The organism is Opitutia bacterium (assembly GCA_016217545.1).
Lineage (GTDB): Bacteria > Verrucomicrobiota > Verrucomicrobiia > Opitutales > Opitutaceae > Didemnitutus.
The window spans coordinates 1-56,960 of record JACRHT010000017.1 but is presented as its reverse complement, the minus strand read 5'-3'; the positions used below and the strand labels follow the sequence as shown (position 1 = coordinate 56,960).

Annotated in this window: 51 protein-coding genes and 1 other RNA gene (1 of these 52 running past the window's edge); 29 read left to right on the top strand and 23 right to left on the bottom strand. The window is 66.4% G+C overall.

Annotated features, from left to right (window positions below):
- Window positions 1–1,685, bottom strand: partial view of a prolyl oligopeptidase family serine peptidase gene (locus tag HZA32_16155; GenBank protein ID MBI5425612.1) — the 5' portion only. 220 nt of this gene lie to the left of the window's left edge; 1,685 of the gene's 1,905 nt are visible here — the first part of the coding sequence; the start codon lies at window positions 1,683–1,685; its stop codon lies beyond the left edge, outside the window.
- A 42-nt stretch (window positions 1,686–1,727) separates the two neighbouring features.
- Window positions 1,728–2,288: an SIS domain-containing protein gene (locus HZA32_16150; protein ID MBI5425611.1), complete on the bottom strand. Its 561-nt coding sequence runs from the start codon at window positions 2,286–2,288 to the stop codon at window positions 1,728–1,730.
- A 65-nt stretch (window positions 2,289–2,353) separates the two neighbouring features.
- Between HZA32_16150 and recF the strand changes: the two genes are divergently transcribed.
- From recF to HZA32_16130, 4 genes are all read left to right on the top strand, one after another.
- Window positions 2,354–3,439 carry a DNA replication and repair protein RecF gene (gene recF, locus HZA32_16145; GenBank protein ID MBI5425610.1) on the top strand — a complete coding sequence of 362 codons (1,086 nt, stop codon included), beginning with the start codon at window positions 2,354–2,356 and terminating at the stop codon, window positions 3,437–3,439.
- A complete protein-coding gene (locus HZA32_16140; GenBank protein ID MBI5425609.1) occupies window positions 3,436–4,179 on the top strand; it encodes a sulfite exporter TauE/SafE family protein in 744 nt (247 codons plus the stop codon). The genes recF and HZA32_16140 overlap by 4 nt, the downstream gene beginning before the upstream one ends.
- 39 nt (window positions 4,180–4,218) lie before the next feature.
- Window positions 4,219–4,797, top strand: coding sequence for a crossover junction endodeoxyribonuclease RuvC (locus tag HZA32_16135; protein MBI5425608.1), 579 nt, complete (start codon window positions 4,219–4,221; stop codon window positions 4,795–4,797).
- Window positions 4,798–5,009: 212 nt separating this feature from the next.
- Complete coding sequence (locus tag HZA32_16130) at window positions 5,010–6,695, top strand: STAS domain-containing protein (protein ID MBI5425607.1); 1,686 nt, start codon at window positions 5,010–5,012, stop codon at window positions 6,693–6,695.
- Between the two features lie 22 nt (window positions 6,696–6,717).
- Here the strand turns inward: HZA32_16130 and HZA32_16125 are convergent, their stop codons facing one another.
- The 7 genes from HZA32_16125 to rpiB all read right to left on the bottom strand — a co-directional run bounded on the left by HZA32_16125 (window position 6,718) and on the right by rpiB (window position 12,253).
- A complete protein-coding gene (locus tag HZA32_16125; GenBank protein MBI5425606.1) occupies window positions 6,718–7,449 on the bottom strand; it encodes a DUF1275 domain-containing protein in 732 nt (243 codons plus the stop codon).
- Between the two features lie 249 nt (window positions 7,450–7,698).
- The gene (locus tag HZA32_16120; protein ID MBI5425605.1) at window positions 7,699–8,379 is read right to left on the bottom strand and encodes a metal-dependent hydrolase; all 681 of its coding nucleotides are present in this window, start codon (window positions 8,377–8,379) and stop codon (window positions 7,699–7,701) included.
- A 107-nt stretch (window positions 8,380–8,486) separates the two neighbouring features.
- The gene (locus HZA32_16115; protein MBI5425604.1) at window positions 8,487–9,467 is read right to left on the bottom strand and encodes an aldo/keto reductase; all 981 of its coding nucleotides are present in this window, start codon (window positions 9,465–9,467) and stop codon (window positions 8,487–8,489) included.
- Window positions 9,468–9,549: 82 nt separating this feature from the next.
- On the bottom strand, window positions 9,550–10,167 hold the full coding sequence (locus HZA32_16110; protein ID MBI5425603.1) for an alpha/beta hydrolase: 618 nt from the start codon (window positions 10,165–10,167) through the stop codon (window positions 9,550–9,552).
- 126 nt (window positions 10,168–10,293) lie between these two features.
- A complete protein-coding gene (locus HZA32_16105) occupies window positions 10,294–11,220 on the bottom strand; it encodes a ring-cleaving dioxygenase (GenBank protein MBI5425602.1) in 927 nt (308 codons plus the stop codon).
- A 37-nt stretch (window positions 11,221–11,257) separates the two neighbouring features.
- The gene (locus HZA32_16100; protein MBI5425601.1) at window positions 11,258–11,704 is read right to left on the bottom strand and encodes a MarR family transcriptional regulator; all 447 of its coding nucleotides are present in this window, start codon (window positions 11,702–11,704) and stop codon (window positions 11,258–11,260) included.
- 111 nt (window positions 11,705–11,815) lie between these two features.
- Window positions 11,816–12,253, bottom strand: a complete 438-nt coding sequence (gene rpiB / locus HZA32_16095; protein MBI5425600.1) for a ribose 5-phosphate isomerase B — start codon at window positions 12,251–12,253, stop codon at window positions 11,816–11,818.
- A gap of 73 nt (window positions 12,254–12,326) precedes the next feature.
- On the opposite strand from rpiB, the gene HZA32_16090 reads away from it, so the two are divergent.
- Window positions 12,327–12,746, top strand: a complete 420-nt coding sequence (locus tag HZA32_16090) for a hypothetical protein (protein ID MBI5425599.1) — start codon at window positions 12,327–12,329, stop codon at window positions 12,744–12,746.
- 128 nt (window positions 12,747–12,874) lie between these two features.
- On the opposite strand, the gene HZA32_16085 is transcribed toward HZA32_16090, so the two are convergent.
- A complete protein-coding gene (locus tag HZA32_16085) occupies window positions 12,875–13,555 on the bottom strand; it encodes a haloacid dehalogenase-like hydrolase (protein ID MBI5425598.1) in 681 nt (226 codons plus the stop codon).
- Between the two features lie 82 nt (window positions 13,556–13,637).
- Here HZA32_16085 and HZA32_16080 point away from each other — a divergent pair, with 82 nt between their 5' ends.
- Complete coding sequence (locus tag HZA32_16080; protein MBI5425597.1) at window positions 13,638–14,408, top strand: carbonic anhydrase; 771 nt, start codon at window positions 13,638–13,640, stop codon at window positions 14,406–14,408.
- Between the two features lie 19 nt (window positions 14,409–14,427).
- Here the strand turns inward: HZA32_16080 and HZA32_16075 are convergent, their stop codons facing one another.
- From HZA32_16075 to HZA32_16060, 4 genes are all read right to left on the bottom strand, one after another.
- On the bottom strand, window positions 14,428–15,318 hold the full coding sequence (locus HZA32_16075; GenBank protein MBI5425596.1) for a DMT family transporter: 891 nt from the start codon (window positions 15,316–15,318) through the stop codon (window positions 14,428–14,430).
- Window positions 15,319–15,489: 171 nt separating this feature from the next.
- Entirely contained in the window at window positions 15,490–16,905 is a 1,416-nt protein-coding gene (lpdA, locus tag HZA32_16070; protein MBI5425595.1) for a dihydrolipoyl dehydrogenase, read from the bottom strand.
- A gap of 106 nt (window positions 16,906–17,011) precedes the next feature.
- Window positions 17,012–18,247: a 2-oxoglutarate dehydrogenase complex dihydrolipoyllysine-residue succinyltransferase gene (gene odhB, locus HZA32_16065; GenBank protein MBI5425594.1), complete on the bottom strand. Its 1,236-nt coding sequence runs from the start codon at window positions 18,245–18,247 to the stop codon at window positions 17,012–17,014.
- Between the two features lie 139 nt (window positions 18,248–18,386).
- Window positions 18,387–21,149 (bottom strand): 2-oxoglutarate dehydrogenase E1 component, encoded by a 2,763-nt coding sequence (locus HZA32_16060; GenBank protein MBI5425593.1) that lies wholly within the window; start codon window positions 21,147–21,149, stop codon window positions 18,387–18,389.
- Window positions 21,150–21,329: 180 nt separating this feature from the next.
- On the opposite strand from HZA32_16060, the gene HZA32_16055 reads away from it, so the two are divergent.
- From HZA32_16055 to HZA32_16045, 3 genes are read left to right on the top strand one after another with little or no spacing between them, the layout of a single operon-like run.
- On the top strand, window positions 21,330–21,590 hold the full coding sequence (locus HZA32_16055) for a hypothetical protein (GenBank protein MBI5425592.1): 261 nt from the start codon (window positions 21,330–21,332) through the stop codon (window positions 21,588–21,590).
- 13 nt (window positions 21,591–21,603) lie between these two features.
- On the top strand, window positions 21,604–21,999 hold the full coding sequence (locus HZA32_16050) for a translation initiation factor (protein ID MBI5425591.1): 396 nt from the start codon (window positions 21,604–21,606) through the stop codon (window positions 21,997–21,999).
- Window positions 22,000–22,006: 7 nt separating this feature from the next.
- Window positions 22,007–22,366 carry a hypothetical protein gene (locus HZA32_16045; protein ID MBI5425590.1) on the top strand — a complete coding sequence of 120 codons (360 nt, stop codon included), beginning with the start codon at window positions 22,007–22,009 and terminating at the stop codon, window positions 22,364–22,366.
- Here the strand turns inward: HZA32_16045 and HZA32_16040 are convergent, their stop codons facing one another.
- The 5 genes from HZA32_16040 to rlmN all read right to left on the bottom strand — a co-directional run bounded on the left by HZA32_16040 (window position 22,367) and on the right by rlmN (window position 26,742).
- Window positions 22,367–23,524, bottom strand: a complete 1,158-nt coding sequence (locus HZA32_16040) for a SpoIIE family protein phosphatase (protein ID MBI5425589.1) — start codon at window positions 23,522–23,524, stop codon at window positions 22,367–22,369.
- 1 nt (window position 23,525) lies between these two features.
- Window positions 23,526–24,029: a PAS domain-containing protein gene (locus tag HZA32_16035; protein MBI5425588.1), complete on the bottom strand. Its 504-nt coding sequence runs from the start codon at window positions 24,027–24,029 to the stop codon at window positions 23,526–23,528.
- A 1-nt stretch (window position 24,030) separates the two neighbouring features.
- The gene (locus tag HZA32_16030) at window positions 24,031–24,336 is read right to left on the bottom strand and encodes a (2Fe-2S) ferredoxin domain-containing protein (GenBank protein MBI5425587.1); all 306 of its coding nucleotides are present in this window, start codon (window positions 24,334–24,336) and stop codon (window positions 24,031–24,033) included.
- 150 nt (window positions 24,337–24,486) lie between these two features.
- A complete protein-coding gene (metF, locus tag HZA32_16025; GenBank protein ID MBI5425586.1) occupies window positions 24,487–25,362 on the bottom strand; it encodes a methylenetetrahydrofolate reductase [NAD(P)H] in 876 nt (291 codons plus the stop codon).
- Window positions 25,363–25,620: 258 nt separating this feature from the next.
- Window positions 25,621–26,742 carry a 23S rRNA (adenine(2503)-C(2))-methyltransferase RlmN gene (gene rlmN / locus HZA32_16020; protein MBI5425585.1) on the bottom strand — a complete coding sequence of 374 codons (1,122 nt, stop codon included), beginning with the start codon at window positions 26,740–26,742 and terminating at the stop codon, window positions 25,621–25,623.
- A 127-nt stretch (window positions 26,743–26,869) separates the two neighbouring features.
- Between rlmN and HZA32_16015 the strand changes: the two genes are divergently transcribed.
- From HZA32_16015 to HZA32_15960, 12 genes are all read left to right on the top strand, one after another.
- Complete coding sequence (locus tag HZA32_16015) at window positions 26,870–28,021, top strand: LptF/LptG family permease (protein ID MBI5425584.1); 1,152 nt, start codon at window positions 26,870–26,872, stop codon at window positions 28,019–28,021.
- Window positions 28,022–28,110: 89 nt separating this feature from the next.
- On the top strand, window positions 28,111–28,698 hold the full coding sequence (locus HZA32_16010) for a sigma-70 family RNA polymerase sigma factor (GenBank protein ID MBI5425583.1): 588 nt from the start codon (window positions 28,111–28,113) through the stop codon (window positions 28,696–28,698).
- Window positions 28,695–28,991 carry a hypothetical protein gene (locus HZA32_16005; GenBank protein ID MBI5425582.1) on the top strand — a complete coding sequence of 99 codons (297 nt, stop codon included), beginning with the start codon at window positions 28,695–28,697 and terminating at the stop codon, window positions 28,989–28,991. Before HZA32_16010 ends, HZA32_16005 begins: the two co-directional genes overlap by 4 nt.
- Window positions 28,988–29,479, top strand: coding sequence for a hypothetical protein (locus HZA32_16000; GenBank protein MBI5425581.1), 492 nt, complete (start codon window positions 28,988–28,990; stop codon window positions 29,477–29,479). Before HZA32_16005 ends, HZA32_16000 begins: the two co-directional genes overlap by 4 nt.
- A gap of 94 nt (window positions 29,480–29,573) precedes the next feature.
- An RNA gene (gene ffs / locus HZA32_15995) (signal recognition particle sRNA small type) lies at window positions 29,574–29,672 on the top strand.
- A 121-nt stretch (window positions 29,673–29,793) separates the two neighbouring features.
- Window positions 29,794–30,936, top strand: coding sequence for a DNA polymerase III subunit gamma/tau (gene dnaX, locus HZA32_15990; protein MBI5425580.1), 1,143 nt, complete (start codon window positions 29,794–29,796; stop codon window positions 30,934–30,936).
- 101 nt (window positions 30,937–31,037) lie between these two features.
- Entirely contained in the window at window positions 31,038–31,322 is a 285-nt protein-coding gene (locus HZA32_15985; protein MBI5425579.1) for a hypothetical protein, read from the top strand.
- Between the two features lie 188 nt (window positions 31,323–31,510).
- On the top strand, window positions 31,511–33,682 hold the full coding sequence (locus HZA32_15980; protein MBI5425578.1) for a glutamine synthetase III: 2,172 nt from the start codon (window positions 31,511–31,513) through the stop codon (window positions 33,680–33,682).
- 266 nt (window positions 33,683–33,948) lie between these two features.
- Entirely contained in the window at window positions 33,949–35,853 is a 1,905-nt protein-coding gene (locus tag HZA32_15975; protein MBI5425577.1) for an O-antigen ligase family protein, read from the top strand.
- A gap of 22 nt (window positions 35,854–35,875) precedes the next feature.
- On the top strand, window positions 35,876–36,934 hold the full coding sequence (locus HZA32_15970) for a FecR domain-containing protein (GenBank protein ID MBI5425576.1): 1,059 nt from the start codon (window positions 35,876–35,878) through the stop codon (window positions 36,932–36,934).
- 101 nt (window positions 36,935–37,035) lie between these two features.
- A complete protein-coding gene (locus HZA32_15965; protein ID MBI5425575.1) occupies window positions 37,036–39,297 on the top strand; it encodes an adenylate/guanylate cyclase domain-containing protein in 2,262 nt (753 codons plus the stop codon).
- 104 nt (window positions 39,298–39,401) lie between these two features.
- Window positions 39,402–39,671, top strand: coding sequence for a 4-oxalocrotonate tautomerase family protein (locus HZA32_15960; protein ID MBI5425574.1), 270 nt, complete (start codon window positions 39,402–39,404; stop codon window positions 39,669–39,671).
- 19 nt (window positions 39,672–39,690) lie between these two features.
- On the opposite strand, the gene HZA32_15955 is transcribed toward HZA32_15960, so the two are convergent.
- Window positions 39,691–40,314, bottom strand: coding sequence for a superoxide dismutase [Mn] (locus HZA32_15955; GenBank protein ID MBI5425573.1), 624 nt, complete (start codon window positions 40,312–40,314; stop codon window positions 39,691–39,693).
- A 127-nt stretch (window positions 40,315–40,441) separates the two neighbouring features.
- Window positions 40,442–40,972 carry a nucleoside deaminase gene (locus HZA32_15950; protein ID MBI5425572.1) on the bottom strand — a complete coding sequence of 177 codons (531 nt, stop codon included), beginning with the start codon at window positions 40,970–40,972 and terminating at the stop codon, window positions 40,442–40,444.
- A gap of 120 nt (window positions 40,973–41,092) precedes the next feature.
- Between HZA32_15950 and infA the strand changes: the two genes are divergently transcribed.
- Window positions 41,093–41,356, top strand: coding sequence for a translation initiation factor IF-1 (gene infA / locus HZA32_15945; protein ID MBI5425571.1), 264 nt, complete (start codon window positions 41,093–41,095; stop codon window positions 41,354–41,356).
- Window positions 41,357–41,462: 106 nt separating this feature from the next.
- Window positions 41,463–42,386 (top strand): site-specific tyrosine recombinase XerD, encoded by a 924-nt coding sequence (xerD, locus tag HZA32_15940; protein MBI5425570.1) that lies wholly within the window; start codon window positions 41,463–41,465, stop codon window positions 42,384–42,386.
- Window positions 42,387–42,442: 56 nt separating this feature from the next.
- Here xerD and HZA32_15935 read toward each other — a convergent pair whose 3' ends face one another.
- Window positions 42,443–43,726: an MHS family MFS transporter gene (locus HZA32_15935; protein ID MBI5425569.1), complete on the bottom strand. Its 1,284-nt coding sequence runs from the start codon at window positions 43,724–43,726 to the stop codon at window positions 42,443–42,445.
- 132 nt (window positions 43,727–43,858) lie between these two features.
- Between HZA32_15935 and HZA32_15930 the strand changes: the two genes are divergently transcribed.
- From HZA32_15930 to HZA32_15915, 4 genes are all read left to right on the top strand, one after another.
- Entirely contained in the window at window positions 43,859–46,306 is a 2,448-nt protein-coding gene (locus HZA32_15930; GenBank protein ID MBI5425568.1) for an ABC transporter permease, read from the top strand.
- Window positions 46,307–46,513: 207 nt separating this feature from the next.
- Window positions 46,514–48,217 (top strand): nucleoside kinase, encoded by a 1,704-nt coding sequence (locus HZA32_15925; GenBank protein ID MBI5425567.1) that lies wholly within the window; start codon window positions 46,514–46,516, stop codon window positions 48,215–48,217.
- Window positions 48,218–48,287: 70 nt separating this feature from the next.
- Window positions 48,288–51,140: an RNA polymerase-associated protein RapA gene (gene rapA / locus HZA32_15920; protein ID MBI5425566.1), complete on the top strand. Its 2,853-nt coding sequence runs from the start codon at window positions 48,288–48,290 to the stop codon at window positions 51,138–51,140.
- 94 nt (window positions 51,141–51,234) lie between these two features.
- Window positions 51,235–52,068, top strand: a complete 834-nt coding sequence (locus HZA32_15915; protein MBI5425565.1) for a purine-nucleoside phosphorylase — start codon at window positions 51,235–51,237, stop codon at window positions 52,066–52,068.
- Window positions 52,069–52,086: 18 nt separating this feature from the next.
- Here HZA32_15915 and HZA32_15910 read toward each other — a convergent pair whose 3' ends face one another.
- Window positions 52,087–52,395: a hypothetical protein gene (locus HZA32_15910; GenBank protein ID MBI5425564.1), complete on the bottom strand. Its 309-nt coding sequence runs from the start codon at window positions 52,393–52,395 to the stop codon at window positions 52,087–52,089.
- Between the two features lie 134 nt (window positions 52,396–52,529).
- On the opposite strand from HZA32_15910, the gene HZA32_15905 reads away from it, so the two are divergent.
- Both HZA32_15905 and HZA32_15900 read left to right on the top strand, forming a co-directional pair.
- Window positions 52,530–54,422: a gamma-glutamyltransferase gene (locus HZA32_15905; GenBank protein ID MBI5425563.1), complete on the top strand. Its 1,893-nt coding sequence runs from the start codon at window positions 52,530–52,532 to the stop codon at window positions 54,420–54,422.
- A gap of 177 nt (window positions 54,423–54,599) precedes the next feature.
- Window positions 54,600–56,822, top strand: a complete 2,223-nt coding sequence (locus HZA32_15900; protein ID MBI5425562.1) for an MFS transporter — start codon at window positions 54,600–54,602, stop codon at window positions 56,820–56,822.
- The last annotated feature ends 138 nt before the right edge of the window (window positions 56,823–56,960 follow it).

Below are 56,960 nucleotides of genomic sequence, written 5' to 3'. Positions count from 1 at the left end.
TAGTGGAACGACGGCACGCGCACTTTGCCGAGCTGGAGCGAGGGATCGAGTTCCCGCTGATAGCGTTTCAGGCGGAAGTAGTCATTGGCGCGCAGTCGCCCCGCGCTGGTGTCGTGCAGCCCGAACGCGAGGTCGTCCACGTCGAGCGCTCCGTTGTCCATCGGTGTGGCGAGATTGATCCACGCGCCGAACAACTCCTGGTGCCGCACCAGCGTGTGCAACGCGAGCACGCCGCCGTTGCCTTGTCCCACGATGGCCACGCGGCGCGCGTCGACCCAACCCTCCGCAATGGCGTGGTGAACCGCGTCAGCGAGGTCGTCCGCCATCGTGGTGGCGACCTTCATCTCGCCGGCCTTGGCGAAGGCTTGGCCGAAGCCCTCGACGCCGCGGTGATTGACTTCGAGCACGGCGAAGCCGCGGCTGGCCCACAGTTGCATGAAGGGCTGGTAGAACGCCTGCGCCCGCTGGGTGAAGTCATAGCCCGCGCTGACGATCAAACCCGGTTTTCCGGCCGAGGCTTCTGGCAAGATGATCCGCCCGCTGAGCTTTTGCCCGTCGCGCGCCTGGAACGTGAAAAAGCGGGAGCGCGCCAGACGATTGAGCGCCAAGCCCGACCGCGCGCCGCCGAGCGATTGCATCCGTCCACTCTTCCGATCGAGCAGGAAATACAGCTCGGGCACGACGTCGCTGGTGGCCTCGATTAACAGGCGGCTTTCGTCGGCGGAGGTGCTGATGATGTTGTTGACGGTCTGCGGGAGCGATCGGTCGATGGCCGCGGCGAGTTGGGCGTCGCTTTCCGCGAGATAGTGAAAACGCGGCTTGTCGGTCTCGTAGGCGATGGCGCGCACGCGAGTCTCGTCGTCACCCCACACCAAATTGTAGCTCGGATCGACTTCGGGAGAGTGGAAAATCACGTCCTCCGCCCCGGTGATCGGGTCGCGCGCCACCACTCGCGCGGTGTCGGAGGTCGCGTAATCGTAGCCCAGCAGCCGGCGCTGGTCGGCGGCGACGGCCCAAGGGCGAAAGCTCGGCTGACTGCCGCGGCCGAGCGCGATGCGTTTCCAGTCGGCTGTTGGTTTGTCGCGCACGAGCATGAACCACTCGTCCTCCACCTGCCCGAGACCGGCGATCGCTTCGCCGGCCCGGTTCGTGAACCAATGCAGGACCCAGCCGGGATTCTTCTCGATCACCTCGGCCTTGTCACGGACGAGATCGTAGCGGCGGAGGTCGTTTCCCGTCGACGTGGCGCTCGCCACGAGAATGTGCGTTGGATCACCGACGAGCGGATTCACGATGCTCGTGGCGCGGCGATTGAGCTGTCGGAGCTCGGAGGTCGTCTGCGTCGTCAAGTTGAACGCGCGAAAATAGGACTGACCGTTCAGCTCCTCCAGTAACAGCAGGAGCGTATCATCGCCCTTCCACCAAAAATTCAACACCCGGAGATTGCTCAGCGTCGGCCCCAGTCGCGGCTGCATCGTCGCCGTGTCGAGCAGCATCACGACTTCCTTGAAGTCCTGGCGATAGATCAGCGCGATGCTGGCCCCATTGGGCGAGAGCTTTGGATTCCGAAACTCCGGCTCCGCAATGAATGCATCGATGGGCAGTGGGGCGGGGGCGGTGGTGCCAACGGAGACGCACACCAGCGTCGCGCACGCGCCGAGCAGGGCGGTGATCCTTCGTAACATGGGAAATCGAAAACCGTGCGGCCGACCCGAGCCGCGCTGGCGTCAGTTAAAAACCTCGTCCACGCGGTCGCAGAAGTGGTGGATGAGGAAAAGGTGGCATTCCTGCGCCGCGGCGCCGCTCTCGCCGGGGACGATGATCTCGGCCGTCGCGAGTCCCTTCGCCTTGCCGCCGCCGCGGCCGAGCAGCGCGATGGTGTCGAGGCCGAGTTTCTTCGCCGCGTCGAGCGCGAGGAGGATGTTCTTCGAGTTGCCGCTCGAGGTGAGCACGACGACCACGTCGCCGGGTTGCGCGAGGCCCTCGATTTGGCGCGAGAAGATGGCGTCGTAGCCGTAGTCGTTGCCGATGCAGGTCACGAGCGTGCCGTCGGCCGTGAGCGCCACGGCGGGGAGCGAACGGCGGTTCTTGAAATAGCGTCCGACGAGCTCCGTGGTGAGATGCTGGGCCTCGGCCGCGCTGCCGCCGTTGCCACAGGCGATGATCTTCCGGCCCGCTTTGAGCGCCTGCAGGATCAAATCGCCGGCACGGTCGATTTGAGCGCGTTGCGCGGAGAGCCCTTGGAGTGCGGCGATGGTCGCTTGTTGCGAGGCTTCGAAGGAAGACATGCCTCGACGCAAACAGACGCCCGGCTTGCCAGCAAGCCCGCGCGCGCCAACCGTCGGCCCGCGCCATGCGCTTCGCCCACGTCACGCTGCAAAATTTCCGCAACCTGCCGCTCGTCTCGGTGGAGTTGGCGGGGCGGCACACGTTTCTCGTCGGCGCGAACGGGCAGGGGAAAACGAACTTTCTCGAAGCGCTGGGTTACGTGACGGCGCTGCGGTCGTTTCGCGGTGCAGAGCCGCGCGCGCTCGTTGCGCTGGAGCAGAAGCAGGCCGGGCTCGGCTTCACGATCGAGCACGAGCAGTTCGGCGAGTCGAAGCTGGCGATCACGTTCGGCGCGGACGGGCGCACGGTGGAGTGGGAGCAGGGCAAGGTGACGCGCCTCGCGGACTTCATCGGCAAGTTTCCGAGCGTCGTTTTCTCGTCGCAGGACAACCAGTTGTTGCGCGGCTCGCCGTCGTTGCGGCGCCGCTGGCTCGATCTGACGCTCGCGGCGATGGACGGCGCCTACCTCGCGGCGCTGCAGGGCTACACGCGTGCCGTGGCAGAGCGGAACATCCTCTTGAAACACGGCGGGCGCGACGCGGCGCAGCTGACGGCGTTCGAGCACGAGGCGGCGAAGCACGCCGTGAAGCTCGTCGCGGCGCGCGCGAGCGGCGTCGAGGAGTTGAGCGAGTTGTTTCGATTGGCGCACGCGCGGCTGGTGCCCGAGGGCGAACAGGCGGGATTGATCTACGCGCCCGACACCGCGGCGACCACGGCGGAGGAATTCGCGGCACAGCTCGCGAAGGCGCGTCCGCGCGACACGCTGCTGAAATCCACCGAACGCGGGCCGCATCGCGACGATTTGGATTTCCTGCTGCAAGGGCGTCCGGCGAAGAATTTCGCCTCCGAGGGCCAGCAACGGTGCCTCGTGATCGCGCTGCGGTTGGCGCAGGCGACGTATTTCAAGCGGCACAGCGCGATCGAGCCGGTGCTGCTGTGCGACGACGTGCTCGGCGAACTCGATCCGGAGCGGCGGCGGAAATTTTGGGCGTCGCTCGACGGTCAGCCGCAGGTCGTGGCGACGGGCACTGCTCTGCCCGAGGCGGAAGCGGGCACGTGGCAGGTGTTGCGCGTGGCGGGCGGACGCGTCGAGGAAGGCGGCGCGGCGTGAGCTTCGAGGCGTGGCAATGGCTGCTGCTCGCCGTCGGTGCGTTCACGGCGGGGTTTTCCAAGACGGGAATCCCGGGGTTGGGCATCCTGTTTGTCGCGATTTTCTCGAATCTGATGCCAGCGCGGCAGGCGACCGGCGTGGTGTTGCCGTTGCTGATCGTCGGCGACGTGTTCGCGGTGGTGAGCTACCGGGCGCATGCGCAGTGGAAACATCTGTGGCGCCTGCTCGCGCCGACGATCGTGGGCGTCGTGATCGGTTGGGCGGCCTTGCGCGTCGCGGACGATCGGCAGACGACGCGGCTCGTGGGCGCGTTGCTCGCGATCATGCTCGCGGTGCACCTGCTGCGGAAGGCGCGGCCGGAGAGCGCGGAGGCGGCGAGTCACGCGCCGCTGTGGCTGGGCGTGCTGGCGGGCGTGTTTGCGGGATTCGCGACGCAGGTGGCCAATGCGGCCGGGCCGGTGATGATGCTTTACCTGCTCGCGATGCGGTTGCCGAAGCTGGAATTCCTCGGCACGAGCGCGGTGTTTTTCATGGCGGTGAATCTCTTCAAGGTGCCGTTCATGGCGCAGCTCGGGCTGATCAATGCGCAGAGTCTCGTGCTGAATCTCTGGCTCGCGCCGGCCGTGATCGCGGGCGCGCTCATCGGGCGCGTGGTGGCGGGCAAGGTGAACCAGCGGGCGTTCGAGGTGGCGGCACTGGGACTGACTGCGCTGGCGACGGTCAAGCTGTTGTTCTTTTGAGTTGGAGTGCGGCGGTGCCCGCGCCACATCTCAGAAGCGATGGCCCGGATGAACGCGCGACAACTCTGGAAGGCGAAGCTCGAGGGCACGCTCGCGCCCAAGGAATGGCCGACGGCGCCGACGTTGTCGCGAGCGCCGTTTGCGGGCCGCGTGTTGGGCATCGATCCGTCGCTGCGGGGCACGGGTCTGGCGTTGATCGAGTTCGCTTCGGGACGACAGCCGGTGTTGCTGCGCTGCGAGACGGTGCGTGTGCCGGCGAAGCATCCGATGGCGTTTTGCCTCGGCGAAATCCATCGCGCGGTGACGCGGTTCCTCGGGGATTTCTCGCCGCGACACGTCGCGCTCGAGCAGACGATCTACGTGCAGAATTTCCAGACGGCGCAGATCCTCGGCGCGGCGCGCGGCGCGGCGATCGCTGCGGCGGCGTTGCGGGAGATCGAGACGTTCGAGTATCCGCCGTTGCGCGTGAAGCAGGCGGTGGTCGGCGCGGGGCGCGCGAGCAAGGAACAGATGGCGCGCACGGTGATGTCGCTGCTGGGGCACGGTCGGCCGCTGGCGTTCGACGAGGCCGACGCGGTGGGCGTGGCGCTGTGCCACGCATTCACGTGGCGCGAGTGAAGGCGGAAACGGAGTTTGGGTGGCGAAGGCGTTGCCGCAAAACTCCGTAATACGAAGTTTTTGCTAGTCGCTGCCCGGCTGCGCGAGCGGGGCGGAAGTCCGGAATACGGAGTTTGGCTGCATCGCGGGCGGGGACGCGTGGATTTTGGCGAAGGTTGATCGGCATGCGTTGGCCGCTTGCACGGACGGCGGTAATTGCGCAGCGTGATGGCATGAACGAAACGAGTGCGCCGTTTTCGGAGCGTGCGTTTCACTTCCGGCCTCGATTGCTGGAGGTCTGGGGAAACTATTCCCGCGAGAAATTCATCGGCGATCTCGGCGCGGGTCTGACCGTGGGCATCGTTGCGCTGTCGCTCTGCATCGGCCTCGGCATCTCCTCGGGCGTGACACCGGCGGCGGGGCTCTACACGGGCATCGTGGGCGGTTTCATCGTGTCGATACTCGGCGGATCGCGCGTGCAGATCGGCGGTCCGGCGGGTGCGTTCGTGGGCTTGGTGGCGTTGATCGCGGCGGAGCACGGCCTCCCGAGTCTGCTCCTCTGCACGATGATGGCTGGCGCGATCCTATTCGCGATGGGCGCGCTCAAGCTCGGCAACTTGATCAAGTTCATCCCGCATCCGGTGACGACGGGCTTCACGTGCGGCATCGCGATCACGATTCTCATGACGCAGGTGCGCGCGTTTCTCGGGCTGCAGCTTGCGGACGAGCCGGCGGAATTCCTGCCAAAGCTCGGCGCGCTGACGGCGGCGCTGGAAACGGTGCAGTGGCCGGCGGTCGTCATGGGCTTCGGCTCGCTGGCGATCCTGCTCTACTGGCCGAAGGCCTGGAGTCGCGTGCCGGGATCCATCGTCGCGGTGGTGCTCGGCACGATCGCGGTCGCGGTGTTCCACGTGCCGGTCGAGACGATCGGCAGCAAGTTCGGCGGCATACCGCGCGGCTTGCCGACGTTCGCGGTGCCCCCTTTCGATCTGGCGCACCTGAGCGCACTCATCCGCCCGGCGTTCACCATCGCGATGCTCGGAGCGATCGAGTCGCTGCTGTCGGCGGTGGTGGCGGACGGCTTGGTCGACGATCGGCACGACTCGAACCAGGAGCTGATGGCGCAGGGGGCGGCGAATTTCGTGAGCCCGCTCTTCGGCGGCATTCCGGTCACGGGCGTCATCGCACGCACGGCGACCAACATCCGCGGCGGCGCGCAAACGCCTGTGGCGGGCATCGTGCACGCGATTTTCCTCCTGGCGGTGCTGCTCGTGGCGGCGCCGCTGGCGAAAGACGTGCCGCTGGCGGTGCTGGCGGCGGTGCTGGTGGTCGTGGCGGTCCGCATGGGCGAATGGGAGGAATTTGCGTTGCTGCACAAAAAGCCGCGTGGCGACTCGGCGGTGTTCCTCGCCACATTTTCGCTGACCGTGCTGTTCGATCTCACCGTGGCGGTCGAGGTCGGCATGGTGCTGGCGGCGTTTGCGTTCATCAAGCGCGTGGCCGACACCACGCAGGTGCACGCGATGACCGGCGAGCAGGTGGCCCAAGGTGGGCAGGGGCACGAGCCGGTGAAAAACGTGCCGCGCGGCGTGATCATTTACCGCGTGTTCGGGGCGCTGCTGTTCGGTTCGGCGGAGAAGCTCGATCGCATCATCCGCCGGTCGGGCGGTGAGACCAAGGTGGTTATCCTGCACATGGCCGCGGTGACGGCGATGGATGCGACGGCGCTGAATCGCATCGAGAGCATGCACGCAAAGATGAAGCGGCATCGGGAACACCTGATCCTGAGCGCGCCGCACACGCAGCCTTACTTCATGTTGGAGAAAGCGGGATTTTTCGACGAACTCGGCCGCGACAACGTGTGCGCCGATTTGGAGAGCGCGGTGGCGCGCGCGCGGGAGTTGCTCGGCAAGAAGTGAGAGCGAAGGAGCCGCCGCTTGCTCAGGCGGCGCGGTCGGTGCGTTCCGTGGGCGCGGGCGCGGACGGGAGCAAACGCAGGCGGCGGCGGACAGGTTTCTCGAATTGCTTGAAAAGCGTGTAGCCGATGCCGCCGATGCCGGTGAGCGCGGCAGGAACGAGCAGGGTGTCGTAGCCGAACCGCGCGAAGCCGAGGGCGCCGAGAATGCCGCCGCTGAAGAAACCGGTCAGGAGCGCGCCGTAGAGGCCGATGCGACGCCAATCGACCTTCTCGTTGCGCGCGAGCAGTCCGAGCGCGATGCCGAGGTCGGTGACGATGCCCGTCATATGCGTCGTGCGGATGACCGCGCCGCTGTAGCTCGTGGCCATCGCGTTTTGCAGTCCGCAGGCCATGGCCGCGAGATAGTCGCCGGTGATTGCGCTGTGGCGCAGGAAATACGTCGCCCCGAGCAGGAGAGCCGCTTCGACGGCGAGCGCGACGCCGTAGCGCCGGCCGGCTTTGAGGGTGCTTTGCCGGATGATGAGTCCGCTGAGGACGCAGCCGGCGAAGAAGCAACCGAGCGTCGATGCCACGTGCGCGAGCGCGGCGCGATCGTTGCCCACGAGGCCGATGCCGAGGTTCGAGACCGTGCCGGACATGTGCGAAATGGCCTGATGGTGCGCCCCGAGGAAACCGACGGCGTTCACGCAGCCGGCGACGCACGCGAGGAGAAATCCCCCGGCGAGAATCCAGCGCGGTATCGGTTTCGTGAGCATGAAGCCGTGCGTCAAAGCACGTCGCGGGCCGGAGGGGAAATCAAATCTGTGTCGTGTGCGACGGCCCGCGCCCGCGTCGCTTCGCGCCGAGACCGGCCGCAGGAACGCGAGTTGGCGCAACAGATGCGCTTTGCCGTGACGCTGAATGCGTTGGGAAGGCGCCGCGCGCCGTTGTCGATCGCGGAGAGTGTCTGCGCTTCCGCTGGACGCGGCGGTCGGTGGGCGCGTTTGCGGTGGCTTCGCTGTGTCCTAAAACGCGAGCTGTTCGCCGGGTTTCAGGGCGCGGGTATGGTGGTTGGCGCGAGCGGCGCGGAGGGCGAAGGCTTCGCCGTCCTGCGCGATCTTGGGCCAGGTGTTGTAGTGCATTGGCACGGCGAGTTTCGGGCGCAGGTAGTCGAGGGAGAGGAGCGCGTCATCGGGACCCATGGTGTAACTGTCGCCGATCGGGATCATCGCCAGATCGAGTCCGACGCGGCCGATGAGCGCCATGTCGGAGAAGAGCGCGGTGTCGCCGGCGTGGTAGATGTGCTTGCCGTCGGCGGAGACGAGCACGCCGCAGGCGACGCCGCCGTAGGGCGGGTTGGGCTCGAGTTCGATGCTCGACGTGTGGAAGGCGAGGGTGAGCTTCACGCGGCCGAACGGGAAATCGTAGCCGCCGCCGGGGTTGAGGTCGTGCGTCTTCGCGCCTCTTTTGGCCAGGTATTCCGCGATCTCGTAGTTGGCGATGATCGTGGCGCCGGTGCGTTGGGCGATGGCGAGCGCGTCGGCGCAGTGATCGGAATGGCCGTGAGACACGACGAGGTAGTCGCACGCGATGTCCTTGGCCTTGACCGGGCTGGCGGGGTTGTCGTCGAAGAACGGGTCGAAAACGATGCGGGCCTGGGCGGTTTCGAGGAGAAAAGCGGAGTGGCCGAAGTAGGTGAGACGCATGGTCGGATGACGGAAGACTGAGGACGGATGATCGGAATGACGCCGAGAGCGGGCACGCCGTTAGGTGCGCGGGATTTTGAACGCGTTGCGGCCAACGCGTTCCACCGTCACTCGGCCACGGGGCGGGAAATCTGGTCGAGCTCGGCCATGACTTGCGGAGACATTTTCTCGAGCGTCGCGAGGGCGCCGAAGTTTTCGCGCAGTTGTTCCGGGCGGGAGGCGCCGAGGATCACGGTGGAGACGTTCGGATTCTTCAGGCACCACGCGATGGCGAGCTGCGGCAGGGGCGTGCCGATGCGTTGCGCGATGGCGGCGAATTTTTTCACGGCTTCGATTTTTCGCTCGGAGCCAAAACCGGTGAGGCGCTTGCGGAGCCACTCGAGGCTTTCCATGTGCAGGCGGGAGTCGGAGGGGACGCCTTCGTTGTATTTGCCGGTGAGCAGGCCGCTGGCGAGCGGCGACCACGTGGTGGTGCCGTAGCCGTGGGCCTTGCAGAGGGGCGTGAGCTCCTTCTCGAAGCGGGAACGGTGGAAGAGGTTGTATTGCGGTTGTTCGACGACGGGGGCGTGGAATCCGTATTTCTCGCAGATTTCAAAGGTCTCGGTGATCTGCTCGGCGCTCCATTCACTGGTGCCCCAATAGAGAACTTTGCCCTGGGTGATGAGGTCGTGCATCGCGCGCACGGTCTCCATCAGCGGCGTCTCGGGGTCCGGGCGGTGGCAATACAGGACGTCGACGTGGTCGTGCTGGAGGCGGCGGAGCGAGGCTTCGCAGCCTTCGATGAGGTGTTTGCGCGAGAGGCCCATCTCGTTCGGGCCGTCGTGTTCGGCGCCGAAGTAGATTTTGGTGGAAAGGACGTAGCTGCCGCGGCGCCAGCCGGATTTTTTCAGGATGTCGCCCATGACGATCTCGGCCTGTCCGTCGGCGTAGCCCTCGGCGTTGTCGAAGAAGTTCACGCCGGCGTCGTAGGCCGTGTGCATGAGATCGCGCGCGGTATCGCTGCTGATCTGGTTGCCGAAGGTGACCCACGCGCCGAAGGAGAGCGCGGAGACTTTGAGGCCGGTCGTCCCGACCCGGCGATAAGGCATCGTCATGCCGGCGGAGTGTGTGGACGCGGCGCGATTTGTCTAACGCGGTTTCTCGGCCGCGCCGGGCCGCTGCCGTTCTCCGCTACGCGAGAAATTCCCGGGCGGCGGCGAGGTCGGCCGCGATCAAGCCATGGCTGGCGACGTGGGTGCGGAGCGTGACGTCCGCTCCGGCGCGGCGGAAAATTTCGGCGAGGCGGGCGGGGTGATCGGGCGGCACGATCGGATCGAGTTCACCCGAGGAGATGAGGATGCGTTTGCCGGCGAGCGTGGGGAGGGCGGCGGGAGCGGGTTCGAGCACGACCATCGGACGCAGGAGCACGGCGGCGGCGAGCGACTCGGGGCGAAGCAGGAGCAGCGACGCGGCGATGTTGGCGCCGTTGGAGAAGCCGAGCGCGGTGAGGCGGGTGGCGTCGAAGCCGTAGTGCTTCGCGGCCGCATTGATAAAATCGGCGAGGGCGTGAGTGCGGCGCTCGACGTCGCCGAGGTCGAAGACGCCTTCGGCGAAACGCTTGAAGAAGCGCGGCGCGCCGCGCTCGAGCACATCGCCGCGAGGGCTGAGCAACGCCGCGCCGGGCGCTAGCTGACGGCCGAGCGGGAGCAAGTCGCGTTCGTCACCGCCCGTGCCGTGGAGCAGCAGCAGCGGCGCGGCGGTGGGATCGCGGGAGGGTTCGAAGACGTGTTGGTAGGAGAGCGTGGGCATGGAGAGGCGGATGACAGAGGACCGAAGATCGAGGACGGATCGGGAAGGTAGGGGCCGTTGCCCCCAACGGCCCTTTAAGCTGCGCGGCGGGCGGGAAGGGCGATTGGGGCAACCGCCCCTACCGGGTTAGTTGAGCTTCGGGAGCGCGGCTTCGATTTCGGCGCGGTGCGGCTCGAGGCGCGGTGGGAGGGAGAGTTTGGTGCCGAGCGTCTCCACCGATTCGTCGATGGCGAAGCCGGGCTGGTCGGTGGCGATCTCGAAGAGCACGCCGGCGGGCTCGCGGTAGTAGATCGACTTGAAGTAGGCGCGATCGATCACCGGGCTGACGTGCGCACCGGCATCGACCAGCTGTTCGTGAGCGGCGAGGTGTTGGGTGTCGTCGGCGACGCGGAAGGCGATGTGATGCACGGTGCCGGCGCCGTTGAGGCCGCGCGGGAGCGTGGGATCGGTGAAGAGATCCACGTAGGTGCCCGGGCCGCCGGTCGCGACGGTGTAGCGCGCGCGATGCGGCTCCTCCCCGTGCAGGCGGTAGCCCATGAGCTTGAGCATCGCGGCGGTGGGCTGCGCATTGGTCAGCGCCAGCGTGCTGCTGTGGAAGCCGCGGATGCCGTGCTCGGCCGGAACGTCGTTCGATGGCGCGGGGAGGCGCGAGTCGGCCTCGGCGGTGGCGATCAACTCGAGGCGCATGCCGTCAGGGTCGGCGAAGGCGAGGACTTGGTCGCCCAGACGCGGCGCGATCGGTTCCGCGGTGACTTTGAGATCGGCGAGGCGCTTCTGCCAGTAGGCGAGGGAGCCGGCGGGGACGGAGAAGGCCGTCGCGTAGGCTTGGCCGGTGCCGGGGCGGCCGCGGCGGAGACCTTGCCACGGGAAGAACGTCAGGGCGGTGCCGGGCGAGCCGACGTTGTCGCCGTAGTAGAGGTGGTAGGTGCCGGGATCGTCCTGGTTGACCGACTTCTTGACGAAGCGGAGGCCGAGAACGCGGGTGTAGAAGTCCAGATTGGTCTTCGGGTCGGCGGCGATGGCGGTGATGTGGTGGAGTCCGAGGAGTTGCATTGTGGTTTGATGTTAAAGTAATCGGGAAAAATAAAAATCAGCCCGGCGGCAGGCCGATCTTTTTGCAGAGGCGGCCGAGGTCGAGCAGCTCGGTGGAGGAGAGGCGGTTCATTTCACGCGAGACGTTGCCCACGACCTTGGGGAAGAGTTCAGCGATGAACTTCTGGCCCTTGTCGGTAAGCTTCACGACCACGAAGCGGCGGTCGGCGGGATCGCGTTCGCGGGCGACGAGGCCGGCCTTTTCGAGATTGTCGACGACGAGAGTGAGATTGCCGCCGGAGCGCAGGAGTTTTTCGGCGAGTTCTCCCTGGCAAAGTGGGCCGATGTGGTAAATCGACTCGAGGACGCCGAATTGGGTGACTGTGAGGCCCTCGGGGAGGACGGCGTGGACGCGGGAGGAGACGGACTCGGCCGCACGCTGTAGCTTGATGAAGGCGTTCAGCGCGTTGATCTCTTCAATTGTGCCGCGGTGGCGTGTTCCCATGGCACGAGATGCTGCGGATTAATGATTCGATGTCAAATCAAAAATACCAAAGTTCGCAGGTGCTTGATTAACAGAGGCTATCCGACTGGCGTCCCGCCGAGGCGGAGCGCGTTAGGCGTCGATTTTCGCAATGCGGGCGAGGTGGCGGCCGCCTTCGAACGCGGTTTCGAGCCACACCCGGACGATTTTGAGCGCTTCCTCGTCGGTGATGGTGCGTTGGCCGAGGGAGAGAACGTTGCCGTCGTTGTGGGAGCGATTCCAGACGGCGACCTGTTCGTTCCAGCAGAGGCCGCAGCGGATGCCTTTGACGCGGTTGGCGGTGATCGCCTCGCCGTTGCCGGAGCCGCCGAGCACGATGCCGCGTTCGAACTCGCCGCGAGCGACCGCTTCGGCGACCGGGCGGATGAAATCCGGGTAGTCGCAGGGAGCGTCGGAGTTGGTGCCGAAGTCGCGGACGACGTGTCCGTCGGCGAGCAGCATGGCCTTGATCTTCTCCTTGTAGGCGAAGCCGGCGTGGTCGGAGCCGATGGCGATGGAAAATTTCTTCATGGGGGCGAACGCGGGAGATTTGCGGCGGTCGTTATTCCGGGCACCTTCAACGCCAGCAAACAAAAACACCCCCATGAACGCACGTCTTCTGTTTGTCCTCACCGCCGTTCTGATTTTGGCCGGATGTTCGAGCACGCCCAATCAGCGGATCGCGCAAAACGAGGCGGCGTTCGCGCAGTTTCCGCCGGACGTGCAGCAGAATCTCCGCGCGGGGCGCGTCGACGTGGGTTACACCGAGTCGATGGTGCTCATCGCACTGGGCGAGCCTGCGCATCGGTTCGAGCGGGTCGATACGACCGGTCGGTCTGACGTGTGGGTATACGTGCGGAGCGCGCCGCGTTTCAGCTTTGGATTCGGCATCGGCAGCTACGGCCGGCACTCGGCAACCAGCGTCGGCGTGAGCACGAGCACGGGCGCTTACTACGACGACGAGGCGCTGCGCGTGGAACTCCAGCAGGGGCGCGTCACGCGGATCGAGTTTCGGAAGGGGTGAGCGCGCCAGACGGGGCGCAATAACCACAGCACTTCGTCGCGTTCGCGGCGGAAGGGGTAGGGCGGGACCGCTGGGCCCGCCGGAAGTGACGCCGCGTTCTCGGCGGGCCCAGCGGTCCCGCCCTACCTTCACGTGTCGAGCACGCGGAGAAGAGCCGCGGTGTCGGCGAAATCGGCGAACACGGCTGTCGGCGCGTGCGCGGCGAGTTCCGCCACGGAAAACATGCCGGTCGCCACGCCGATGGTGCGGGCGCCGATGGCTTTGCCGCACTCGATGTCGTGCGGCGTGTCGCCGATAACGAAGGTGCGTTCGGGCGCGAAATCGATCGCGTGGCGCTCCTTGGCGCGGCGCAGCGCATGCGGGCCGAGGTCGTTGCGGAGCGGGCTGTCGTCGCCGAACGCGCCGAAGGGGAAGTAGTGCCACACGCGGTAGTGCTCGAGCTTGATGCGGGCGCCGCGCTCGACGTTGCCGGTGAGGAGCGCCTGCACGACGTCGTCGCGGTGGTGGAGCGTTTCGAGAAGTTCGGCGATACCGGGCAGGATGCGGCCGGAGCGCGTGGCGATTTCGCCGGCGAGGAGTTGCAGGTAGCCTTCGAGGATGGCGTGGATGTTCTCCGCGGTGGGCGGCATGCCGTGCTCTTCGAGCATGCGACGGATGATCCAGCGGTCGGTGCGGCCGGCGACCTCGACTTTGGTCATGTCCGGTTCGCGACCGTGCAATTGCGTGAAGGCGCGCACGAGCGCGATGATGCCCGCGCGGTTGGTGCGGATGATCGTGCCGTCGATGTCCCAGAGGATGAGTTTTTTCACCGGTCCGGGCAGCCAACCGAAGTGCCGGCGGCTGGCAAGCGTTGTGACCGCCTTGTGACGACGGTGCGCGCCCGGTTGGCCGATGATGACCCGGAAAATGAAGAGCCTTCCTCTCCCTTTCGCGGCCGCGTTGCTGGCCGCCGTTCTCGGAATTTCCCCCTTGGCGCTGTGCGGCACCGAGGCGGCGCGCGTGAGACCGGACTCGGCGCTCGAGCTGCTGGTGGAGGGCAATTCGCGGTTTGTCGCCGGGCGGACGATCCGGCCCGATCAGGGCGTGGCTCGGCGCGCGGAACTGGCGAAAGGCCAGCAGCCGTTCGCGATCGTGCTCACTTGCGCGGATTCGCGCGTCGCTCCTGAAATCTATTTCGACCAGGGGCTCGGCAGCATTTTCGTCATCCGCAACGCCGGCGCCGTCCTCGACGACCACGTCATCGGCAGCATCGAATATGCGGTGGAGCATCTCGGTGCGGGACTGATCGTCGTGGTGGGCCACAGCAAGTGCGGCGCGGTGGCCGCGACCGTCGCGGGCGGACACGCGCCCGGACACCTGCCGAGCATCGTGCACTCCATCGAGCCCGCGGTGAAACGCAGCGCCGGCGAGCCGGGCGACAAGATCGACAATGCCGTGCGCGCGAACGCGCAGCTGGTTGCCGCCGAGTTGCAGGCATGCGGACCGACCTTGAGCGAGGCGGTGGCGCACGGAAAATTGAAGGTCGTGGCGGCGCGCTACGATCTCGCGAGCGGGAAGGTGCGGATTCTGCCGACGCTCGCGAAGGCCGGGACGACGGCACCTGCGGAACACGTTCCCGAGTCGCACAGCAAGGAAGCCCACAAGACAGCCCACGGGCAATGACGCTGGCCGCGCGCCGCCCTTATTCGTTTTCGGGCGGCGTTGGCGGCGCGCCGCGGCGCAGTGCGGTGAACGCGCAGCCGGCGAGGATCAGCGCGGCGCCGAGGATTTCGTGCGCCGAAAAATGTTCGTGGAAGAACACCGCGCCGCCGAGGGCGACGCCGAGCGGGACGATCATCTGGATGAGCGAACCTTCGGCCGCAGGCAGATCGCGGAACGCGCGGGTCATTGCGAGTTGTCCCGCGCCGGCGCACACGCTGGCCAGCAGGAGCACGATCCAAGCGAGCGGCGGCAGCGGGGCGAACGTGAGTGCGGCGGGGACGGAGCAGATGAGCAGGCCGTAGCTGCATTGGGCCGCGAAGATGGTGGAAGTGTGTTCGCTGTCGTGCAGCTGGCGGATGGTCACGACGACGTGGGCCGACATCAGCGCCGCGAGCACGGCGAGCGCGTCGTAGGGGCCCGGCGGATTGGCCGACGAGAACACGTTCGTCAGCAGCGCCAGTCCGACGAGGGCCGCCGCGCCGCCGGTGAGGATCGATGGACGGAGTTTTTCCTTCAGCCACCACGCGGCGAGGAAGGCGGCCCAGATGACGTAGGTGTTGCCGATGAACACCGCGCGTCCCGCGCCGAGCTTCACGACGGTGAGATAGGTGAGGTAGACGCCGATGCCGCCGACGATGCCACGGTCGATGAGCTTGCGGTTGCGCCAGAGGTGCGTCGGCTGGAACTCGCGGCGATAGACCACGACGATCATGCCGAGACCGACGACGAAGCGCGCGACGGCGATCAGCCAGACGTTGGCGGAGGCGAGCGTGCCGAGCGCGCGCACCAGCAGGACGTTCGCGACGTAGAACGTCGCGGACGCGAGCATGATGAGCAGGGCGCGACGGTGACGCTGGGCGGATGCGGTCATTGGGAAAAGAGAACGCCGCGCCCGAGGGCGCGGCGGCAAGACTGGAATGCGTTCTGCGAAATCGGGACCGAGAGAGCTTAGGTGGAGCGCATTGACCTCAATGCGCTCGACGCAGAACGCGTTGGGGTCAACGCGTTCCACCGACGGCTCAGCGCGGCGCTTCGTCCCACTTCACAGCGCGTGGATCGCGGATTTGCTGACGGCGAGGGCGGCTTCCTTGACGGCTTCGCTCATCGTCGGGTGGCCGTGGATCGTGCGGCCGAGGTCTTCGGCGCTGCCGCCGTATTCCATGTGCGTGACGACCTCGCTGATGAGTTCGCCGGCGTTGTGGCCGAGAATTTGCGCGCCGAGGATCTTGTCCGTCTTCGCGTCGGCGATGATCTTCACGAAGCCGTCCGTCGCGTCGGCAGCGATGGCGCGGCCGTTGGCGGCGAAGTTGAATTTGCCGACGTTGATCGCGAGGCCGCGCTTCTTGGCCTCGTCTTCGCCGAGGCCGACGGAAGCGACTTCGGGATTCGTGTAGACGATGCCGGGGACGAGGTCCCAATTGATGTGGCCGTGCTTGCCGGCGATCCACTCGGCGACGGCGACGCCGTCTTCCTCGGCTTTGTGCGCGAGCATCGGGCCGGCGACGACGTCGCCGATGGCCCAGATGTGCGGGATGTTAGTGCGGAGGCGGCCGTCGACGGCGATGCGCTTCTTGTCGTCGAGCGACACGCCGGCTTTGTCGAGGCCGAGGCCGTCGGTGAAGGGGCGGCGGCCAACGGCGACGAGGACTTTGTCGGCCGGGATTTCGATTTTTGCGCCGTCGCGTTCGGCGGTGAGGATGCCGTTGGCGTAGCCGGTGACCTTCGCGCCGACCTCGATCTTGAGGCCCTGCTTCTGCATGAGGCGCGTGAACTGGCGGACGATGTCGTCGTCGAAGGTCGCGATGATCTTCGGGAGGAATTCGACCACGGTGACTTCAGCGCCGAGGCGCGCCCAGACGGAGCCGAGTTCGACGCCGATGACGCCGCCGCCGACCACGACGAGTTTCTTCGGGACGGAGGTGAACGCGATGGCGTGGTCGCTCGAGACGACGGTCTCGCCGTCGAATTTCATGAAGGGCAGCTCGACCGGCGCGGAGCCGGTGGCGATGACGAAGTGCTTCGCGGTGAGCTTGGTGGTTGTAGCCGGGCTCGTTGAGCCCGGGCCGGGGTCAGCGACCCCGGCTACAGTGATTTCAGTCGGCGAAGTGAACGAGGCCGTGCCGGTGAAGACGGTGACTTTGCGGCCCTTGGCGAGCATCGCGACGCCGCCGGTGAGCTTGGCGACGACGGCGTCTTTTTTCTTCATCAGCTGCGCGAGGTCGATTTCGACGCTGCCGAATTTGATGCCGGAGTCGGCGGCGTGGTTCTTCGCCCACGCGACGTGCTCGGTGGCGTGGAGAAGGGCCTTGCTGGGGATGCAGCCGACGTTGAGGCAGGTGCCGCCGAGGGCGGCGCGCTTGTCGACGAGCGCGACTTTGAGGCCAAGCTGCGCGGCGCGGAACGCGCACACGTAGCCGCCGGGGCCGGCGCCGATGATGATGAGGTCGAAGGAGGACATGGCAGAGGAGCTGAGAGTATAGAGCTTAGAGCTGAGAGAGAATACAGCTGAGTTGCAGAGGTTCAGGTCTCTAGACTCTGGACTCTGCGCTCTCAGCTGTGGGAGCTCAGGCTCCCAGCACGAGGCGGGCGGGGTCTTCGAGGCTGTTTTTCACCGACACGAGGAAGGTGACCGATTCCTTGCCGTCGACGAGGCGGTGATCGTAGCTGAGGGCGAGATACATCATCGGGCGGATGACGACCTGGCCGTTCAACGCGATGGGGCGCTCCTTGATGGCGTGCATGCCGAGGATGGCGCTCTGCGGGGCGTTGATGATCGGCGTGGCGAGGAGCGAGCCGAAGATGCCGCCGTTTGTGATCGTGAAGACGCCGCCTTCGAGGTCGGCGAGCGTGATCTTGCCGTCGCGCGCGCGCTTGGCGGCGTCGGCGATGTCACGCTCGACCTCGGCCATCGACTTCTTGTCGCAGTCGCGGATGACCGGGACCATGAGGCCCTTGTCGGTCGAAACGGCGACGCCGATGTCGTAGTAGTGGTTCTGGATGATCGTGTCGCCGTCGATCTGGGCGTTGATGCCGGGGACTTCCTTGAGGGCGTTGACGACGGCCTTCACGAAGAAGGACATGAAGCCGAGCTTCACGCCGTGCTTCTTGGTGAAGTCGTCCTGATATTTCGCGCGGAGGCCCATGACGGCGGACATGTCCGCCTCGTTGAAGGTCGTGAGCATGGCGGCGTTGTGCTGCGCGGCAACGAGGCGGTTGGCGATCGTCTGGCGGAGCTTGGTCATCTTCACGCGCGTCTGCTTCTCGCCGCGCGACGCGGAGGGCGGAGTGCTGGGCGCGGCGCTGGTGGGTTTCGGCTCGCTGGCGCTGGCCGCTACGGGGGCGGACTTCGGCGCGGCGGTAGCCGCGCCCTCCACGGCGGCGATCATGTCGCCTTTAGTGACGCGGCCGGCTTTGCCGGTGCCGGCGACGCTGGCGGGATCGACGCCGGTCTCGGCGGCGAGGCGGCGGACGGCGGGTGACTGCGCGTCGGACTTCGGCGAAGTGGGGGTGGTTGGAGCCGGGCTCGTTGAGCCCGGGCCGGGGTCGGCGACCCCGGCTACAGTGACGGAGGTGTCGATCGTGGCGACCACGGCGCCGATCTTCACTTCCGTGCCGGCGGTGACGGCGAGCGTGATCTTGCCGGCGGCCTCGGCGGTGCCTTCGGAGGTGATTTTGTCGGTCTCGAGTTCGAAGAGGACCTGGTCCTTCTTCACGACGTCGCCGTTGGCGACGTGCCATTTGGCGAGGATGCCGGACGAGATGGATTCACCCATCGGGGGAATTTTGACTTCGATAGCCATGGTGAGGAGGGAGGAAAAGTGAAAGTGGAGGTGGAGCGGGAATCGTTCTCGTTCTCTTACTCGTTCTCGTTCTCGTTCTCGTTCTCTCGGTGGAGTTCAAGAGAACGAGAATGAGAACGAGGAACGAGACCGATCGTTTCTAGAGGGTGAAGGCGTCCTTGAGGAACGCTGCCAGCTGAGTGCGGTGCTTGGCGAGCATGCCGACGGCGGGGGAAGCGGCGGCGGGGCGGCCGGCGTAGGCGACCTTGCGACCGAAGATCGTCTCGAGCTGCGGCGCAATCCAGCGGGCGGCGCCCATGTTCTCGGGCTCCTCCTGGCACCAGACGAGTTTCGCGTTCGCGTATTTTTTCGCGAGTTCGGCGAGGCGCTTCGTGTGGAGCGGATAGAGCTGCTCGACGCGGACGATGGCGGTGTTCGCGAGGTTGTTTTTCACGCGGTAGTCGACGAGATCGTAGTAGACCTTGCCGGAGCACAGGATGACGCGGTCGGCCTTGGCGGCGTTGTCGTCGATGATTTCCTCGAAGGCGCCCTTGGTGAAATCGTCGAGCTGCGAGACGGCGGCCGGGTGGCGCAGGAGCGACTTCGGCGACATGACGATGAGCGGCTTCAGGAAGTCGCGGCGCATCTGGCGGCGCAGGAGGTGGAAGAACTGCGCGGGCGTCGTGCAGTTGGCGACCTGGATGTTGTCCTCGGCGCAGGCTTGGAGGAATCGCTCGAGGCGCGCGCTGGAGTGCTCGGGCCCTTGGCCTTCGTAGCCGTGGGGGAGGAGGAGCACGATGCCGCTGTTGCGCTGCCACTTCGATTCGCCGGAGACGAGGAACTGGTCGATGACGACCTGCGCGCCGTTGGCGAAGTCGCCAAATTGCGCCTCCCAGAGGCAGAGCATTTCCGGGTAGTCGAGCGAGTAGCCGTAGTCGAACCCGAGCACGGCGTTCTCGGAGAGAAGCGAGTTATAGACGCAGAAGCGGCCTTGCTTCGGGTCGAGGTTTTTGAGCGGCGAGTATTTGGTGCCGCTCTCGATGTCGCTCCACACGGCGTGGCGATGGCTGAACGTGCCGCGCTCGCAATCCTGGCCGCTGAGGCGGATCGGGGTGCCTTCAAGCATCAGAGTGCCGAACGCCAGCGCTTCGCCCATGCCCCAGTCGAACGGGCCGCCGTTCTTGTGGGCCTCGGCGCGAGCGTCGACGAAGCGCTTGATCTTCGGGTGAATCTTAAAGCCGTCCGGGATGCGCGTGAGGCCGGCGAAGACTTGGTCGACGAGCTTGGCGCTGACCTTGGTCTCGACCTTCGCGAACGAATATCCGGGCTGGAATTCCGCGGTGGAGCCCTTGAAGACCGCGTTCGGGTCTTCCTTGCGCTTGGCGGCGCGCGAGGCTTCGCGGGCCTTGGCTTTCTCGAGGTGCTCCTCGAGGGCGGCGGTGTATTCGGCTTTGATCTTGTCGCCCTCGACGGTGGTCACGCTGCCTTCGTTGACGAGCTGCTGCGTGTAGATCGCGGAGACGAGCGGATGCGCGGCGATGGTTTGGTAGAGCTTCGGCTGCGTGAAGGACGGCTCGTCGGTCTCGTTGTGGCCGTGCTTGCGGTAGCAATACATGTCGATGAACACGTCGCGCTTCCACTTCACGCGGAACTCGAGCGCGAGTTGGGCCACGGCGCAGACGGCTTCGGGATCGTCGCCGTTCACGTGGAAGATCGGGGCTTCGATCATCTTCGCGACGTCGGTGCAGTAATTCGTCGAGCGCGAGTCGCTGGGATCGGTGGTGAAGCCGATCTGGTTGTTGATGACGAAGTGCAGTGTGCCGCCGGTGGTGTAGCCGGGGAGCTGCGAGAAATTGAGCGTCTCGGCGACGATGCCCTGGCCGGCGACGGCGGCGTCGCCGTGGATGAGCAGCGGCATGACGCTGGTGCGCGACTCCATGTCGTTGCGGATGCGCTGGCGCGCGCGGGCCTTGCCCTCGACGACCGGGTTAACGATCTCGAGGTGCGACGGGTTGGGAGCGAGGAGGACCTCGACTTTTTTGCCCGAAGTGGTGGTGAGGATCGCCTCGTAGCCGAGGTGATACTTCACGTCGCCGTCGCCCGCGACGGTGTCGGGGATGTAGTTCTCGGAAAACTTCTCGAACAGCTCGTCGAAGGATTTGCGCAGCGTGGAGCAGAGGACGTTGAGGCGGCCGCGGTGGGCCATGCCCATGACGATTTCCTTCACGCCGAGCTCGGGGCAGGCGTCGATGACGGCGTCGAGCGCCGCGATGACCGTCTCGCCGCCTTCGAGCGAGAAGCGCTTCTGGCCGACATATTTCGTGTGGAGGAATTTTTCGAACAGCTCGGCCTTGTGAACGCGGCGGAGGATGCGGACCTTTTGCTGCTTGTTGAAGGTGGGCTTGAGCTTCGTGGGCTCGATGCGGTCCTGCAGCCAGCGGCGCACTTCGGTGTCCTGGATGTGGACGTATTCGACGCCGACCTTGCCGCAGTAGGTTTCGCGGAGCGACGCGAGGATGTCGCGCAGCTTCCTCTGGCCGCCGCCGAGGTAGTGGCCCGCCTCGAACGTGCGGTCGAGGTCGGACTCATCGAGGCCGAACGCGGCCAGCGCGAGGCGCGGCGAGGGTTTCGGGGCGCCGGCGAGCGGGTTGATGTCGGCGTCGATGTGGCCGATCGAGCGGTAGTGATAGATCAGGCTGTCGACTTGGGACTGCTTCGGGATGCAGCTGTCGGAGCCGGCCGCAGCGGTTGCGGGAGCGGGCGCGGCGCCGCCCGCGAGCGAGCGGCCATCGGAGCCGAGCGTGAAGCCTTGAAAGAAGGCGCGCCAAGAGGCGTCCACCGACTCGGGGTTGGCGAGCCAGCGCTGATACTGTTCCTCGACGACGGCGACGTTCGCGCGTTCGGAGAAATTAACGGGATTCATGAGCGGAAGAGGGAGAGACCCGGCCGTCGGTCAAAGGGACCGGTTGAGGGCAGGGAGGTGCAACGGAACACCGGAGGGGCGGCGATTCAACCGCTTACGCTCCGGCACGCCGAGGAAAAATCCGGTTTTATGCGCCGGGGCTTGCTCATAACGAAAACTTAAACACGCTCCCGCCGCGTCATGCCCGCTCAAGAAATCAAGAACGCGCTCGAAAACTTCGATTCCGCAGTGAAAAACGGCGATGGCGCGGGCATTTCGGGGGCCTTGACGCGATTAGAAGCGCTCCTCGCGGCCCATCGCGGCGAGCTGCACCCCCAGTTGGTGCATTTCCTCGAAGGCCGCAGCTACGCGAAGGCGTTGCTGTGGCTCGGCGGCGAGAGCGGCTTCGCGAAGCCGGCGAGTCCTCCCGGAGGTTGCGGCGGCGGCGGACATCGGCACTGATTTTCGGTCTTCCATGAACAACGGCGGCAAAGTTCCCACGGACGGCGGGCAATCGCTCGGGCAGAATCCCTTCGGCGCGCTCAACACGGCGGGACTGCCGTCAGTGCCGCAGAATGCGCCTGCGCAACCGCGCCAAGTTTCCTCCCGCTCCCAACCGAACACGAACCGCGGTCGCGTGGACATCAAGCGCACGACAGCCGGGCGAGGCGGCAAGACGGTGACGCTCGTCACGGGATTCGTCGGGATCGGCCTGCCCGAAAAGGAGCAACTCGCGAAAAAGATGCGCAACGCGTGCGGCTGCGGCGGCACCGTGAAGGACGGCGATATCGAGATCCAAGGCGACCAGCGGGAGAAGATCGCGGCGATTCTGAGCGAAGCGGGTTTCCGGCCCGTGTTCGCGGGCGGGTGAGGGTGCGATGGAAACGGTGACTCTCTATCGTCCAGTTGGTCAGAAGGAACTCGATCTGATCCAGGCAGCGAATTTTCGGGTCTTCCCACCGCGCCTTGCGTGGCAATCGATTTTCTATCCGGTTTTGTCGGAGGACTACGCGATTCAAATCGCGCGCGACTGGAACACTCGCGATAGCGCAAACGGCAACGTGGGTTACGTGACGGCTTTCGAGGTGGAGGCGGCGTATTGCTCGAAGTTCGAGCGCAAGTGCGTGGGTCGTTCGGACCAACAAGAGCTGTGGGTGCCGGCGGAGGAACTTGCGGAGTTCAATGCGCGGATCGTCGGAGCCATTCGCGTGGTGCGCGAATTCCGTGCGGGCGACTAACTACAGCCACTCGATCGTCACGTGCTTGTGGCAGGCGGTGAGCGTCTCGACGATTTGCTCCACAAGGTTGTGACGGATGGAGATGTTTCGCGGCAGGAGCGGATTCTGATAGTAAGGGTTCACCTGCTCACCCGCGAGGATGTGGATTTCGTCGGCGGCCAGCAGCTCTTGCGCGAGCAGCGTCGCACCGTGGCGATCAGGCGGGAGTTGATGGCGATCGCCGCCGGAGGATTTGAGCAGGCGCAGAGTCTTGGCGAGCGTGAGGACTCCCTCGGTGACCAGGTCGATTTCCGGCAGGATGCCGATCGGTGGCACGTCCTCGCGCAACGTCGTCGTGTCGATCCGGACCAAGTGGCCGAGGTGCTGGCCCACGATGTTCCCGGTGGTGCCGCCGCAAACGGCTTTCCGGCCGTTGAAGGCGATCAAGCGGTCCACGGCCGGCGCGTCGCTCGCGGGATCGGTCGGCGGGCCGGTGAACACCATCAGGCGACTTGGCTCGCGCACAAGCAGGCCTACGAGCGAGGCATCGTCGCCGGGTTCGCCGCCGTAGAGTTCGCCGGTCTTTTCGATGACTTCCCGCACGACGGTGGTCGCGGCGGCGGGGCGCTCGCGCAGGGAACGCACGAGGAAATCGGCGATCTGGACGCGACCCCAGCCGAAGTTCATGAGCGTGCCGAGGCCGGCATACATGACGCCGTCGCTGATCACGCCGAAGAAGTCCCCGAGTTGCAGCGTGCCGGCGGAGAAGTGTAGCGTGCGCCCGCAGATGCTCTCGGTGCGCATCGGCAATTCAACGAGTTCGCCGTCGCGAATGAGGAACGGCGCCGGGCAGTCGAAATTAATCACCTGAAACCGTCCGTTCGCGAGATCCACCTCGAGCACCACGAAGGCGGCGTAGGCGATTTCGCGGACTTTGCACGTCGGCAGCGTGCCGATGACGGTTTCGAGCACGTCCGCGAGCGGCGCGCCAGCGCGCACCATCGTGACGAGGATCTCCGAGGTGAGGCGGGCGAGGATGTTCGCCTTCACGCCGCTGCCGAGGCCGTCGGAAAGAACGATCAGCAGCTTTTCCGGCGTGCGCAGGATCTTCACCTGATCGCCGCACAGCTCCTCGCCGTGGTGGTTCAGGCTCGATGCGGCGGTATCGTAGTAGGGCATCTCAGTGCTTCTCCTTGCCGAGCAACTCGAGCAAGTGGAGCAGGCTGACCTTGGTCTCGGCCGTGGCCTCGCCGAGCAGGCCGGCGATCTCCTGCGCGACGCGCATCTGCTTGTCGACGACCTGCCGCACTTCCTGCACCGCTTCATGGCGGAGCGCGGCGATCTCCTTCTCCTGTTTCCACTCCGCGGTCAGATCGACGAAGATGCCGGCGACGAGCCGCTCGCCTGGCACGGCAAAAGTCAGCGCGCGCGCGAACAGTTCGTGGCGCGGATATTCGCGCTTCGGCCCCATGACCTTGTGGCCGGTGGCCAGTGCGTGGCGAAAATCGTCGAGCTCGTCGATGATCGACGCAGCGGGGCGGCCGAGCAGCGTCTCCGGTGGCGAGCGAAACATCCGGCAGAACGCCGGATTCACCACGACGATCTGCATCTGCTCGTCGAGCACGAGCAGGCCGTTCGGGTCGTGATCCCAGAGTTGTTTCCAGAGTGCGGTGTGAGGGTCCATATCACGCAGGGGGACAGAGCGGGAGGATCTCGCGCGCGAAAAATTCAGCGGCGCTCGCCTCCTCGATGCCCGAGAAGACGCGGTCGCCGATCTTCACCGATGGCCCGCGCGGGCAATTCTCGAGGCAGAACGCGCCTTTCAATTCGACGCGGCCGGCGAGTCCGTGCCGCGCGATGAGTTCCTCGAAGATCGGCAGCAGGCGGTAACCGCGGCGTTGGTGGCAGGCGGAGCCGAAGCAAAGCGCGATGACCGGCGCTGGCGGTGAAGCGGGAGTTGGTTGCGTGGTGGCGTTGACCGGCGCGCTCATCGCGGCGCGCCCCGAGGGGGCGCGGCGATCGGCGCGGGTGGCGCGGTGCCAGCTGCCGCGCGGCGATTCGTCAACTCCGTGCCGTCGCTGCGGCCCGGAATCGGGCCGAGGAGGACGCGAGTGCGGTGCGATGACATTTCGCGAGCCTCGTTACGCGGCCAAGCCGGCGGCGAGTGCGAGCGCGCTCTTCGCGCGGTTCATGATGTAGAGGTGGTAGCCCGGCGCGCCGTTGGCGAGGAGGCCGCGGATCTGCGTGAAGGCCCAGTCGAGGCCGATGATTTCCACGACGTCGGGGTTTTCCTGCGCGGCTTCGAGACGCGTGACGAGTTTCGCCGGCAGATGCGCGCCGCACATTTCCGTGAAGCGCTTGATCTGCTTCAGCGAGAGCACGGGCATGATGCCGGGGATGATCGGGACGTTGATGTCGCGCTCGCGGCATTGCTCGACGAAGCGGTAATAGAGCGAGTTGTCGAAGAAGAGCTGCGTGGTGATGAAGTCCGCGCCGGCGTCGACCTTGCGTTTCAAGTTGTCGAGGTCCGCGCCGAGGGTCGTGGCTTGCGGGTGCTTTTCCGGATAGCCGGCGACGCCGAGGCAGAAATCGGAGTGACGCGCCTTCAGGAGCGCGACGAGTTCGGCGGCGTAGCGCAGGCCGTCGGGTGCGGGTTGGAAGTTCGGATCCTTCGGCAGGTCGCCGCGGAGCGTCATGATGTTGCGGAAGCCGTCGGCGTGGAGGCGATCGGCGATGTCGTTCAGCTCCGTGCGCGAGTGGCCGACGCACGTGAGGTGCGGCATGACGGTGAAGCCGAAGTCCTTTTTCAGCAGCGCGGCGGAGCGGGCCGTGCGCTCGCGCGTGGTGCCGCCGGCGCCGTAGGTGATCGACACGAAGTCGGGTGCGATGCGCTGTAGCGCGCTGGCGGAGTTGTGCAGCATCTCCATCTGCGCGTCGTCCTTCGGCGGGAAGAATTCGAGCGAACGCACAGTCTTGCGGCTGGCGAAGAGGTCGGAGATCGGGCGGTCGGCTGACATGGCATCAATGCATCCGGATTCGAGGATGTGTGTCGAGAGCGGATCGCGTCACCGGACGACCGGAGAAGCGGGCCGGAACACGGGGCGGCGTCAGGCGACCGGGCGCCTCCGCCGCCGTGAACAAGCCTGGCAGCGAGCTTGCTCGCGACTTTGCACCGGAAAAGGTCCGCGCGCGTCGCGTGTCGCGACCAAGGTCACTCCCACAGGATTTCCGAAGGCGAAGGGCGGGCGGCGCGGAGCGGAGTCCGCGGCCTTGCCTCACGCGACCGGGGCGCCGGCGTCGCGGGCTTTTTCCGTTTGGAGGCGGAGCTGGCCGCAGGCGGCGGCGATGTCGTGGCCTTTTTCGCGGCGAAGCGTCACGGAGACATCGGCGGCGCGCAGGATGTCGGCGAAGCGTTCCTGGCGCGTGAGCGACGGGCGTTTCCACGGCAGGCCTTGCACGGTGTTGTAGGGAATGAGGTTCACGTGCGCGTGCAGATCGAGCGCGATGTCGCGGAGTTTTTCTGCCTGCTCGAGCGAGTCGTTGATTTCCTCGATGAGGATGAACTCGAGCGTGACCATGCGGCCGTGTTTTTCCGAGAACGTGCGCACGGCCGGCAACAGTTCGGCGAGCGGGTAGCGCTTGTTCACCGGCATGATCTGCTCGCGGACGGCGTCGGTGGCGCCGTGGAGCGAGATGGCGAGGCGGATGCCGATGGGCTCGTCGGCGAGTTGGAGAATCTTCGGGACGAGGCCAGAGGTAGAGAGCGTGATGCGGCGCGCGCCGAAGCCGAGGCCCCATTCGGCGTTCACGATGGTGAGCGCGCGGATGATGCCGTCGTAGTTGTGGAGCGGCTCGCCCATGCCCATGACGACGATGTTGTCGAAGGAGGCGAGTTCGGCGCGGGCGCGTGGCGTGTGGGCGTCCTCCTGGCGGCAGATTTGGATGAGTTGGTGGACGATCTCGCCGGCGCTGAGATTGCGCTTCAGGCCTTCGAGGCCGGAGGCGCAGAACTTGCAACCCATCGCGCAACCGACCTGCGTGGAAATGCAGATGGTCTTGCGCGAGCGGTCGACGCCGACGCCGGTCATCGGGGCGCGGATGATGACGGTCTCGATGAGCGAGCGGTCGCGGAGTTCGAGGAGGAGCTTGTCGGTTTCGTCGCCGGACTGGCGGTCGAGGACGAATGAAGTCGGCTCGATGTCGTAGGTCGCGGCGAGCCAGGTGCGCAGGTCCTTCGGGAGGTTCGTCATCTCGTCCCAAGTGCGAACCCGCTTCTTGTAGAGCCAGTCGAGGATCTGGCGCGCGCGAAATGCCGGCTGCCCCGCGGCCGTGAGGGCGGCGGTGAGCGTGTCGAGGGTTTCGCCGTAGATAGCGGGTTGGGCGGGGACGAAGGCCAGGGGAATTGAGGGTTGAGAGCTGAGAGTTGAGAGTTGAGAGCGGCAAAGCCGACCGAAGGGCCGTGCGGAACTGCGACGTTGTGGTTGAACTCTCAACTCTCAACCCTCAACTCTCAACTCGCCTGTGATGAAGCTCCTGCACCGCCACATCTTCGCCAACGTCGCGCTGACGTGCCTGGCCTCGGTCGGTGTGTTCGCGTTCGTGCTGATGATCGGGAACGCGTTGAAGGATCTGCTCGGGCCGGCGCTGGCGGGGCAGCTCGATTTGTTCACGCTGCTGGAGTTGGTGGGGTTGTTGGTGCCGTTTGTCATGCCCTATGCACTGCCGATGGGGATCCTGACGGGCGTGCTGCTGGTGCTCGGGCGGATGTCCTCGGATCGCGAGATCACGGCGATCCGCGCGTCGGGCGTGAGCGTGGCGGGGATTTCGGCGCCGATTTTCTTTTTCGCGCTGTGCGGCGTCGCGGTGAATCTGCTGGTGAATTTCCAATTCATGCCGACGGCGCGGCTGACCCAGCAGCGCATGCTCGCGGACGCGGTGCGGCAGAACCCGCTGAATTTCATCGTCCAGAAAACCTTCATCCGCGACTTCCCCGGCATCGTGCTCTACGTCGGCGAGAAGAAGGGCGACAACACGCTGAAGGATTTCTGGCTCTGGGAAGTGGACCCGCAGGGCCGCGTGAAGCGCTTCGCCCGCGCCGACGAGGGCCGCATCACCTACAACGAAAAGGACAACAACCTCATCCTGACCGTGCAGCGGGCGCAGGTGGAAATTCGCGACGAGAAGGATCCGGAGAATTTCAGCGGCATCGCCGGAGCCCCGGCGATGGAGCGCGCGACCTTTTATCTGCCGTTGGAGCGCCTGACCGGTTCGCGCACCGTCACCGCGAAGCTGAAATGGCTCACGCTCCCGCAGCTCTACGCCGAGTGGAAACGCCTCGGCGCCCCCGATCCGTCGCTCACGCGCGAACAACGCGCTGAACGCGAGCGCCAGCGCATGAAAGCGCAGATCGTTTTCCACGAGAAATGTGCGATGGCGTTCTCGGTGCTGTCGTTCGCCCTGCTGGCGATTCCCCTCGGCATCAAGGTCTCGCGCAAGGAGACCAGCGCGAACCTCGGCGTGGCGGTCGCGCTGGCGATGGGTTACTACTTTGCGACCGTCGTGTTCGGCTGGTTCGACAACAAGCCGCAGTTTCGGCCCGACTTGCTGATGTGGGTGCCGAACATCGCGTTCCAGACCCTCGGCGTGTGGATGTTTCGCAAGGTCGACCGGGCGTAAATTGAGGGCCGTGCGCACGCGTAAAAACGTAACTGCGGGGGAGGGCGGGGCGTCTCCGATGACGTGCCTTTTCCGCTCCCATGCTCCTCATGGCTGACGAAACGTTCGATCTGGCCGGTTGCCTCGAACGCGTGCGAGCGCGCGATCAGGCGGCCGCGCGCGAGCTCGTCGAACACCTTTACCCGCTGGTCATCCGCATCGTCCGCTCGCACCTCCCGCGCCGCGTCGCCGAGGAGGATCTCGCGCAGGACGTTTTCCTGAAAATGTTCACCCGCCTCGCACAGTATCAAGGCAACGTGCCGTTCACCCACTGGGTGTCGCGCATTGCCGTGACGACGTGCATCGACCAGCTCCGTGCGCAGAAACGCCGCCCGGAGTTCCGCTGGGCGGACCTGTCGGAAAACGAGGCCGAGGTGCTCGACAACGTGCTCAGCGACACGACCGCCGAGACCCCGAGCGACTCCATGGCCGCGCGCGAACTCGTCGGAAAGCTCCTCGACCAGCTCTCGCCCGCCGATCGCACCGTCATCCAGATGCTCGACCTCGAGCAAAAGTCGGTCGCGGAAATCTCGGCTCTGACCGGCTGGGGCCAGTCGATGATCAAAGTCCGGGCGTTCCGCGCGCGTCGGAAGTTGCAGAAGCTCTTTCAAGAACTCAGAAATCAGGAGAAGTCATGAACCCGCATAATCAGCAATGGCTGCGCCTCGCCACCGCCGCGCGCCAAGCCCCCGACGATCGCGATGAGACCGCGCCGTTCGGCTTTGCCACGCGCGTGGCCGCGCTCGGCGTCATGGCCCCGGCCGCGGTGCTGCCGCGCGCGATGTTTGAAAAGTTCGCGCTGCGCGGCCTCTTCGCCGCCTGCGCGCTCAGCGCAGCTGCCGTGGCGTTCGGCTACTCGGCTTTCACGAGCGAACAGGAGACCGAGGCGGTCACCGGCGATAGCGTCACGGAAATTCTCGCGCAGTCATGACCGACAAGCCCTGGAAACTCGTCCTGCTGTTGACCGGCATCTTCCTCGCGGGCGGTGTGGCGGGCGGCTTCGTGACGCTCGAGGTCGGCAAAAACATGCTCCGCAAGCGCCTCGCCCCCGAAAATTGGGGCCCGGCGCGCCTGAAGAAACTCGAGGAGCACCTCAAGCTCACGCCCGAGCAGATCGAGCGCCTAAAGCCGATCGTGCGCCGCGACGTCGACGAGTTGACCCGCCTGCGCCAGCAGGGATTCCAGGAAACCCGCCGCGTCCTCGAACGCATGGAGAAGGATATCGCCGAGATCCTGACACCTGAGCAGCGCGCGAAGTTCGAAAAGCTCAACGCCGAGATGCGCGAACGCGCACGGCGCTTGGTCGAGCAACGCCGCAACGAGAAGGGCGAGCGTCGTGGCCCACCCCCGGACGGGAAGGACGGTCCGCCGCCCCCGCCGCCGGAGGGCCGGGGCCCAGGCGACGCCGACGAGATCTGAGTTTCCGCGCCCGCGCCGAGTCGCGGGCGCGTTTGTTTTCGGCCGCAGAGATTTATTGGTTGCGCGACGAAGGGTGCGACCTACGGTCCGCCTTGGCCAGGTGCCATGCATGGGCAGGCGCGTGAACCCCGCCAGGACCGGAAGGTAGCAACGGTGACGACGTTCTCCCAGTGCCGTGGAGTGCCTGGCCACTTTTTTTCTCCTCGCCGGAGGCCGGCGAGGAAGTCCAGAGCTGAGAGTCCAGAGCCGAGAGGACGGTCGGCGCGTTTTTGCTTTTCTCTCAGCTCTCAGCTCTCAACTCTCAGCTCTTCCAGATGTCCGGCGCTTACCAAGTCATCGCCCGCAAGTGGCGGCCCCAAACCTTCGACGATGTCGTTGGCCAGGAGCACGTCGTCCGGACGCTGAGGAACGCCATCGCCCGCCAGCGCATTGCGCACGCCTACCTCTTCGTCGGCCCGCGTGGCACGGGCAAGACGAGCACCGCGCGCATTTTTGCCAAGGCCCTCAACGTCACCAACGGCCCGAAGGCCGACTTCGACCCCGAGGATCCGATCGCGAAATCCATCGCCGAAGGCTCGTGCCTCGACGTGATCGAGATCGACGGTGCCTCGAACAACGGCGTCGAACAAGTCCGCGAGTTGCGCGACACCGTCCGCTACGCGCCGGCGCAGGGGAAGTTCAAGGTCTACATCATCGACGAAGTGCACATGCTCTCGGCCGCGGCGTTCAACGCGCTGCTGAAGACCCTCGAGGAGCCGCCCGAGCACGTGAAGTTCATCTTCGCTACGACCGACGTGCAGAAGGTCCTGCCGACGATCATTTCGCGTTGCCAGCGCTTCGACCTGAAGCCGATCCCGACCGAGCTCATCGTCCAGCGCCTGAAAAAAATCGCCGGCGCCGAGAAAATCAAAGTCAGCGACGAGGCGCTCAACAGCATCGCCCGCATGGCCGACGGCGGCATGCGTGATGCGCAGTCGATCTTCGACCAGATGATTTCGTTCTGCGGCGCCGAAATCGGCGAAGCCGACGTGCTCGACGTCTACGGTCTCGTCTCCGCCGCGACCATCGCCGACCTCGGCAGCGCGCTCGCGGCGGGCGACCACAAGAAGATCGTGCGCATCGTCGACGAGTGCGATGAGAACGGCCGCGACCTCTACCGCATGCTCGTCGACTTGCAGGCGCACCTGCGCACAGCGCTGCTCGACGCCATCGCCAAAGGCGGCCAGAGCGACGCGCTCGGCACACCGATGTCCACCGAGCAGCTCACGCGCCTGCTCGACGCGCTCCGCGAAGGCGAGAGCGGCGTGAAGCACGGCCTGTCCGAGAAGATCAATTTCGAAGTCGCTCTCCTGAAGGCCGTCGAAGCCAGCCGCGCCCGCGCCATCGACAGCCTCATCAAGGAAATCGCCACGCTCGCCGAGAGCCTGCCGGACGACCCGGTAAAAAAAAACGACTGAGGCCCGAGCCTAACGGCGTCGCCGCGCCAGCACCTGCGATCAGCGATCAGCGGTCAGCGGTCAGCTCTTCGAGTGGAGAAGACGATGCGCCCGCCAGCAGCGTGCAGGCGGAGAATCCGGGTGCCCCGGTCGATGACGGCGCGCCCGTCGGACCTGCCGATGGCGAAGAGGCCGCGTTCATCGCCGAGCAACGCGAACAAGGCTTCATCGCACCGGCCGCGACACCTGCGGCCGCCGTGGCCGAGCCGGACGACAAGTCACCGCTCCCGCCGCTCGACGATCTCGTGAATCGGATCCCCGCCGCGACGCGCGAGCTGATGGACGAGCTTTTTCGGGCGAAATTCATCACCGTGAAGCGGGTGCCGCGCAGCGCCTTAAAGAACTAGGCCGCCCGCTGCGGCCGGTGACGTCCGGTCCCCGGTGGTTCGCCGTCAGGCGCGCCGTGTCACCTGCGCAGATTTCTGAGCCCGCGGAACGCGGCTGGCACGGAACCCGCTTTCTACGCGCGCGAGCATCGGCCGGTTTTGGCCGAAGTTCACCGACATAAAACTACCCTGCGTTCCCATCCCACACTATGAGCGTTAGTCCCTCTCGCCTCGCGGCGATCTCTGCGGCCAATAATTACCGCACGACGAAGACCGTGGCTTTCAACGAAAGCCACTCTGCCGGCCTCTTCGGCAAGAATGTCTTCAACGACAAAATCATGCAGCAGCGCCTCCCGAAGGCCGCCTACAAGTCGCTGAAGAAGACCATCGACACTGGCGCGACCCTCGAGGCCGGCGTGCTCGATATCGTCGCCACCGCGATCAAGGACTGGGCGCTCGAGCACCACGCCACGCACTACGCGCACGTTTTCCAGCCGCTCACCGGTATCACCGCGGAAAAGCACGATAGCTTCCTCGAGCCCGACGGCCGCGGCGGCGCCATCGCCGAGTTCTCCGGCAAACAGCTCGCGCAAGGCGAGCCCGACGCCTCGTCGTTCCCCTCCGGCGGCATCCGCGCCACTTTCGAAGCCCGCGGCTACACCGCGTGGGACGTCACCAGCCCTTGCTACCTCGTCGAGAACGCCAACGGCGTCACGCTCTGTATCCCGACCGCGTTCGTCTCGTGGACGGGTGAGGCGCTCGACCTCAAGACTCCGGTCCTTCGCTCGATGAAGGCTCTCGATGTCCAGGCGCGCCGCATCCTGAAGCTCTTCGGCCACCAGAATATCGCGATGGTCACCGCCACCGCCGGCCCCGAGCAGGAATACTTCCTGATCGACCGCAACTTCTACCTCAGCCGTCCCGATCTGCTCACCGCCGGTCGCACGCTGTTCGGCGCTCGTCCGCCGAAGGGCCAGGAGTTCGAAGACCAATACTTCGGCGTCATCCCGGACCGCGTCCTCGCGTGTATGCACGAGTGCGAGGCTGAACTCTACAAGCTCGGCGTGCCGGTCAAGACCCGCCACAACGAAGTCGCCCCGTCGCAATACGAGATCGCGCCCATCTACGAGAACGCGAACATCGCCGCCGACCACCAGCAGCAGGTCATGATCACGCTGAAGCGCGTCGCGCGGAAGTATGGTCTCGAGTGCCTCCTGCACGAGAAGCCCTTCGCCGGCGTCAACGGCTCCGGCAAGCACCTCAACTGGTCGCTCGGCAACGGCACGCAGGGCAACTTGCTCGAGCCCGGCAGCACGCCGCACGCGAACATGCAGTTCCTCGTGTTCTGCGCCGCCGTCGTCCGCGCCGTCCATCGCCATGGCGCCCTCCTCCGCGCGATGGTCGCCTCCGCTTCCAACGACCACCGCCTCGGCGCCAACGAGGCCCCGCCGGCCATCATCTCGATCTTCCTCGGCGAGCAGCTCGCCGACGTGTTCGAGCAGCTCAAGAAGGGCAAGGCCAAGTCCTCCAAGGCCGCCGGCACGATGCATCTCGGCGTCGACACGCTGCCGCTCCTCATGAAGGACGCTGGCGACCGCAATCGCACTTCGCCGTTCGCCTTCACCGGTAACAAATTCGAATACCGCGCCGTCGCCGCCAACCAGTCCATCGCCGCCCCGCTGGCCGCGCTGAACACCATCATGGCCGAGTCGCTCGACTACATCGCGACGAAGCTCGAGAAGGCCCCGAAGTCGAAGAAGTTCGAAGACGCCGTGCAGGACGTTCTCACCGAGATCGCCAAGGAGCACAGCGCCGTCATCTTCAACGGCAACGGCTACTCCGAAGAATGGCACAAGGAAGCTGCCAAGCGCGGTCTCCCGAACCTGCGCACCTCTGTCGACGCCATCCCGGTGCTCGCCGCGAAGTCCACGATCGCCGCCTACGAAGCCTACGGCATCCTCACGAAGCGCGAACTCGAGGCCCGCCGCGACATCGCCTTCGAGCAATACGTCAAGGCCGTCGCCGTCGAGGCGAACGTCGTCACGGAAATGGTGAACACCAAGTTCATCCCGACCGCGATCTCCTACCAGACCGCGCTCGCGCAGAATGTTGCCGCTCTCCGCGCCGCCGGCGCCAAGGCCGACACCGGCCTGCTGGACAAGATCACCGGCATCCTCGACAAGCTCACCGCCGAGCTGGCGAAGCTCGAGGAAATCCGCGCCGATCACGTCTCCGGTCTCGAAGCCGAGGCCGCCCACATGTGTCACGAAGTGCTTCCGCAGCTCCTTGCCATCCGCAAGGCCGTGGACGCGCTCGAGGCCGTGTGCCCCGACGAGGCCTGGCCGCTGCCGACCTACGAAGAGATGCTCTTCATCCGCTGATTTTGGGGTAGAACGCACACCAACAACGCCCGGCCGCCCACGCGCCGGGCGTTTTTTTGGGCTGCTGCGGAGACAAATCCTCCGCAGCGCAAAGGAGCGGCGAGTTCCCCGCCGCCCGCACGAAACCTCCGTCCCGTAGGCAGCGCGCCCGCGCGCGCTGGTCCGTCCGTTTCGAAAACGCTGAGGCGCACGCGCAAGCGCTGCCTACCGCCTGCGTCCGCACTTTCGTCTAGCCCGCCGCGCCGCGTTGCGGTTGAACGTCGTCGATGCCGAAAGCCCCCGCCAACGCGCCTGCCGCCGAAGCCACGGCGTTGTCGCGCCTCACCGACGCCGGCGAGTGGCTGCTCACGCTCGGCCTCGCCGCGACGCTCGCGTGGACCACGTTGTGCCTCGGCGGATACCTCGCTGGGACCGTGCTCTGGTCGGCGCGCGCGACCTGGGTGCTCGCGGCACTCGGTGCGGTGCTGCTCGTGCTCCGGCCCCGGCCGCTCGACTGGCGCGCTTTGCTGCCGGCGCCGTTCCTGCTGTTCGCGCTGGCGAGCGTCGTGTGGATTGCTCCGGCGAAGTGGCTGGGGTGGCACGAATGGCTGCTTTGGGTCCAAATGTGGCTTTGGTTCGCGCTGGCGCTGCACTTCGCGCGGTCGCGCGCGCAGACCTGGACGCTGGCCGGCACCGTGCTGGCGCTCGCGTTGGTCGGTGTCGCGATGGCGGCGTATCAGCGTTTCGTCGATCCGAAGTGGATGATGCTCGGCCGCACGCAGGCGGAGCAATTCGCCGGGCGATCCGCGGGCATGTTCGGCATCCCGAACAGCCTGGCGTGCCTGCTCGAATTCGCGCTGCCGTTCGGTCTGGTTTATCTCGGATCGCGGTCGGTCTCGTGGACGGCGAAAATCGCCTGCGCGTGGCTGGCTGCCGTGTTGGTTTTTGGTCTCGTGCTCACGGGCAGTCGCGGCGGCTGGATCGGTGCGGCGACGGCGCTCGCCTTGTGGCCCGTGCTCACGAGTCGGAACGCGCGACGCGGTGCGCTCGGCGCGGTGGTGGTGCTGGCCGCGATCGGGGTGGGTTTGGTGGCGCTCTATTTTTCCAGCGACTATGCGCGCGGGCGCATCGATCCGTTTCTGCGCGGCGAATTCGAGTCGAGCCGGCCGCTGATCTGGCGCGTCGGTCTTCAGCTGTGGCACCGGGCGCCGTGGCTCGGCACGGGCGCGGCGTCCTACAACGTGTTGTTCGACCAGCATCGCCCGCGCGGCTTCGTCCACGAGCCCGATTGGACGCACAACGATTACCTGAACACGCTGAGCGATTACGGCCTGATCGGTTTCGCGCTCTGGGCCGGCGCGGGTCTGGCGATCGGTTGGCTGGGGTGGAGTAAAGTGCAGGAAGCGCGCCGCGCGGCCGCGCCCGGGGCGACGTTCACCGATGGCTGGCGTTGGCGGCTCGCGTGCTGGCTGGGGCTCGTCGCCTTCGCGGTGCATCTGTTCGTCGATTTCCATACGAAGATCCCGGCGCTGGCCTATCTCGCGGCGCTGACGGCGGCCTTTTTGCTGCGGACGGAACCGTCGGCCGCACGCACGCCCTCGCGCCGCGCCGCGCTCGCACTGGCGATGTCGTTGGTCGCGGCGCTGGCGTTTTCCGCCGTGAAGGCCGATCGCCCTTACCGCGCGGAGGCGTTGCGCTTCGACGCGCGCTGGCAGATCGATCACGTCGCGTTGGGCACGGTCGCGATCCATGACGCCGTGCCGTTCGCGCTGCTGAATCTTCAAGAAGCCGTAAAACTCGATCCGGAAAACGGACGGGCGTGGGCCGACCTGTCCTATGCGCAGGCGTTGTCGCGCCACGTGACAGGCGGCAACGCCATCGCGGTCGGACGTCGCGCGGCGGAGTCGGCGGCGCGCGCGGTGGCGCTGTGCCCGACCTTCGCGGAATCGTGGGTCCGCCAAGGTGTAGCGCTCGAACTGCAGGGCCGGAACGCAGAGGCCGAAACTTCCTTCGATCGCGCCGTGGCCCTCGCTCCGAACGTCGCGATGTGGCACCTTTATCGCGGGGCGCACCTCAGCGTCGTTCCGGGCCGAAAGGCGGAGGCGCTCGCGGCGCTCGAAACCTGTTTATCACTTGACCCGACTTTGGCGCAGGCGAAATCTCTGCGCGCCCGCCTGAGCGCGGGACGTTGAACGTCTTTCAACCCCGGCCCACATGAAATCCTCGGTCCTTCGTTTTGTCTTCGCGGCGGTTTTTGCCATTGGTTTGTCGCTGCACGCCGTCGCGCAGACACCTGCGCCTGCGGCCACTGGACCGTCCAAGCCGGGTGCGATCAAGGTCGGCAAAGTGCAGGGCCAGGTGACGCGGCTCACCGCCGACTCCAAGACTTTCGAACTCAAGGTCGGCGACACGCTAGTCGAAACCGACTTAATTCAGACGGGCCAAGGTTCGATGGTCGTCATCGTGTTCGCGAACGGCGCGTCGATCAAACTCGGCAGCAACACCAGCATGCAGATCGCCGAGTTCAAAATGGACCCGTTGCCGAAAGCGATCGAGGTGGCGACGCTCAAGGAAGAACCGACGATTTCGCGCACGCGGTTGAAGTTGAATCGCGGCGAGCTCGTCGGCGACGTCAAGCACCTGAACCGCGAGAAAGGCTCCAGCTTCGAAATCGCGACGCCGGTCGGCGCGGCTGGTATTCGCGGCACCCAGTTCCGCATCGTTTTCATTCCGTCCGGCAATGGCACGTCGTTTACCTTCCAACTCCAGACGGCCGACGGTCACGTTACCTTCTACTCCGGTCAAGCGCAGGCGGCCGGGCCGGAACTGAACGTGCTCACCGCGAACGAAATCGTGGTCACAGCTGACGCTACCGTCGATCCGACCACGGGAGCGATCACGGTCACCAACGTCCAAGTGCCGGACGCGCCCGCCTCGATGTCGACGACTGCGACCGCCGCCATCACCCAGCAGGTGACCGAGGTGATCGTCGAAGCGACGAAGAACACGACCATTACGATCAGCGAGCAGCAACAGGCCTCAACAACGCCGACGGACACCGGAACCACGGGCGGCGGCACCGGTGGAGGCACGACGGGTGGAACCACCGGCGACTCCGGCACGACGCAATCGGGCACCACGGATACCAGCGGAACGGGCGGCACTGGTGGCACCGGCGGAACCGGCGGCACGGGAGGCACCGGCGGCGGTGGCAGCGGCAACCTTGGGGTCACGCCCGGCAACCAGAAGCTCACCAACGGCGCTGGCGGCTGAGTCGCGCGCGCGTCGCGCCCCGGATTTCCCCGCGCCCGGCCGAACGCCGGGCGCTTTTGTTTTCCCTTCCCACGTCGCGCTCCGGCGCTACGCTGCGCGCCGTGGCTCACACGAAGGCGAAACTCGATTGGCGCATGGCGTTCTTGCTGCCGATCCCGGTGCTTTGGGCGTTGGTGGGACACCTCGGCTACCTGCGCGTCGCGGAAGACCTGACGCTCAGCTGGCGCTATCGATTCCGCGGCGAGCGACCGGCGCCGGTGAACATCGTCTACGTCGACATCGACTCGCGTTCGATCAGCGACCTGAAGAACTTCCCGTGGCCGCGCTCCTATTTTTCCCAAGTCGGCGAAGCGCTGATCAACGAGGGCCGCGCCAAGGCGGTGGGCGTCGACGTGGTGTTCTCCGAGAACGGCATGTCGGTCGCCTACGACCCCGAATTTTGGCGGCAGGCCAACATCGAGTTCTACAACTACGTGGTGACCGATCCGCCGATCGTTTTTGCCGCATCGTATTCGGCGGCGACGTTTCGCGAGGCGACGGGCAAGATCGAGAAGCGGGAACTGCCGTTGATCCGCAACGGGCTGCCGGCGCTCGACAAGATTCCGACGCCCGAGATCCTCGAATTCGAGCGCCGGCCCAAAGTTCTCTGGAGTCCGCCGCGTCTCGGCCTGATCGACACGCTCAACGGCGGCACGCAGTGGGTGCCGCTCTTCGTGCCGACGTCCACGAACGGGGTGCATCGCTTCGACCACATGGCGCTCGCGCTGGCGCTGACCTATTGGGGCGTGCCGGGCGACGTCGTCAAAATCACGCGCGACGCGATCGAAGTGCCGCCCGGTCAGGACCGCGCGGCCGCGCGGATTCCTCTCACCGACGAACAGATGGTCGAGGTGAACTGGTTTTCGCCCTGGCTCTCGGAGCACAACCCGCGCGTGAGCTTCTCGGTGGTGCTTGGCCAAGTGCTGAATCTCCGCGAGGGCACGGAAGAGGAGAAGGCGAGCGCACGAGCATTCTTCGCCGAGTTCCGCGACGCGATCGTGCTGATCGGCCCGGTGGACCAGTTGCTGCAAGACCTGGCAACGACGCCGTTCGATGACCAACCGGTGCCGAAGGTCGGCGTGCACGGCAATCTGCTGAAGACGATCATCAGCGGCGAATACCTGCACCGCCTGCCCGATTGGGCGCTCTACGTGATCACGGTGGCACTGGCGGTCGTGGTGACGGCGCTGGCGGTATTGGGCGGTGCGCGCGGGCTGTGGTCGAAGGCGGCGGCGTTGATCCTGTTGCTCGGCTACGGCGCGCTGGCCTTCGTGTTGTTCAAGACTTCGCACGTTGTGTTGCCGTTTGCGGCGCCGCTGAGCGGGGCGTTCATGATGGCCTTCGCCGGCATCGGCTGGCAGCTGATCGTCGAGGAGAAACAGAAGGGTCGCATCAAAGGCATGTTCTCCGCCTACCTCGCGCCCACGGTCGTCAACAGCCTGATCGATTCCGGCAAGGAACCGGAACTCGGCGGACACGAGGAGACGATCACGGCGTATTTCTCGGACATCCAGGCGTTCTCGACCTTCTCCGAGAAGATGACGCCCGCGCGTCTCGTCGAGTTGATGAACGAGTATCTCACCGCCTGCACCGACATCGTGCAGGAGGAGGGCGGCACGCTCGACAAGTATATCGGCGACGCCGTCGTCGCGATGTTCGGCGCGCCACTGCCGCTGCCCGATCATGCCTACCGCGCGTGTGTCGCGAGCGTCCGCGTCCAGAAGAAGATCGAGGAGCTTCGCCAGAAATGGCGCAGCGAGGGCGACAAGTGGCCGCCGGTTGTGCACAACCTCCGCGCGCGCCTCGGCCTCAACTCCGGTCCCGCGATCATCGGCAACATGGGCAGCCGCACGCGGTTCAGTTACACCATGATGGGCGACAACGTGAACCTCGCCGCGCGCATGGAGTCCGGTGCGAAACTCATGGGCGTCTACACGATGGTCACCGACACGACGCGCGCCGAGTGCGAGAAGCACGGCGGCGAGCGCATCGTCTTCCGCTTCCTCGACAAGATCGTGGTCAAAGGGCGTTCGCTGCCCGTCGGCGTGCACGAAATCGTCGGGTTCAAGGAAGACCTCGGCGCGTCGACGTTCGAGTGCCTCGCGCTGCACGCGAAGGCCGTCGAGCGTTACCACGCGCAGGATTGGGCGGGTGCCATCGCGCTCTTCGAACAGGCCGCGAAACTCGAGCTGCATCAGCCGGACAAGGCGCTCGCAATCGAGAGCAATCCGTCGCTGATCATGATCGAGCGCTGCCGCTACATGGAGGCGCACCCGCCCGGCGCGGATTGGGACGGCGTGTTCGTGATGAAGGAAAAGGGCTGAGCAATTTGTGGGCGGCACGTGCCGCACAATTCGCCGGAAAATTCGCGAGCCGGTGCCGGCGGCCCGGATTTGCCCGCCCGGTCCGGTGCGCTACGGTCCGGCGCATGCCTTACGTCAACGTCCAGATCACTCGCGGCGCCACACGCGCCCAGAAACAGCAGCTCGTGGCCGACATCACGCGCTCGTTGCAGCTGCATCTCGGCAAGAAGCCGGAGCAAACCCACATCGTCATCGATGAGATCGACACGGACAACTGGGGCTTCGCCGGGATGCTGACGACGGACTACCTCGCGCAGATCAACGCGGCGAAGGCCTCGTCGCGTGTCTCGACCAAGAAAAAGCCGCGCGGAACCGCGCGGCTGGGAAAGAAGTGAAGAATGTGTTTCGGATCGCTCAGGCGCCGAAGTTCTTCGCGGCGGCGTCCCAATCCACGACATTCCAGAAGGCCGTGACGTAGTCCGGGCGGCGATTCTGGTAGTTGAGGTAGTAGGCGTGCTCCCAGACATCGAGGCCGATGACGGGCGTGCCTTCGATGCCGGCGACGGCCTTGCCCATGAGCGGGCTGTCTTGGTTGGCGGTCGAGCCGATGGAGAGCTTCTTGTCGGCGCCGACGACGAGCCAAGCCCAGCCGGAGCCGAAGCGGCCGGCGGCGGCCTTGGCGAACTCGGCCTTGAAGGTGTCGAACGAGCCCCAGGTGGCGTTGATCGCATCGGCCAGCGCGCCTTTCGGAGCGCCGCCTTTGCCCGGGCCCATGATCGTCCAGAAGAACGCGTGGTTGCTATGACCGCCGGCGTTGTTGCGGATGACGCCGCGGATGGCTTCCGGAACCTTCGAGAGGTCGGCGATGAGCGCGTTGACGTCGAGCGCGGCGAGGGTCGGGTGGTCCTTCAACGCGTTGTTCGCGTTGGTCACGTAAGCGTTGTGGTGCTTCGAGTGGTGAATCTCCATCGTGCGCGCGTCGATGTGCGGCTCGAGGGCGTTGTAGGCGTAGGGCAGTTTCGGGAGTTCGTATGCCATGTTCGTGGTGGGTGAAAAGAGTGGCTACAAAGTGCACGCGGGTTGCGTGGCGTCAACTTTGGCGGCCTAATATGTTTTCCGGTTCGGCATTAGCGGCACTCGCGCGAAACAGCCCGGTGCGTCGCGCTCAAGCCTCGCGGCGCTTCAGCTGGAAATACGCTTGGATCAATTTCAGGCACGGTTCCTCAAGCACACCGCGCGTGATCGTGAGGTGGTGATTAACCTGCGGCAGCGCGTTGAGGTCGGTCGCACCGCCGAGGCAGCCCATCTTGGGGTCGGCGACGGCGTAGACGACCCGCTTCACGCGCGACATCAGCGTAGCGCCCGAGCACATCGGGCACGGTTCCTTGGTGACGTAGAGTGTGGCGTCGTTCAGCCGCCAATCTCCGATCGCGCGCGCGGCCTGTCCCATGGCGATGATCTCGGCGTGCGCGGTCGGGTCGCGCGTGCTGTCGCGCTGGTTGTGGGCCGCGGCAATGACCTCTCCGCCGAGTTCGATCACGGCTCCGATCGGCACCTCGTCCGCGCGCCAGGCATCGATGGCTTGATTGTAGGCCAGCCACATGAAGAACGCGTCGTCGCGCACCAGTTGCGACGGGTGGACTTTGTCGAACGGGCAGGGGAGCGCGGGACGTTGCTCGGAAAATGGGTCGGCCATCGGTGTTCTCCCGGGTGGCGCGGCGGCGGCGCCAGAGGGAAAGCCTTGACTACGGGGCGCTTTTCCCGGTTACAAGGGGCTTTTATTGCATGACCCAACCCTCCAGCCCGCACCTCCACCATGTCTGACGGCAAATCGATCGAAGTCGAAGGCAAGGTAGTTGCCGTCCTGCCGGGCACGATGTTCCGGGTCCAATTGACCAACGGTCACGTGGTGCTGGCGCACATCTCCGGTAAGCTCCGGAAACACTTCATCAAGATCGCCGCCGGCGACACGGTGAAGATGGAGATGAGCCCCTACGATCTAGAGAAGGCGCGCATCACCTACCGCGTGCGCGAGACGAATCCGCTGCCGCCGCGTCCGGGCGGGTTCCGCCGCCGCTGAGCGCGTCCCGTGAGTTTGCCGAGCGCGTTGACCCCAACGCGCTCTTTTCGTTTCTGGAGTGATGCCCGCCGTCCGTTCCCGCCGCTCGCTGCCGAAAGACGCGCCGATGCCGCCGGCGCCGGCCGCGTTCGCGGACGAGATCGACGCCTTCATCAGCACGCTCGAGCTTGAGCGCGGCCTCTCGCGCAACACCTCGCAATCCTACGAAAAGGACCTCGTGCAGGCCGCGCATTTCCTCGCGCGCAAGGGAGTCGCCGGCTGGCGGGCCGCGACGACTGACGATCTTTCCGCATGGTTGCACTGGCTCGCCGACGAGAAGTTCACCGAGTCGAGCCAGGCGCGCAAACTCAGCGCGATGCGCATGCTCTTCCGCAAGCACCTCGTGCCTTCCGGCGCGCGCAACGACGATCCGACCGAGCTGCTGAGCGGCCCGAAATTCCGCCGCAAACTCCCGCAGGTTCTCTCGCCCGGCGAAATGGAAAAGCTCCTCGTCGCCCCGACCGGCGCCGACGCCTACAGCGTGCGCGACCGGGCGATGCTCGAGCTGTTTTATTCGAGCGGCCTGCGCATCTCGGAGCTCTGCGCGCTCACGCTGCAGCAAGTCGACCTCGAGCACGGCTTCGTGCGCGTCTTCGGCAAGGGCAGCAAGGAGCGCGTCGTTCCGCTCGGCGAAAAGGCGAAGGACGCCGTCGTCGCCTACCTCGGCTCCGGCCGGCCGCGCCTCGTGAAACCGCGCACCGGCAGCGAACTGTTCCTCTCCGAGCGCGGGAAGGCGATCTCGCGAAAGACCGTTTGGGCAATCGTGAAGACTCACGCGAAGCGCGCCGGCATCTCGAAGCACGTGAAGCCGCACCTACTGCGCCACTCGTTCGCCACGCACCTGCTCGGCGGCGGCGCGGATTTGCGCGCGATTCAGGAAATGCTCGGCCACGCCAGCATCGGCACCACGCAAATCTACACGGCCGTCGAATCGTCGCGCCTGCTCGACCAGCACGCGAAGCATCACCCGCGCAATAAACTCAAAACCTAGGTGGAACCGGTTGACCTCAACCCGTTCCGAGCGCGTTGAGGTCAACGCGCTCCACCTCAATGTTCCGTGTCGCGCGTCTCGTGGCTCAGCAGAATCGCGCCGAGCGTGATCGCTGCGACGATGGCCAAATAGTGCCCGACCGCCTGCAAGCCGTGGTGCGTCGCCAGCCACGTCGCCGCATACGGCGCGAGCGAGGCGCCGAGGATGCCGGCGAGATTGAAGGTCATCGACGCGCCGGTGTAGCGCACCGCCGTCGGGAATAGCTCCGACAGCATCGTGCCGAGCGGCCCGTAAGTCAGGCCCATGAGCGTGAAACCCAGGATCATCGCCGCGAACGCACCGCCGGTTCCCGCGCTGAAAATCGGCCCGAGCACGAAGCCGAAGACCACGATCGCCGCCGAAACGACGGCGAGCGTGAGCTTGCGCCCGCGTCGGTCGGCCACCACGGCCGATACCGGAATCGCGATGCCGAAGAACAGCACGCCGGTCATCTGGATGAGCAGGAATTTCTCGCGCGTGAACCCGAGCTTCGTCGTCCCCCAGCTGAGGCAGAACACCGTGAGCAGATAAAACAGCGTGAACGTCGCCACCGCGCCGAGCGTGCCGAGCACGAGTGCGCGCGCGTGGGTCGTCACGACCGTCATGATCGGCACCGCCACGCGCTTCTCCTCCGCCATCGCGCGCGCGAACGCCGGAGTCTCGCTGATCTTGAGCCGCACCCACAGGCCGACCAGCACGAGCACCGCGCTCGCCAGGAACGGCAGGCGCCAGCCCCACGCGAGGAATTGCGCATCCGACATCGTCTTCGACAACACCACGAAGATTCCGCCCGACATCAGAAACCCGATCGGCGCCCCGAGCTGCGGGAACATGCCATACCACGCGCGTTTGCCCGGCGGCGCGTTCTCGGTCGCGAGCAGCACCGCGCCGCCCCATTCACCGCCGAGTCCGAAGCCCTGCCCGAAACGGCACACCGCCAACAGCAGCGGCGCTGCGATGCCGATGCTCGCGTAAGTGGGCAGCAAACCGATCGCGACGGTCGAAAGGCCCATCGTGAGCAGCGCGGCGACGAGCGTGGCCTTGCGGCCGATGCGGTCGCCGAAGTGCCCGAAAACCGCCGAGCCGACCGGACGCGCAAAAAACGCTAGTGCGAACGTGGCGAACGACTGGAGCGTCGCCGCCGCCGGCTCCGAGGCCGGGAAAAACAGCTTGGGAAACACGAGCACCGCCGCCGTGGCGTAGATATAGAAGTCGAAGAACTCGATCGTCGTGCCGGCGAGGCTGGCCAGCAGGACACGACGGGCGGAATTGGGGCGTGGAGCCGAGCCGGGGTCGCTCATGGGTGCTCGCGGTTATGCGGGGCCGGCGCGCCGCGTCAACTTGCCTCCGTCGCATACGCCTTGGCCGCGAAAGCGGCAGGATTCCTCGCAACTTTGCTGTAACTCCACGGCGTCTCCCCGGGTTGTGGAAGCGTGAGTTCACTGTTTTCGGCCAACGTCGTCCGTCAAACCCTCCGTCGGCTCGCCCGCGAGCGCGGCTTCACCGCTACGGTCGTCCTGACGCTCACGCTCTGCATCGGCGCCAATGTCGCGATCTTCGCGGTCGTGGATGCGGTGCTGGTCCGCGCCCTGCCGTTTCCCGAGCCGGACCGGCTGATCGTTGCCGTGAACGCCTATCCCGGCGCCGGCGTCGAGCGGGCGGGGGCCTCGCTCCCGAACTACTACGACCGCAAGGCCGCCATCAAGGCGTTCGCTTCCACCGCCATCATTCAAGGCGGCAGCGCCACGGTGGGCGAAGCCGGTTCGCCGCAACGGGTGGACCGCGCGCGCGTGTCGCCCGAATTTTTTGCCACCCTCGGCGTGCCGCTCGCGATGGGCCGCACGTTCACCGAGGAGGAAATGTTCTACAAGGCGGCCAATGTCGCCATCCTCACCGACGGCTACTGGCGCGCGCACTTCAACGCCGATCCCGCGGTGCTCGGCAAGACGTTCACGGTCGACAGCCAGCCGGTCACCATCATCGGCGTGCTGCCGCCCGGCTTCCGTTACCTTTCCGAGAAGGCGCAGTTCTTCATTCCCGCCGCCTCGAACCCCGAGGATCGCAAGCCGGACCGCCGGCACTCGAACAATTTCATGCTCATCGCGCGTCTCGCGCCGGGAGCCACGCTCGCGACCGCGCAGGCGCAGATCGACGCGTTCAACGCCGAGCAGATCAAGGACGACCCGTTCGCGCACCTGATCAAGGGCGCCGGCTTCACCACGAAGGTCTTCTCGCTTCATGCCGACCACGTGCGCGAGGTGCGTCCGGTGCTGCTGATGCTGCAGGGCGGCGTGCTTTTCCTGCTACTCATCGGTGGGGTCAACCTCGTCAACTTGCTCCTCATCCGCGCGAGCGGACGCGCCAAGGAAATCGCCGTGCGGCAGGCGCTCGGCGCGAGTCGCCGCGACATCGCGAACGGCGTGGTGTTGGAGACGGTGCTGCTGGCCCTGATCGGCGGCTTGCTCGGACTCGCGATCGGCGCGGCCGGCGTGCAACTGCTCGCCTCGCTCGGCACCGATCAGCTCCCGCTCGGTGCAACGGTCGCCTTCGATGCTCGCGTCGCCTTCGCCGCGCTCGCCGGCTCGGTGGTGGTGGGCCTCGCGCTGGCGCTGCCAGTCATTTGGTTCAATTCCCATACGCGCCTCGCGCCGGTGCTGCAGGCCGAGAGTCGTGGCGGCACGGTCACGCGCTCGACGCAGCGGCTGCGTCACGCGTTCATCGTCACCCAGGTCGGTCTCGCCTACGTGCTGCTCGCCGGCGCGGGATTGCTCGGGGTCAGCCTCCAACGCGTGTTGGCGACGAAGCCGGGTTTCAACCCCGACCAGGTGCTCACCGGCCAAATCGCGCTGCCGTGGAAAAATTACCCCGAAACGAAGCCGCGGCTGGCCTTCGTGGAGCGCTTGCTGACCGAGCTGCGTGCGCAGCCCGGGGTGACCGCCGTCGGCTTGAGCACGAATCTTCCGATGACTGGCGACACCAACAACAACGCCATTGCCATCGAGGGCATTGAACTCAAGCCCGGCGACACGATCCGCGCGCACTACACGTCGAGCGGCGTCGGCGACTACTGGCGGGCGCTGAATATCCCGCTGCGCGACGGAAGACTCCTCGAAGATGCGGACAACCATCGCGAGCAGCGCGTGTGCGTCGTGGATGAGGACTTCGCTCGTCGCTACTGGCCGGGCCAGAGCGCGCTGGGCCACCGGCTGGTAAACGGTCCGACGTTCGAGGAGAAGGAAGCGTTCACGATCGTCGGCGTCGTCGGCAGCGTGAAGCAGACGAACCTCGCCGAGACCGCCGCGCAGGGCGCGATCTATTTCCCTTATCAGCACTACGCGGCGATGAATTTCTCCGTCGTGATCCGCAGCACGCTGCCGGCCGCCACCTTGGCGCCGATGCTGCAGAAGACCGTGCTGTCGATCGACGCGGCGTTGCCGGTGAACGACATCAAGTCCATGCAGGCGTGGGTCGACGAGTCCGTCGTCGTCCGGCGCTCGCCGGCCGTGCTCGCCGCCATCTTCGCCGCGGTGGCGCTCATCCTCGCTGCCATCGGCACCTACGGCGTGCTCGCCTACGCGGTGAACCAACGTCGTCGCGAGATCGGCGTGCGGATGGCGCTCGGCGCGCAGCCGCAGCAGGTGCTCGGGCAATTCCTCGGTCTCGGCGCCAAGTTGCTTTTCGCCGGCACGGCGCTCGGGCTCGTGGGCGCGTGGGGCGTCGGGCGGGCGATGAAGAGCCAGCTCTTCGGCGTCGAGTCGCTGCATTGGGGTGTGTTCGGCGGGACGGCGGTTGTCCTGCTGCTCGTCGTCTTCGCGGCGACCTTCCTGCCGTCGCACCGCGCATCGCGCGTGTCGCCGATCGACGCCCTGCGCGACGATTGAGCCGCGCGAGCCTCCGCATGGGAGGGCAAAGCGGCCGCGTTGCGCAGCCGATGCGGCTGGGTAGACAACGCGGATGTCGACGCGGCGCCCACGGCGCGCGGACAGCCGGCGGTTTTTACTTTGAAGCGGGGGCGGGTTTGCGCCGATATCTCCTTGCTGAGCTGTGCATTGGCGCGGCCGGCCGCTGTCGAAGCCCCTTCATTCCCCATGTCCGAGACCTGTTTTGTTTCCAAAAGCGAGGTGGTTGACCTCCATCTGCCCGACGGGCGCAGTCTTCGCGGCGCGCGCGGTGCGTCCCTCGAAAAGCTCCTCCAGCCGTTGCAGGCGGTGTGGCCGTCGCGAATCGTCGGCGCGATCGTCAACGGCGAGCTGCACGAGTTGACCTACCGGCTCGAACTCGAGGCGCACGTCCGCCCCGTCGCGATGACCGATGCCGACGGCGCGCGCATTTACCGGCGCTCGCTCACGTTCCTGCTCTCCACGGCGTTTCGGCGGCAGTTCCCCGGGGCCACGCTCCGCGTCGACCATGCGCTGTCGTCGGGCGGCTACTATTGCCAGGTGCACGGACGCGAGCCGTTGACCGCCGATGAACTCGCGCGTTTGCGCGACGAAATGCGGCTGCTCGTGGCGCAGAACCTGCCGTTCGAGAACCGCCAGGTTCCCGTGGCCGAGGCGATTCAGCTCTTCGAGGCGCGCGGCGACACCGACAAGGTCCGCCTCCTGCGGCATCGCACGCGGCCGCGCATCGATCTCTACCAAGTCGACGGCTACGTGGACTACCATCACGGCTACATGGTGCCCTCGACCGGTTACTTGGAGTGGTTCGACCTGGTCGCGACCAACGATGGGCTCGCGTTGCTCTATCCGCGGCAGCACGCGCCGAAGCAGCCGACCGCGCTCGTGCAATCGCCCAAGCTCCTCTCCGCCTTCCGCCAATACGGCGACTGGCTCCACCGCCTCGGCATCGGCGATGTCGGCGCCCTCGTCGACGCGATCAAGGCCCGGCGCACGCGCGAGATCATGCTCGTTTCCGAGGCGCTGCACGAGCAGCACATCGCCGCCATCGCGCAGCAGATCGCCGAGCGGGGCGATCGCGCGCGGGTCGTGCTGATCTCGGGGCCTTCGTCCTCGGGCAAGACCACTTTTTCCCGTCGCCTCGCGGTGCAGCTGCTCGCGCGCGGCCTGTCGCCGTTCGCGCTCGAGATGGACAATTACTTCATGGAGCGGGAGCGCACGCCGCGCGATGCCGAAGGGAAGTTCGATTTCGAAACCATCGACGCGCTCAAGCTCGACCAGCTCGGCGAACATCTCGGCCACCTGCTCGAGGGACGCGAGGTGCAGCTGCCGCGCTACAACTTCCACCTCGGCCGCCAGGAACCGGGCGAAACCGTCCGGCTCCGTCCGGGCCAGATTGTGATCCTCGAGGGCATTCACGGGCTGAATCCGCGCCTCGTCCCGCCCGCGCTCGCCGCGCAGGCCTTCAAGATCTACGCCTCCGCGCTTACCCAGCTCAGCCTCGACCGGCACAACCGCCTCTCGACCACCGACACGCGCCTCATCCGTCGCATCGTCCGCGATGCCCGTGATCGCGGCTACTCCGCCATCGACACGCTCTCGCGTTGGGAATCGGTGCGACGCGGCGAGAAGCTGCACATTTTTCCGCACCAGGAAAACGCCGACGCGATGTTCAATTCCGCGCTCGTCTACGAACTTGCCGCCTTGCGACCGATCGCCGAGCCGCTGCTCCGCCAGGTGCCCTACGGCACGCCGGAACACGTGGAGGCCCTGCGTCTCCTGTCCCTGCTCCAATGGTTCGCCCCGATCGAGGCGGATCAGGTGCCAGAGAACTCGATCCTGCGCGAATTCCTCGGCGGTTCCTGCCTGAAGGATTTCAAGGCCTGGGGCGGTTGAGGCGCGTCGTCGCCGCGGAGGGACGGGAAATTGTTTTTGAAATGGCGCGCGACTCGCGCCTCATGGCGGCATGTCGCTTTCCGTCGCCGGTCAACGCTGCCTCAGTGAACGCGAGCCCGAACTCGGGCTCGGCATCGTCGCGCAGGTCGATCGCGCCGCCAAGCGGATCGCGGTCGACTTCCCCGCCGCCGGCGAGCGCCGCCTCTACGCGCTGAACACGCCAGTCCTGAAACGAGTGCAGTTCCGCGCCGGCGAGGTCGTCGCGACGCGCGCCGGCGCACGCTTCACGGTCGAGGGGGTCACGGAGCAAGACGGCCTGCTCACTTACGCGGGCGAGGGACGCAGCGTGCGCGAGGACGAGGTGTCGGACGTCACCAGTGTCAGCCGTCCGCCGGAGCGCCTGCTCGCAGGACAGGCCGAGCCGGGCGAGGTTTTCGACCTGCGGTTGCGCACGTTGCGCTGGCAGGCGGCGTGGCGGCAGTCGGAGGTGCGCGGGTTCCTCGGGGCGCGCGTCGACCTGATCCCGCACCAGTTCTACATTTTGCAGGAGGTGGCGTCGCGCCGGTTGCCCCGCGTCCTGCTCGCCGACGAGGTCGGCCTCGGCAAGACGATCGAGGCGGGGCTGATTTTGCAGCGCCTGCTGGCCGTTGGACAAGTGCGCCGCGCGCTGGTGCTCGTGCCCGAGTCGCTGACGCACCAGTGGTTCGTCGAACTGTTGCGGCGGTTCAATCTGTGGTTCAGCATCTACGACGAAGCGCGCTGCACCGAGTGCGAGCGCAGCGAGCCCGGCCAGAATCCGTTCCTCTCGGCGCAACTCGCGCTCGCGAGCACCGATTTTTTGGCGACCAGCGAGACGCGGCGGGAGCAGGCGGTGGCGGCGGGATGGGATCTGCTGATCGTCGACGAGGCGCACCATCTTGAGTGGACGCCGGAGGCGGCGAGCGCTGGCTATCAACTCGTGGAGCAACTCGCCGCGCGCACGCCGGGCCTGCTGCTGCTGACCGCGACGCCGACGCAGCTCGGGCTCGCCGGGCATTTTGCGCGCCTGCGCCTGCTCGATCCGGCGCGCTACACGGATTTCGCGCCGTTCGCGGCCGAGGCCGGCAAGTTCACCGCCGTTGCGGCGATCGCCGACAAGATCGTCGGCGAGCGCGTGCTGACGGCGAAGGACCAGGCCGCGCTGCGCCGGCTCTTCACGCGCGATCCGGCGCGGGTCGAAGAGCATTTGGCGGCGCTCGCCGCCAGGCGGACGGGCGCGCGCGAGGCGCTGTTGCGCACGCTGCTCGACCAACACGGGACGGGGCGTGTCGTTTTCCGCAATACGCGGGCGAGCATGAGCGGTTTTCCGCGCCGGCAATTCTGTCCCGTGCCGCTCGACGCGACCGAAAACGCGGCGTTGCTCGCGCGCATCGCGCGCGAACTCGAGGCGGAGGAAACCGGTGGCGAGGCGGCGATCCGCTACTCGTTTCGCGACGACCCGCGCATCGCTTGGCTCACGGAATTCCTCTCCGGACTGAAACCGGCGAAGGTGCTCCTGATCTGCCGCTCGGCACGCAAAGTCGCGGCGATCGAAGCGGCGTTGCAGGAAAAGGCGGCGTTCAAGGTCGGGCAGTTTCACGAGGGCCTGCCGCTGGTGCAGCGCGACCGCCAGGCGGCGTGGTTCGCCGAGCCCGATGGCGCGCAGCTGCTGCTTTGCTCCGAGATCGGCAGCGAGGGTCGCAATTTCCAGTTCGCGCATCATCTCGTGCTCTTCGATCTCCCGCTGAACCCCGGCCTCGTCGAGCAGCGCATCGGTCGTCTCGACCGCATCGGCCAGACCGAGACGATCCGTGTGCATGTGCCGTTTGTGCGCGGCAGCGCGCAGGAGCCGGTGGTCGAGTGGTATCACGCGGGGCTCGACGCGTTCGAGGCGCCGCTGCACGGCGGCACGGATTTCCAGGAGGCGTTTCGCGTTCCGCTGCTCACGCTCGCGACCGGTTTCGCGACGCGGCCGGCGGCGAGGGAGGAGGAACTCGCGGCGCTCGTGGCGGAGACGCAGGCGTTTCGCCGCGAGCGGGCGGAGCGCATGGAGAAGGGGCGCGACCGTTTGCTCGAGTTGAATTCCTTCAACGCCGCGGCGGCGGCGCGCGTGCTCGACGCGATCCGGGCGGCCGAGGCGGATCGCTCCGTGCGCACGCTGCTCCTGGATCTGCTCGATCACTTCGGCGTCACGGTGAAGGAGCACGAGGGAGTCGAGGTCACGTTCGATGCGAGCCATGCCTACGTGGAGAGCTTTCCCGCCATTCCGGCGGACGGCTTGCTCGCGACGTTCGACCGCAAGCGGGCGCTGTCGCGCGAGGACATCGCGTTTCTCTCGGCCGACCACGCGTTGCTGCGCGACACCAGCGACCTGCTGGTGGATTCCCCCGCGGGCACGACGGCGTTCGGCACGATGGCGGGCGACGCGCCGAATCTCCTCGTCGAGGCGGTTTACGTGCTCGAGCCCGTCGCGGAGGCGCGCTGGGGCGTGGACCGCTTCCTCGCGCCGCAGCCGTTGCGCGTGGTCGTGGATGTGCGCGGCGACGATTTGACCGAGGAGCACGCGGCGGAGGACATCGCGGATGCCTTCGAGGACGGCGACCTGCACCGTTTCCTCGAGCAACCGGGCTTCAACGCCGCCGTGCTGAAGAAACTCGTGGCGGCGGCCGGCGGCGAAGCCGAGACGCGCGCCGCGGAGCTGCGCCGTGCGGCGGCGGGATGCGCGGAGTCGGTGCTGAACGCGGAGCGGCAGCGCTTGGTCGACCTACAGAAGTTGAACGACCACGTCCGTCCGGAGGAGATCGCGCTGATCGGCTCGCAACTCGAGCACGTGCGCGCGGCGATCGCCGCCGCGCGATTGCGGCTGGATTCGCTGCGGCTGGTTCTGGTGCATCCGCGCGACTGACGCGCCTCGTTCGCGGGCGGCGCGCCCGGAGTGGCCCGGGGGCGCGGCAAATGCAGGCTTCCGCCCGGCGTCCGGATTTCGTTAGGTTGCGCGCATGACCGAACAGCAACAGCACGTCGAAAACGTCCGCCAGTCCGCCGCGAAGATTGCCGCCGCCTGCGGCTCACTCGCGCCGAAGATCGCCCTCATTCTCGGCTCCGGTCTCGGCGGCCTCGCGGCGAAAGTGCAGGACGCGGTCGTGATCGCGTATCGCGACCTGCCCGGCTTCCCGATTCTCACCGTCGCGGGCCACGCGGGGCAGTTGATCGTCGGCAAGCTCGATGGCGTGCCCGTGATCGTGTTGAACGGCCGCAAGCATTTCTACGAGACCACCGACGCGTATCCGCTGAAGACCATGATCCGCGCCGTGAAAGCCGCGGGCGTCGAAACGCTCTTCCTCTCCAACGCCGCCGGCAGCCTGCGTTCACACATCGGCGTGAGCCAGCTGATGCTGATCACGGACCACATCAATTTCCTCGGACTCAACCCGCTCACCGGACCGAACGACGACGCGTTTGGCCCGCGTTTCTTTCCGGTCAGCGATGCGTGGGACCCGGGCCTGCGCGCGAAGATCAAGGCCGTCGCGCAACGCGAGGGCGTGACGTTGCACGAAGGCGTTTACGTGGCGTTCCGCGGTCCGTCGTTCGAGACGCCGGCGGAAATCCGCATGGCGCAAGGGTGGGGCGGCGACGCGGTCGGCATGTCCAGCGTGCCCGATTGCCTCATCGCGCGGCACTGCGGGCTGAAGGTCGCGGGCGTGTCGTGCATCACGAACATGGGCGCCGGCCTCTCCGACGAGCACCTCACGCACGCGCACACGCTCGAGAACGCGGCGCGCGGCGCGGCGGCCTTCGAGAAGCTCGTGATCGCGGCGGTGAAGGAACTCTGAACGCGGTTCGCGCCGCGCTCAGTTGTTCTTCTTCGATTTCGAGAGATCGTCCTCGAACTTCGCCTGTTCGGCGCGTTGTTTCGCCGCCGAGTCGTAGAGGGTGTAGCTCTCGACCGAGTTGCCGAGGTTCTGCCAATCCTGCGAGGCCTTCGCGGCGGCGTCGCCTTTCTTCAGGCCCATCTGCTCGTATTGGGCGGCACGTCGGTCCATCCAGCGAGCGGCTTCGGCGGAGGTGCGCTGGGTCGCAGGCGAGCGGGCGGCTTGGGGCTCCTGGCAGCCGGCCAGGACGGTCGCGAGAACGACGAGGGTAAACAGGCGCGTCTTCACGCGGGCATTGATGGCGCAACGCGTCCGTCCGCTCAAGGGCGAACGCGGCCGCGCTGAGGGCGGCTGGTTGACTTCAAAGCGCATCCGGCGAACGTGGGGCCTCGCACGCAACCACGCCTCAACCCCTCGTTTTCATGCGTCACCTTCGTCGCCTCCTCGCCACCGCGCTGGCCATCGCGATCGCCGCTGTCTCCTTCGCCCAGGCGGCACGCACCAACAAGCCGATCCTCCACGGCAGGAACTGGGTCGCCGTCACCGGCAAGCCGCTCGGCGCCACCGCGGGCGCGATGATCTTCGCCAAGGGCGGCAACGCCGTGGATGCCACCTGCGCGATGCTCGCCGCCGTGTGCACGATGTGGGACACGCTCGGCTGGGGCGGCGAGACGCAGGCGCTCATCTACAACCCGCATACTAAGCAGGTCATCGGCATCAACGCGCTCGGCGTCGCTCCGACCGGCGCGACGGTCGAGTTCTTCAAGAGAAACGGCTACGCGTATCCGCCGGAATACGGTCCGCTCGCTGCGGTGACGCCGGGCACGCCGGGCGGATTGATGACGATGCTCGCGGAATACGGCACGATGTCGCTCGCCGATGTCCTCGCGCCCGCCATCGCCATGGCCGACGGCTATCCGATCGAGCAGCAGGCGGCCGACCAGATCGAGCGCTTCCGCGGCGAAATCACGAAGTGGCCGTATTCGAAGCAGGTCTTTCTCACGCACCTCGACGAAAAGGACCCGGCCAAGCGCGCCGCGCCGCGCGCGGGCGAGATTTTCCACCAGCCGGATCTCGCCGCCATGCTGCGCCAGCTCGTCGACGCCGAGAAGACCGCGCTCGCCGCGGGCAAGGACCGCAAGGCCGCCATCATGGCCGCCTACGACCGCTTCTACCGCGGCGACATCGCCGACGAACTCGTGCGCAGCACGCGCGAGCAAGGCGGCCTCTTCACGAAAGAGGACCTCGCGAATTGGCGCGTGAAAATCGAACCGCCCGTCTCGACGAACTACCGCGGCATCGAGGTCTACAAGCTCACGACGTGGACGCAGGGGCCCGCGCTGTTGCAGGCGCTCAATATCCTCGAGAACGCCGACCTCCGCGCGATGGGCTACAACAGCGCGCGCTACATCCACACCGTCTACCAAGCGATGAACCTCGCGTTCGCCGACCGCGATTTCTACTACGGCGATCCCGATTTCCCGCCCGAGGAGCCGGTCCGCGGCCTGCTCTCGAAGGACTACGCGAAGGCGCGCTTTCAGACGATCGATTGGGCGAAGAACGATGCCAAGGCGCATCCGGGCGACCCGTATCCGTTTCAAGGCGGCGCGAATCCCTTCGCCGAGTTGCTGAAAAAATGGACGCCGCAGCCGCCCTCGAGCGCGACCAAGCCCGCGTCGTTCCAGGTCGCGGCGTCCACGCCGCCGATCTTTTCCGATGACGAATATTTCAAAATGGGCACGACCTCGATCCAAGCGGCGGACGCCGAGGGCTGGGTCGTCTCCGTGACGCCGAGCGGCGGTTGGATTCCCGCGGTCGTCGCCGGCAAGACCGGCGTCGGCCTCTCGCAGCGCATGCAGAGCTGGGTGCTCGATCCGGCGATGAACCCGTTCAACGTGCTCGAGCCCGGCAAGCGCCCGCGCGTGACGCTCACGCCCTCGCTCGCGCTGAAGGACGGCAAGCCGCTCCTCGCGTTCTCGGTGCAAGGCGGCGACACGCAGGACCAGAACCTCCTGCAGTTTTTCCTCAGCTTCGTCGAATTCGGCATGAACGTGCAGCAATCCGTCGAGGCCGCCGCGTTCAACAGCTACCAAATGCAGTCGTCCTTCGGCGACCATCGCAGCGAGCCGGGCCGCATCCAAGTGCGCGCCGACACGCCGCCGTGGGTCCGCGCCGAGCTGACGAAGATGGGCTACAAGGTCGAGACCGCCGAGCGCACGAGCGGCCCGGTCACGGCAATCTACATCGACCAGGCGAACCGCACCTTCCAAGGCGCCGCATCGGATTTCGGCGAGGACTACGGCATCGCGTGGTAGCGTGTGGAGGGCCCGTCTCCCGACGGGCCGCAGGGAAGCGTGCAGCAGAAAGCGGCCCGCGGGGACGCGGGCGCTCCCGCTTCCGAAAGGTAGCCGCTACTCCCGCCCACATCTCGCCAACGCACGCGCACAGCTTGGGATTGCCCTCGGGTATGACACTGCTTTCCTAGCGCGACCGTGGCCAAGACCCGTGTCGAGATCGTCCAGGAGAACTTTCTCAACTGGTTGGCGTCCGCCCCGACGCCCACCCTTCGTCTCGAAGACGACGAGCCGCTCGGCGCGCACACGACGCTGACCGCGCGACAGGCCCGCGAGGTTTTCGAGGACCAGCTCGCCAGCCGACTCCTCGACGTCGCCGCGCGCGAGATGCGGAAGACGAACCAATCGTTCTACACGATCTCCAGCGCCGGCCATGAGAACAACGCCGTCATCGGCGCGTTGCTGCGCCTCACCGATCCGTGCTTCCTGCACTATCGCTCCGGCGGCCTGATGATGGCCCGCTCGCGCCAGGCGGGCGATGTCGACGGCATACTCGACACCGTGCGGTCGTTCTGCGCGTCGGCCGATGACCCGATTTCCGGCGGGCGTCACAAGGTTTGGGGCAGCAAATCCCTCTGGGTCCCGCCGCAGACGAGCACCATCGCCTCGCACCTGCCGAAGGCCTACGGCATGGCCTACGCGCTGCGGCGCGCGCACCGGCTCGGCGTCGAGAACGGTCTCGCGGCGGACTCGGTCGTTCTGTGTTCGTTCGGCGACGCCTCGGCCAACCATGCCACGGCGCTCGCGGGCATCAACTCCGCGCGCTACGCCGTGCGCCGCGGCGGCGAGGTGCCGCTCGTGTTTCTCTGCGAGGACAACGGCATCGGCATTTCCGTCGAGACGCCGGCCAACTGGATCCACGACAACTTCAGCGCGCTGCCGCACCTGCACTATGTCGAGCTCGACGGCACGATGGACGCGATCTGGGACCGCGCCGCTGCCGCGATCGAAGCCTGCCGCCGCACGCGCAAGCCGCTTTTCCTGCACCTGCACACGATCCGGCTCTGGGGCCACGCGGGCACGGACGCGGAGATTTCCTATCACTCAGTCGCCGAGATCGAGGCGACCGAAGCGCGCGATCCGTTGTTGGCGAACGCCCGGATGCTGGTCGCGACCGGCGCGGCGACGCCCCAGGAGTTGCGCGAAATGGTGCGAGCCGTCGAAGCGCGCATCGCTGCCGCGGCCGCGCAGGTCGTCCGCGCGCCCAAGCTCACGAGCGTCGCCGAAATCGTGCGCCCGCTCGCGCCCTACGACGAGGCGGCGATCCGCGCCGTCGCCGCCGAGCAGGTGCAGCCGGAGGTGCGGCTCGAGCATTTCGGCACGCTGCCTGAGAAGGAAACCGCTCCGCTGAAGCGCACGCTCTGCGCGCACGTGAACGCGGCGCTGACGGACGAGATGCTGCGCTTCCCGGAGATTAGCCTGTTCGGCGAGGACGTCGGCCGGAAGGGCGGCGTCTACGGCGCGACCCAGGGCTTGCAGAAGGCGTTCGGGCCGCACCGCTGCTTCGACACGCTGCTCGACGAGACGACGATCCTCGGCACGGCGCAGGGCGCGGCGACGGCTGGGCTGCTGCCGATCCCGGAGATCCAATACCTCGCCTACATCCACAACGCGCTCGACCAGCTGCGCGGCGAGGCGTGCTCGCTCCAGTATTTTTCCAACGGGCAGTTCTCGAACCCGATGGTCGTGCGCGTGCAGGGCCTCGCCTACCAGAAGGGCTTCGGCGGGCACTTCCACAACGACAACTCGATCGGCGCGCTGCGCGACATCCCGGGCTTGCTCGTCGGCGTGCCCTCGCGCGGCGACGACGCGGCGATGATGTTGCGCGGCCTCGTGGCCACGGCGCGCGCCTGCGGCCGCGTGTCGGTCTTCGTCGAGCCGATCGCGATCTACCACGAGCGCGACCTGCACGCCGAGGGCGACGGCGCGTGGCTCTTCGACTATCCGACACCGGAGCGGATGCTGCTGCCGGGCGAAGTCGGCGCGTATCACCCGAAGGCGAAAGACCTCTTGATTGTCACCTACGGCAACGGCGTGCGCCTCTCGTTGCGCGCGGCACGGATGCTCGCGGAGAAGAAGATCGCCGCGCGCGTGCTCGATGTGCGCTGGCTGAATCCGTTGCCGCTCGACGCGATCCGGAAACACGCCGCGGCGTGCGGCCGGGTGCTTGTGGCCGATGAGTGTCGCGCGACGGCCGGAGGCATCGCCGATGCGGTGGTCGCCGCGCTGGCGGAAGGTGGCTTCGACGGACCGATGGCATCGGTGCGCGCCGTCGACACCTACGTGCCGCTCGCGGCCGCGGCGAATCTCGTGCTCATCTCGGATAAGCAGATCGCGGAAGCGGCGGAAAAACTTGTTTGAAGGTAGGGCGGGACCGCTGGGCCCGCCGTGAACGGGATGCCGCCTACGCGGCGGGCCCAGCGGTCCCGCCCTACCGCCCGTGGTGAGCCTTCGTGGTGGTCGCCGCCGGCCCGGCGGCGCCAAGGGGGGCGGGATGTG

Coding starts and splice junctions, on each gene's coding strand:
- HZA32_16055 (MBI5425592.1), top strand. CDS start 21,330: ATGCCCGCTCAAGAAATCAAGAACGCGCTCGAAAACTTCGATTCCGCA.
- HZA32_16030 (MBI5425587.1), bottom strand. CDS start 24,336: ATGAGCGCGCCGGTCAACGCCACCACGCAACCAACTCCCGCTTCACCG.
- HZA32_15925 (MBI5425567.1), top strand. CDS start 46,514: ATGTCCGAGACCTGTTTTGTTTCCAAAAGCGAGGTGGTTGACCTCCAT.
- HZA32_16015 (MBI5425584.1), top strand. CDS start 26,870: ATGAAGCTCCTGCACCGCCACATCTTCGCCAACGTCGCGCTGACGTGC.
- HZA32_15935 (MBI5425569.1), bottom strand. CDS start 43,726: ATGAGCGACCCCGGCTCGGCTCCACGCCCCAATTCCGCCCGTCGTGTC.
- HZA32_16120 (MBI5425605.1), bottom strand. CDS start 8,379: ATGCGTCTCACCTACTTCGGCCACTCCGCTTTTCTCCTCGAAACCGCC.
- HZA32_16080 (MBI5425597.1), top strand. CDS start 13,638: ATGATGACCCGGAAAATGAAGAGCCTTCCTCTCCCTTTCGCGGCCGCG.
- dnaX (MBI5425580.1), top strand. CDS start 29,794: ATGTCCGGCGCTTACCAAGTCATCGCCCGCAAGTGGCGGCCCCAAACC.
- HZA32_16150 (MBI5425611.1), bottom strand. CDS start 2,288: ATGTCTTCCTTCGAAGCCTCGCAACAAGCGACCATCGCCGCACTCCAA.
- HZA32_16110 (MBI5425603.1), bottom strand. CDS start 10,167: ATGCCCACGCTCTCCTACCAACACGTCTTCGAACCCTCCCGCGATCCC.
- HZA32_16005 (MBI5425582.1), top strand. CDS start 28,695: ATGAACCCGCATAATCAGCAATGGCTGCGCCTCGCCACCGCCGCGCGC.
- HZA32_16035 (MBI5425588.1), bottom strand. CDS start 24,029: ATGGACCCTCACACCGCACTCTGGAAACAACTCTGGGATCACGACCCG.
- HZA32_16040 (MBI5425589.1), bottom strand. CDS start 23,524: ATGCCCTACTACGATACCGCCGCATCGAGCCTGAACCACCACGGCGAG.
- HZA32_15905 (MBI5425563.1), top strand. CDS start 52,530: ATGCGTCACCTTCGTCGCCTCCTCGCCACCGCGCTGGCCATCGCGATC.
- rpiB (MBI5425600.1), bottom strand. CDS start 12,253: ATGAAGAAATTTTCCATCGCCATCGGCTCCGACCACGCCGGCTTCGCC.
- HZA32_15980 (MBI5425578.1), top strand. CDS start 31,511: ATGAGCGTTAGTCCCTCTCGCCTCGCGGCGATCTCTGCGGCCAATAAT.
- HZA32_16105 (MBI5425602.1), bottom strand. CDS start 11,220: ATGCAACTCCTCGGACTCCACCACATCACCGCCATCGCCGCCGACCCG.
- HZA32_16075 (MBI5425596.1), bottom strand. CDS start 15,318: ATGACCGCATCCGCCCAGCGTCACCGTCGCGCCCTGCTCATCATGCTC.
- HZA32_16130 (MBI5425607.1), top strand. CDS start 5,010: ATGAACGAAACGAGTGCGCCGTTTTCGGAGCGTGCGTTTCACTTCCGG.
- rapA (MBI5425566.1), top strand. CDS start 48,288: ATGTCGCTTTCCGTCGCCGGTCAACGCTGCCTCAGTGAACGCGAGCCC.
- HZA32_15915 (MBI5425565.1), top strand. CDS start 51,235: ATGACCGAACAGCAACAGCACGTCGAAAACGTCCGCCAGTCCGCCGCG.
- lpdA (MBI5425595.1), bottom strand. CDS start 16,905: ATGTCCTCCTTCGACCTCATCATCATCGGCGCCGGCCCCGGCGGCTAC.
- HZA32_16010 (MBI5425583.1), top strand. CDS start 28,111: ATGGCTGACGAAACGTTCGATCTGGCCGGTTGCCTCGAACGCGTGCGA.
- HZA32_16050 (MBI5425591.1), top strand. CDS start 21,604: ATGAACAACGGCGGCAAAGTTCCCACGGACGGCGGGCAATCGCTCGGG.
- recF (MBI5425610.1), top strand. CDS start 2,354: ATGCGCTTCGCCCACGTCACGCTGCAAAATTTCCGCAACCTGCCGCTC.
- xerD (MBI5425570.1), top strand. CDS start 41,463: ATGCCGCCGGCGCCGGCCGCGTTCGCGGACGAGATCGACGCCTTCATC.
- infA (MBI5425571.1), top strand. CDS start 41,093: ATGTCTGACGGCAAATCGATCGAAGTCGAAGGCAAGGTAGTTGCCGTC.
- HZA32_16000 (MBI5425581.1), top strand. CDS start 28,988: ATGACCGACAAGCCCTGGAAACTCGTCCTGCTGTTGACCGGCATCTTC.
- HZA32_15970 (MBI5425576.1), top strand. CDS start 35,876: ATGAAATCCTCGGTCCTTCGTTTTGTCTTCGCGGCGGTTTTTGCCATT.
- HZA32_15960 (MBI5425574.1), top strand. CDS start 39,402: ATGCCTTACGTCAACGTCCAGATCACTCGCGGCGCCACACGCGCCCAG.
- HZA32_16115 (MBI5425604.1), bottom strand. CDS start 9,467: ATGCCTTATCGCCGGGTCGGGACGACCGGCCTCAAAGTCTCCGCGCTC.
- HZA32_16090 (MBI5425599.1), top strand. CDS start 12,327: ATGAACGCACGTCTTCTGTTTGTCCTCACCGCCGTTCTGATTTTGGCC.
- HZA32_15955 (MBI5425573.1), bottom strand. CDS start 40,314: ATGGCATACGAACTCCCGAAACTGCCCTACGCCTACAACGCCCTCGAG.
- HZA32_16100 (MBI5425601.1), bottom strand. CDS start 11,704: ATGGGAACACGCCACCGCGGCACAATTGAAGAGATCAACGCGCTGAAC.
- HZA32_16125 (MBI5425606.1), bottom strand. CDS start 7,449: ATGCTCACGAAACCGATACCGCGCTGGATTCTCGCCGGGGGATTTCTC.
- metF (MBI5425586.1), bottom strand. CDS start 25,362: ATGTCAGCCGACCGCCCGATCTCCGACCTCTTCGCCAGCCGCAAGACT.
- HZA32_16060 (MBI5425593.1), bottom strand. CDS start 21,149: ATGAATCCCGTTAATTTCTCCGAACGCGCGAACGTCGCCGTCGTCGAG.
- HZA32_15950 (MBI5425572.1), bottom strand. CDS start 40,972: ATGGCCGACCCATTTTCCGAGCAACGTCCCGCGCTCCCCTGCCCGTTC.
- HZA32_15975 (MBI5425577.1), top strand. CDS start 33,949: ATGCCGAAAGCCCCCGCCAACGCGCCTGCCGCCGAAGCCACGGCGTTG.
- HZA32_16135 (MBI5425608.1), top strand. CDS start 4,219: ATGGCCCGGATGAACGCGCGACAACTCTGGAAGGCGAAGCTCGAGGGC.
- HZA32_16045 (MBI5425590.1), top strand. CDS start 22,007: ATGGAAACGGTGACTCTCTATCGTCCAGTTGGTCAGAAGGAACTCGAT.
- odhB (MBI5425594.1), bottom strand. CDS start 18,247: ATGGCTATCGAAGTCAAAATTCCCCCGATGGGTGAATCCATCTCGTCC.